Below are 42,277 nucleotides of genomic sequence, written 5' to 3'. Positions count from 1 at the left end.
CTCAATGCGCTGGTCACCCAAGGCCAATCTTGGCGAAACCCGAAGGATACAGAACCCCCTCAGACGGCCACACCAGCTACAAGTGGTTGACAATTAAGATAATCGCTAAATCCTTCCCCCAGATCGGGAGAGGGACTTTGAAGTTTGTTTCCGACTCCCCTCTCCTCCCTGGGAGAGGGGCTGGGGGAGAGGGCTAGCAGGGACTTAGCTATCTACTGAGCCTGCGACATGGTTTGACGCAGCATTGATTTTGTCGTCGGTGCCGCTGGGGTATAGCCTGATTAAGCGCACCGAGCGATCGCTGCTATATCAGGCCATTACTCTATGACCAACCAGAATTACATCATCGGGGTCGATATTGGCACCACCAGCACCAAGTCGGTGCTGTTTACCGAAGCGGGGCAGGTGGTGGGCAAGGCTCTGGTGACCTATCCTCTCTACACTCCCAACATAGCCACCGCCGAACAAGACCCCGAAGAAATTTTCGCCGCCGTGGTCAAAACCGTGCGGGGGCTGGTCGATACCCACGCCCTTGACCCGGCGCAGGTGTTAGGACTGTGTTTTAGCTCGGCGATGCACAGTCTGATCTTAGTGGACGCCAACGACCAGCCTCTCACCCGCAGCATCACCTGGGCCGACAACCGCAGCGCTGGCTGGGAAAAGCGCATCAAGACCGAGATGAATGGCCATGCCGTCTATCGGCGCACGGGCATGCCCCTTCACCCGATGTCGCCTCTAGTCAAACTCACCTGGCTGCGCTACGAGCAGCCCGAACTATTTCAGCAGGCGGCACGGTTTATTTCAATTAAAGAATTTGTGTTTTATCGGCTGCTGGGTCGCTACGTGGTTGACCACTCCGTTGCCACGGCCATGGGGCTGCTGAATTTAGAAACGCTGGATTGGGATACAGAGGCGTTGGCGATCGCCGGAGTTGCCCCCTCATCCCTGTCTGAACTCGTGCCCACCACCGCCGTGCTCACCGGGCTAAAGCCCGTCATGGCTGGATCCATGGGCTTGCGGGTTGAGACCCCGCTAATCGCTGGGGCCAGCGATGGCGTGCTGTCGAATCTGGGGGTGGGGGCAGTGACCCCGGGCCGTGTAGCCGTGACCGTAGGTACCAGCGGGGCCGTACGAGCTGTGGTCGATCGCCCCATCACCGACCCACGAGAGCGCCTATTTTGCTACCCCCTCACCGAGCACCACTGGGTGATTGGCGGCGCGGTGAATAACGGCGGCATTGCCCTGCGCTGGGTGCGCGACCAGCTGGCCGATGCCGAGGTGGCCACCGCCAAACGCCTAGGCCAAGACGTCTATAGCCTGTTGATGACCATGGCAGAGACTGTGCCTCCCGGTTCAGAGGGGCTGCTGTTTCACCCCTACCTAATGGGCGAGCGATCGCCCCTGTGGAATGCCAACGCGCGGGCTTCGTTCTTTGGCCTCAGCGTCAAACACACCAAATCACACCTGGTGCGCTCGGTGCTAGAGGGCATTGTCTACAACCTCTACCTGGTGCTCAAGGCGCTAGAAGATTTTGCTGGTCCAGCTACCCTGATTCAAGCGACGGGGGGCTTTGCCGAAGCAGCCCTGTGGCGGCAGATGATGGCTGACATCTTTGACCGCGAGGTGACAATCCCTGAGCATTACGAAAGCTCATGTCTGGGGGCCGCCGTGCTGGGTCTCTATGCCCTGGGCCGAGTGCCGTCGCTAGATGCAGTGACGACGATGATTGGGGAAACCTACCGCCATCAGCCAATCCCGGCAAATGTGACGGTTTACCAAAAGGTACTGCCGCTGTTCGAGCACCTGACCGGGGTGTTTGAGCGGGAGTATGATGCGATCGCCGCCCTGCAAGCCGAGCTCAGCAACAGCACCTCACCCTGAACCCCATGCATACCCCCGACCAGTGCCAAAACATGGCCGACATTCGCGCCGAGATCGATCGGCTCGATCGCCAGGTGATTGCCCTCCTAGGCCAGCGCTTTGCCTACGTCAAAGCGGCGTCTCAGTTCAAAACCAGCGAGGCTGCGGTCAAAGCCCCCGATCGCTTCCAGGCTATGCTTCAGCAGCGCCGGGTGTGGGCCGAGGAAGAAGGGCTGAATGGTGATGCGATCGAAGCCCTCTATCGCGACCTAGTCAACCACTTCATCGCCGAAGAAATGAAGCACTGGTAACAGTCTCAGACTGAACAAGCCTAAGCCAAACCCCTGCACCCACCCACTTCTAGAGAATGCAAACCCTGATTCAGTCTGTCTTCGCATCTCAAAATGCCATCTCCTGGACAGTCCTGAGGATGCTTTTCTGAGGAAGAGTGCCTGTCAGGTCACCGAAGACGTTTTTAGGATACGAGCCGCTGAGGTGAGCGGATTCAACTTTTAGGCCGTGGTTTTGAAGAATCAACTGAACTGTAAAAACCTGCTCCCTCGAACCTGCCTTTAAGAAACATAGGCCTAAACCTATAGTTTGATGGGATTGACTTAGCGGGTTTTTCCCATGAGCACAGCGTATTACCCTTGGAACGTACAGGTACTGGTCGAATGGCTCAGGCTCGAGCTGAGCCACCACGGTAGTTCTCGCGATTTGTCAACGGCATTGCAGGTGCCTTCTCATACCTTAAGTCACTGGTTGCAGTCATCTTTGCCCACCGTTACTCTGCAAGACATTCGCTGCATTGCCCAATATCGCGGCTGGAGCGTACGCCAAACCCTACGATGGCTAGAACTTCAGCCAGCTCACGTCGATGCCTTGATCGTCGAAGACCCGCTAAGCTACCGAGTTAGCTGGAGCGATGCCATGGCGCTTTGGTTCGGTCCTCCAGCGGCCTAGGGGCAAGGGCTACAACCCACATTTTTCCTGCTGACGGGCGATCGCTCTCTGCAACTGCGGCGTCATACCCAGTTCTGCCCCGTCGTACAGCCGCTGAAACTCACGCTCAAAGTGGGCCGCCACTGTGGCATTGCGAATCACCAGCAGGTTTTCGTCATTGGTGGTGTTGGCGGCCTGACTCCAGTTTTGAGAGCCAATCAGCACTACGCTCTGGTCAAGCACCGCAAACTTGTGGTGCAGCTTATCGCTAGGCGGCAAGGCCGGTACCCCAACGGTAGTAATTGGATTCGCCCAGGGTACGCTGTTGTCGCGCTTGCAGTTGTGGTCGGGGATAGTGATCCCCAACATGTCGAGCCCTTCGCTATAGCTGCGGTAGGCAAAGCCAGGGTCAATCAGAGTTTTGATAGGCACTCCTCGATTGGCCATCGGTAACAGCTGGTCGCTAATCGCCTGCTCAGAAAAGACAAACAGGGCTAGGTGAACGCTCTGGGTGGCCTGACTCAGGGTTTTGGCAATCAGCCCGTTGACGCTCTGGGCCCAGGGCCGAGTTTTTGAGGTGGGCGAAAACTGCACCTCTAGCGCTGAACCGGGGGGCGAGACTAGGGCCGAGGGCCGGTGAGGTTTTTGCAGCCCAAACAGACTATTGGGTTGCCCACCGGGGCCATCGCCCCACAGGTAGTCAAACTCTTGCTGAAACCGCTGGGCCAGAGGCTGGCTGTCAATCACGAGAATGCTGTTGGCGTTTCCCCGACTATCTGGATCTGAGAAATCTCCGTGGGTGCAGCTCAAGGTCCAGTTAGCGGATCCAGTGACAACGATGCGACCATCGATCGCCATAAATTTGTGGTGCATCAGGCCGCTGCCCTTGCTGCCGTCGGCGGTGTCGTCAATGAGGGGAATGTTGGCCTGAGCAAGAATGGTGAGCACGTCGCGATCGCGCAACTCTCCATCACTCAGCACCCCGTCCTGATCAGCGTCAATGAAGGCATACAGATCGTTGACCTTGTCCTGGGAATGCTCGTCTAGCTCGGCCAACCCCCCAGAATTTCGCTTGGCTACCGGTGTGCTGTAGGTGTTCTCAACCACCACCCTCACCTCTACCCCTGCGGCCTTGCGATCGGCCAGAGCGTGGGCGATCCCCGGCAGCGAGAACTCATGGACCGCCACATCGATGGAGGTTTGGGCAGTGGCGATCGCATCCACCACCACCTGCTCTAAATCATCGCCGTGGCGGGTGATCTGGCGGTAGGGGTCGGTATAGGTCGCCGCTTGATTGTGGTTAAAATACGCTCGAATGTATGGGTCCTGCGGCAGCGGAGCGAGGGTGGAAAGTGTAGCCTCGCTGCGAAACTGACTACTGATCCCCACAAACAGCAGGAACCCAATCCCAATGCCGATTCCCCAACGCACCCAAGGAGATCTAGGCCAGAGAGGCTGACGTGATTGATGCACAAGTCTAAAGCAAATAATTCTGCTTTTAGAGAGCCCAAGGGAAAGAGTTAGCTAACGAGAAGAGATAGGAGTGACAAGGGCGATGATGAAAATGGGGCGATAAGGAAGTAGCTAGAATCAAAACCTCTATCGAAAATGCGTCTCACCTGCTTTATCTTCCTCAACCTCCCTTATCTTCCCCACCTCCCATGTCCTACGATGCTCTGTTTACAAAGATTTCCGACCTAGTCATGTGCCACTCGCCCAGCGGTGCGGAGGACGAAATTAATCAGCATTTGATGGCTGACTTGGCCAGCTTAGGGATAGAGCACTGGCGCGATGAGGCCGACAACGTCATTGCCAAAATTCCAGGGCGCGACGACAGCCGGGCGATCGCGATCACCGCCCACAAAGACGAGATCGGCACCCTGGTCAAAAGCATCTACGCCGACGGTCGGGTGTCGGTGCGCAAGCTGGGCGGCTCGTTCCCCTGGGTCTATGGCGAGGGCGTGATGGATCTGCTGGGGGATCAGCACACCATCAGCGGTGTTTTGAGCTTTGGCTCGCGCCACGTCTCCCATGAGTCACCCCAGAAGGCCCAGCAAGAGAGTCAGCTGGTCACCTGGGAAACCGCCTGGGTAGAGACCAAGCGATCGCCCCAAGAACTCGCTGCCGCTGGCATTCGCCCGGGCACGCGGGTGGTGGTGGGCAAGCACCGCAAACGGCCCTTTCGCCTGGGCGACTATATCGCCAGCTACACCCTCGACAACAAAGCCTCCCTAGCGATTTTGCTGATGCTGGCCGAGCGGCTGAAGGAGCCGCCTGTGACCATCTACCTAGTCGCGTCTGCTAAAGAAGAAGTGGGGGCGGTCGGCGCTCTGTACTTCTCCCAACGTCACCGACTAGAGGCTCTAATTGCCCTAGAAGTTTGCCCTTTAGCGGCAGAATATCCCATCCAGCCAGGCGAGTTGCCGGTGTTGCTGAGTCAAGATAGCTACGGCCTCTACGACGAAGGCCTGAATGCAGAACTGCGCCGAGCCGCAACCACCCACGACCTACCCATTCAAATGGCGGTGATTAGCGGTTTTGGCAGCGATGGCTCGATCGCCATGAAGTTTGGCCACGTGTCTCGGGCCGCCTGCCTGAGTTTCCCAACCCACAACACCCACGGCTATGAGATCGCCCATTTAGGGGCGATCGCCCACTGCGCCGCCATTCTAGAGCACTACTGTAACGACCTGTGACAGCCACCCGGTTAGCGATGAACCTTTTCTAGAATGAAATCAATTCCAGTCAGCAACCCGTCCAACCCGTATTGAACTAACCCCATGGCCAAAACCGTTGCGGATGTAATGACCTCAAACCCGATCTCGGTAGCCCCCGACACTGTGCTGAAGGATGCCATTCAGCTAATGGCCGACAACCACGTGGGCGGGCTGCCTGTGATCAATGAAGACAATCATCTGGTCGGCATTTTGTCGGAATCTGATCTGATGTGGCAAACTACCGGGGTCGATATGCCCGCCTATATCATGCTGCTCGACAGCGTGATCTATTTAAAGACCCCTAACCAGTACAACCAGGAACTCCACAAAGCCCTCGGCCAACTGGTCAAAGACGTCATGACCGATCACGTTGTCACCATTGCCCCAGATAAATCTCTGCGCGAAGCCGCCCACCTGATGCACGACAAGCAGGTGCGCCGTCTGCCGGTGGTAGATGCTGATAAGCAGGTGGTCGGCATCCTCACCCGAGGCGACATTGTGCGGGAAATGGCGAATAGCTACGCCTAGGGCGATGGGGCGGTGAATTTTAAGTGTTTGGTTTTGAGTGTTGAGTTCTCCTGCTAATGCTTCAATTCAAAACTAAACACTCAACATTCAAAACTCCCCACTCCATCACTCCCCCACTCCATCACTCCCCCACTCCGCTCCCCCTATCGCCGATCCCCAAAATGGCCGATAGTAGAGAGAGCAGATTTGTACTTATCTCTACAAAAATGGCTATTACCCCAAACTCGGTTCGAGAACTGCTCCACTCCGATGACTACGGGGATCGGTTGCGGGCGGTCAACCAAATGCGCGAATTGGACTCTTCCGACGCCTTTGAGCTAGTGCAACTGGCCGCTAACGACGGCAATGCTCGGGTGCGTTATGCCGCCATTAGCCAGATTGCCAGTTTGGGGCAGCAAGACGTAGCCACCGTAGAACCCTTGCTGCGGCGATCGCTCACCCAAGACCCTGACCCCGATGTCCAAGCCGCCGCCGCCGACACCATTGGCGGTCTCAAGCTCAAAAGTGCATACCCTGAACTGGCTACGCTTTACCACAGCACCGACGAGTGGCTGGTGAAATTTAGCATAGTGGCAGCTCTGGGTGAGCTGGGTGAGCCCCAAGCCTTTGACCTTCTGCAAGAAGCCCTAGGCTCAGACAATGAGCTGATTGCCACTGCGGCCATTGGTGCTCTGGGCGAACTGGGCGATCGCCGTGCCCTACCCCTGCTGCTCAACTACACTACGCATCCTGACTGGCAGGTGCGCCACCGCTTAGTGCAAGCTCTAGCTCAGTTTTCTGAACCCGATGCTAAATCGGCGCTGCAACAGCTCACCACCGATACATCTGACATTGTTGCTGGTACGGCTAAACAGCACCTAGGCCTCTAAGAGACGGCTTTTGCTAGGGTAAACTCACGCTTCTAAGTTACTTAATATTACGCAACCTCTCTTTCAGATTACGTTTCTATGCCCTGGAGATTGCGTTTAGCGTAGATAGAGTTGCGTTTACCCTGGTACAGGCGAGCAGGCTCAAACATGCGACTCGCCACACTCTGTGCAGGTAAACAGGTGCTGAAATAGCGGTTTGCTCCAAAAACTGCCTCCCGTTGACGAAGCCCTGGCAAAGTTTGCTATAGTGAAATAGTGGCTGTAATGCTCTGCCTAAAACAATTTCACTCCCACAAGTTTTTAGACCAACTACTGTTTTGGTTTGGGACTTTTGAGGAAGTGTTGTTAGAGGGTTTGCACAAATGCTAACTCTGAGCAAGCCACAAAAAATATAAATATTTTATCGCTTGTTACACATTCGTTTTTATTGATTAATCTCTGAACCGCGAGTCAGAGACTTCAACCATTATTCAACTCAAGACATTGGAGATGGCCTGAGTGATAGCAACTTCTCCATCTGCACAGCAGCAAAAGTGGGACACCCTGAGTTTCGTGTCTACCCTATATTTGCAGCCAGTTCTAGAACTCTTGCTGAGAGATGTTCCTGCGACCTGGCAAGCCGAGGTGCGGCTAGGCTTGCAAGAAGCCCTTGTCAACGCTGCTAAGCACGGCAATCGCCTTGATCCGGCTAAATGCATTTCGGTTAAATATACTACATCAGCGTCTCATCTATGGTGGGTGATCACTGACCAAGGGGGCGGGTTTAGCCATCCCTGTAGCTGCGATGAAGCCGTTGATGACAACTGCACCTCTAACCCCGGAGAATGCGGTCGCGGTCTCTATATTCTCTACCAAATATTTGATCAGGTGATTTGGCACAACGAGGGCCGAGAGTTGCACTTGGGCAAAGTGGTGCGGCAGCCTCGTCGGCTACCGCTTATTCGCTAACTCATTTCGCTAAGCAGTATTGTAAACAGCTGATTTGCCTTCCTCGGCCAAACTTGGGTGGTTAGTCGCCGTGCTCGGCTAGACGAGTTTTGCGATCGCCGTGGCTAGGGCAGGGGGGCGCTTGCAGACTGCGGTTCAACCAGCCGGCAGCCTGCTCAACTCGTACCAAAGCTTCCTCAGAATTCTGCTTGAGCAAAAACACTAGCGCTGCCGCTAGCTGTTCGCTGGCACGCACGCGGCGATCGCGGTTGAGGCGGTGCCAATCGGCAGGCTTAACGGCTAGGCGCTCCGCCAGTATTTGAGCTAACTCCAGGTCGGTTAGCTCAGCAGCCGGTTTAGCAGCCCGGGCGATCGCCTGGGGCGTCATTGACGGATCAAACGAAAAAGCCATAGTTACTGAAACCAGTTGGGGTTAACTAGAAGATGTACCCTGCCCTAGCAGCCCTGCTGGGGAAACATCCCTATTTCTCTATTCTGCACAATGAAACCAGGCTACCGGCGAAAGCGATATCACAGCCAGCGCGGCACCATAGGCAGCAGTGCCGACGAAGCGCCCCGTTCTCTTACGGAGCTTATGCATCAGCTAGAGGGGCTAGAAGCACGCCTACACCAGCTTAAGGTCGGGGTCTCAAATTTGCTACAGCTTCAGCAGATTCAGGCGGGCGGGGCGGAGGAGGATGCTCAGCACTCAGCTCAGGAAGTCACGAATTTGCAGGAAGCCGCCGATAGTTTTGAAATGGAGCTGGCCAGCCGAGTTGTATCGTGGCAGCATCTGCAAGAACCATTCTGGCAAGCGGTGCGGTTTGGCGGACTGGGACTCTTGCTGGGCTGGGCTTTAGCCTGGTTTGTCTACGCCCGATAAACGTATTCCAAAAAAAATAGGCAGAACTTTTTTAAGTTGACCAAAAGTAATTCCCCTTCCATGCTAGGATTATAAATCGTGGATAGAGCGGGTCGGTGCCCGAGTGGTTAATGGGGGCGGACTGTAAATCCGCTGGCTACGCCTACGCTGGTTCAAATCCAGCCCGGCCCATCCACGACAACTTGCCCTTATAGCTCAGTGGTAGAGCACTCCCTTGGTAAGGGAGAGGTCACGAGTTCAAATCTCGTTAAGGGCTTCCCAATATTTTGTCCAGAGCAAATCGTAACTGCTTTGTAGACTGGCACTGCGGGTTTTATTGTCAATCTACGCTGCGCGAATTCCGTTTGACTCCCCAGGGCGAATAGCTACCAGAACAGATGGCTCAGCCAGTGGCGCAGCGGCTGCGGCCCTTGGGGCTCTTGGTAATGGGACGGCAATAGGGCCTGAAAGGCTTGTTCTAACTCGGCCAGAGCGGCATCGATGGCGACGCGCTTGGGTCGAGCCTGGTGAGGAACATGCACGGCTGGGCCAAAACGCAGGGTAATTTGTTTGCGAAAGTAGAGAATTTTGGTGCCAATAATCGCCACCGGGTAAATAGGTACCCCAGAGCGCATAGCGTAGAGCACAGTGCCGCGCCGTAGGGCATGCATGTGCCCCTCCCGTTCTCCCAAACGACCTTCGGGAAAGAGCATGACGCCGTCGCCTCGGGCCAGCAAGGCCTGCACCGCCTGATCGATCTGCCGCATTTGCTGAATTGAGCTGCCGTTGGGCACGTGATCGCGAATCGCCGCCGCTAGAGGCTTGAGATCGTCCCGTCCGTTGTCGGCGGCGGCCATCACAGCCATTTCTTCCTTCCACCAGCGCTCTAGAGGAATTACGCCCCCCGCCCAACCAATCAGCCAGCGCTTCCAGCGCTTGTTGTAGAGGGTGCGGGCATCGCCCAGGATGTAGTAGTAGGGGGTAGAGGGGCAAAAAGCCAGCAGCAGGAACGGGTCTAAATGACTGAGGTGATTAGCCGTCAGCACATTGGGCTCGGTAGGAATATGCTCTGGATTTTCGATGCGCACCCGAAAGCAAGCTTTGATAAAGCGGCGCATAACCCAGCGACGAATGCCACCGCTCACGCGCCGATCGGCGGTGCCCTGGGCGATCGCACTCAGCTCGGCCAAATCGATCGCAATGCACTGGCGCACCGCTGGATTCTGCGACGTAGCCACTCCCTCTTGCACTCGCACAATGGCCTCTGGCGTCAGTGCAGCGGTTAGCTCAGCGGGTTGAAGGGTGTCGGTCATAGCTGCGGCCTAAGTGCATCCTGACGAAATTCCAGGACAGGATTGCCATGAGTATGGAATGTCGCCGCAGAGGATGGCTCAAGTTTCCGGTAATTCTTCAAATTTCTTTCAGCGACCGTGGCAGGCTTTGTACTTTTGACCGCTGCCGCACCAGCAAGGGTCGCTGCGTTTAGGCTCCACCGGAGGCAGAGCATCCCCGTCCAGATAAAACCAGCGCTGTTTTTGCCGCACAAAGCGCGATCGCTCATGCACCTGACCCGGCCGAGGGTCTGCGTAGTAGGCAATGAACTCAACAACGCCTTTGCTGTTAGCGGCCTGCCCAGCCTCAGTGGCGATCACTCGCAGCCCCAGCCAAGTGGTAGTCGCCACGCTCTGCCCGATCGCCGCCCGCTGGCCTCCGTACCGCTGGGTCGGGTGGTGGGTGGCGATTAGATAGTCAATGTCGCCCTGGTGATAGGCCGTATAGCGCGATCGCATCAGCGCCTCCGCCGTCGGCGCCTCCGCCTTGCCAAGTAAATAGGGCTGACAACAATCCCCAAAACTCTCCTCACCGCCGCAAGGACACCGTTCCGTAGCCCCTATCCCCATGCGCCCCTCACCCATCCACCCATCTACCCATCCACTCCCCTACCCCCGAGGCCGCGCCGGCAAAACCAGCGTATCTGTCACAGCCGCCCGCTTGGGCAAGGGCTGATAGCCGTTGGCATCGAGTCGCTTGATGCGGTCAAAGAAGGCTTCGTAGAACCGCTCTAGGCAGTCGCAGAACCAGGCTTGGTACTCGGGCCAGCGGTCGCGATCGTCCAAAGTCACCTCTGCTAAGGTGCTGGCCACCATGCAGGCCTGATCGCCGGTGCCATCCCAAATCAGGGGCAGGCCCATTTCGTCGGCGATGGCCTCGCGCTCCTCGGCCAGCAGGTGAAAGTGGGGCTGGGCGTCAATTCCTGAAAGCAGCAGCTCAGTGTAGAGGCTGCCGTGATCGCGATCGAGAATGGCGTTGAGGCGAAACCCAGCGCGAGCAATGGCAAAGCCCATAGTGGCTTCGGGGGTAGGCGAACCGGGCTTAACCAAACTGCCCTGGCGATCCATGCGATCGCACAATCCGCTCCAAAACTCTAAATTCTGCTGCTGTAAAGGCGTCAGCGGCTCCGGCTCTGGCTCCTTAGGGGAAACGTCTTCAACGTTCTCGGCTTCTGGATCGGTTTCACTGTCGTCCACCGCTCCGCACACCGGCATAAAGTTGGCGGCCATAGCGGCCCTGCCAATCCGCCAAAGCTCCACGGTCATTCCTAAAAACATGACCTCACTGCTTTGGTCAAGCCAGTCAAGGGTTAGCGCCGCTGTCTCAGAAAAGTCGGGGGCGACCCAGATCACCGTGGCGGCATTCTCAGTAGCGGCCCAAGCTAGCAGCTGGCCCAGAGCGCTCAAGTCAGGCTCCTCTAGGTGAGCTGCCACCAAAACCAGCGACCCAGTGTCGGTCTCGGTCAGCAAGGCATAGCCCAGCTCAGGAGGGGGATCGCTCTCTGGCGAGTCTAAGCTCAGCCCGGCCGCTTCACCCAGCAGGTCTAGGGTTTCTGCCTCGGTGAGCCACTGCTGAAAATCGGCCTGGGTCTGCCAATAATCGGTAGGATCGAGTTTTTCCAGTCGTCCCAGCTTGGGTTTGGCAGCTCGCTTAGGCACAGGTGATTCGCTCTGGCAAAGGGCAATTGTTGATCCTATTATGGCGCGCCATCGACCCACAACGATGCCATATCCTGACGGCGTTTCACCTGAGTTGCCGCCAAATATGACGCCAATTAATAGCTAACTAGCGCTGCCTGCCACAGGGTATAGCCCTGGGAACTTAGGTGCAGCCCATCGGTAGTGAGGTCTACCCGCAGTAGCCCCTGGCGATCGCTGAAAGTAGTGTACAAATCCACATAGGTAGCCCCCTGGTGAACCGCCAAGGCTGCCAGACGCTGGTTGACTCGCTGAATGCGATCGCTCGACACTTCCCGCAGCCGCGTCGGCAAAATGGAATATACCACCAACCGCGACTGGGGGTGCTGCTGCTGCAAACGGACCATCATTCGATAGAGATTGTCAACCACTTGAGCCTCAGGTACCCCGTTCTTCAGATCGTTAATACCTGCCATTAGGTGAATGGTTTGGGGCTGTGTATCGGCGAAATAGTGTAGCCGCTCCAGCATGTGGGTCGTAGTCTCCCCCGAAATGCTTTGGTTCAGCCACAGTTGGTCAGCGGACAGCTCGTCTATCGGCAGCCACAGTGCCAGCGAATCGCCGACCATCACGGTTAGCGGAGCTTGCCCTTGGTGGCGAGCCATAGCTGCCGCCTCTGCTGCCAGCAGCCGCTGCCAGTCACCGTGGGTCGGGGAGACAAACGCCCGCTGCCACCGGTTTATGTAGCGGTAGGGGGCCACCTGGGCGTAGAGTTCTCCAGCCTGGAGGGCAGCGGTGCGAAATTGGTACAACTGCGCTCCGGTAACGGGGCGCGCTTGAGGGTCTACCTGGGGAAGGGTGGGACGGCGGCCAGGGGTCATAACCTGCTCGGGGCTGGGCCAGCGAGCGGCAGCAGCACTCATCGACCGAGGTGGCTGCGCGGGGGCTACCGTCGCCATGCCGCCCCCCTTCGCGGGGCAGGCCTCAATGTTATTGGGGGTGGTCGCAGGGAAGCACAAGTTTGGGCCAGCCAGGGAGGGTAGGGCCGCGTTTGCGATACCTCTCTGTAGAGGTGCCTCTATCTCTTCGATCTCTAAGGGCGGTACCCCGCCGCCCAACGCCAGCTGAGCCGCCAATAGCCAAATATCCATAAACCCGCGTGCCTCAACATCCCAATTCGTTTTCCAGGCCGGCCCGTCGCCCATCAGGATGAAATGGCAGCATTCTCTAGCTATCTATGCAGCACAGCTGATAGGCAAACCAAAATTCACCGCGATCGCAGCCCTAGACAGCTGTCTTACCCCTTGACAGAGCTGGAACTGCCTCGTAATAATGAAAGACTGTGTTTATGCGCTCGGATCAGGTTCCTAAGGCTAACGCCTCCCGTAGCGGAGCCCCAGTCTTGGGGTCGTTGGCACCTGTACGGCGGTTATGAGGTAAAAGAATGACGTACGCAATTGTTGAAACCAGCGGAAAGCAGCTGCGGGTAGAGCCGGGTCGCTTCTATGACGTAGACCGCCTGGCCCTAGATGTTGATGACCAAGTCACTCTAGAACGGGTGCTGTTTATCAACAACGATGGCGAATCTGTGGTGGGTCAGCCTGTAGTCGAAGGGGCAACCGTCGTAGGCAGCGTGGTCAGCCATCTGCGAGGCCGCAAGGTGATCGTCTACAAGATGCAGCCCAAGAAGAAAACCCGCAAAAAGCAGGGCCACCGCCAAGATCTCACCCGAGTCATGATTAACTCCATCGAGATGAACGGCAAGGCGATCGCTGGCGAATCTGCTGCCGCTCCTGCGCAGGCGGCGGTCGAGGCCGAAGCCGAAAGCTAAGCCTCCCCAACTCACGCTAAATTAAACAGTAGGTAGGTTGAAGGAATACACCCATGGCTCACAAGAAAGGTACAGGTAGTACTCGCAACGGGCGCGACTCAAACGCTAAGCGCCTTGGCGTCAAGCGCTATGGTGGCGAAGCCGTGATCGCTGGCAACATTTTGATTCGTCAGCGGGGTACCAAAATTCACCCCGGCAACAACGTGGGTCGCGGCGGTGACGACACGCTGTTTGCCCTAGTAGACGGTGTTGTTACCTTCGAGCGTCGCGGCAAGAACGGCAAGAAAGTTAGCGTTTATCCCGCTGCCGTACCCGCTGTATAGCTTTGAGATGATTGAAGACTAGGTAACTGCTGATTCAATTCAGACAGTTTCACAAACAAAAAAGCTCCTCTAAATGAGGAGCTTTTTTGTTGAAAGGATTTAGGAAACCCAGATTTGGTGTCGCTGAACCGAAGCATGAATGCGGGTAGGGGTAAACGGCCGTTTGCCCCTACAAGAGACGTTGGAGTTTTGATTCATACCAGTATCTAGCAACGCTCCGGATTTCCTTTAGCTCAACCCGTTCGGGCACTAGCAGTCCGACGTTTAGTTAGTCTAGATAGCCCATCAAAATAGAAGGGTGAGGATCCACATCGTCATTGTCGGCAATGGGGCGATCGCCGGGCAGCGTGTGAATATCAGCAATGTGCAGGGTGCTTACGGCCACTGGGCGGTGGCCCGGCAGGGTGTCGGTAGTGAAAATTTCAAAGGTGTTAGCGCCGATCGGGCGACCTATGGAGTGACTGGGGCCGAGGGTGCCCACAATCTCAAAGGTGTCCAAGCCAATAGGGCGATGGTTGGGCAGCGTATCGGTCTCTACAACCCGAGTGCTGTCGGCCAGCACCAAAACATCGCCGTTCTCAGGGCTGGCTTTGACAATGCCGCCACCAGCAGCAGCACGCTTAGTGCGGCCCCGGGTGGCGCGGGCTGGTTCTTTTTCGGGGGTATCGGCACTACCGTTGCTAGAGTCGTTGGTCGTGGTCATAGGGGTAAGAAGTCCTTATTGCTGCAAACAGCTGCCCATGGGGCAAAATGCTGATTATGACTATGAGATGTGATTAAAATCTAGAGCCTGCTTCGGCGCATGCTGCCAATGGGCAACCCCCACCAGAAACAGAACCGTTAAGCAAATATTATACTTTGATGACTACACCATCGAGTTTACGAAAGATTATTGGCGGCATAAGGGATTTCTAATCAAGGTTGCAGTGGGCTCAAGGTTAGAGTGAGAATCGTTGGCTTTCTGCCCCAGAGAGACGTTGAGGGTAGGGTCTTCACGGCGCGGTCGCCTTCACAAAGCCGCTTAGCCGATATTCCGTGCCCCTGACCCCATTTAGGGAACAGGGGAAATACCGATCATCCAAATCAATGATCTATAATGGTTAGGTAAGCAATATCGTGGGGCTGTAACGGTTTCGACGTTTTGACGAAAGTCACGCTGTGATACAGGCCGAGAGTGAGTCTACTCTCGTAAATCAAGGCTCAAAACAAACGTAAATGCGAACAACATCGTTCCTTTTGCTCGTAAAGCTGCACCTGTTGCCGCTTAACCTAAACCTAGTTTAGTTCTAACTTAGTTAGCGAGCGTTCATAGTTTGACTCCGTTAAGAGCTATGAACAAACCCCAACGGATGCTTCAATGATTCTCCTCTGGTGGATTCATTGACTAAGACTTAGCCAGAGAATCCCGCCGTCCGGGATAAGTGGCGGTTCCGGCCCTGAGGATTAGACGGGCTAAGCCTGTGAATGAGTGGTGTGTTAATACTCAAAGCGGACACGGGTTCGACTCCCGTCAGCTCCATCTCTAAATTCTGTGTTCGATTATTAATTATCTTTCCATCTGAGAGACCCAATGTTGGGTCTCTTTTTTCATCTGCCTATACTGAGGAAGCAGCCCCGGCTGACTGCTGTGTTGCCCTTGAAACAAGACCTTGAGCGAATGCTAGTCCAGCTTCGTCACTATTGATCATCCTATTTAGAACAATGCGGTTTCCCATCCTGCCCTATCTTCACCAACCAGTTTTTTGTCGCAACTACAAAACCGTCCTCAATCCTTGGCGGTTTTGGTATTTGCACCAAGTGCGCTACCTAGAACGCTGCTGGCTGCGGGAGTATCGGCCTGAGCGGCATCCCAGCCCCTAACCCTAAACTCTATTTAGACTTTCTCAGCTGCTAAGACATCTCGTAGTGCGCTTTAGCGAAGAGATCAAGGCGTTGCAGCGGCTTGGTTTAGTTAGGCACGTTGACAGGCGAAATCTTCGATAGGGGCATTGTACTAATGCCCCTACGTCGAATCTGTTCTGACCCAACGGCCGTTTGCAGTAGGCGATCGCACCTCCAGAGCGCCTTTTATAAATTGGGGTTTGTGCTTAGTACGCGGTCATCGCCTTGGTGCCAGCCTCCATGAGTTCACGGTCAGCCCCTTGAGCTACCCGTTGTCGCCATGCCTTTGGAATCGGCTAGAGCGTTTGGAGGGGCGCAAATACCGTAAGCGCGTCGGGTAGGCACTCAAACAATACTGGGTTGACTTCTAAAATCTCGCCATCGACCACCAGCTTTTGCGGCGGGTCGGTACTTACCTTAATGCGGCGAGCCCGTAGGCAGGTAATGTCGTCCCGTTGGGTTGGGTTACCCCAGGCCGCGGCTGCAACTAGAGACGCCAGAGCATTAATGCCCTGCAGCCGGGTCGTGCTGGTGGCAATGGTAATCTCTAGCAGGCCGTCGTCAGGGATCACCTCCCCTAAACCCTGAGCCAGCACAGAGGTCGGCGGAGCTACGTTAGCGACAGTAATAGCGGTAGTAACCACCGTCGTCACCTCACCGTCAATTTCGAGGGTGGCGGTAAAGGGTTCAGCGGCGGCCAGTTGTCGCACCCCCGAGAGCACGTAGGCCAAGTTACCCAGCTCGTTTTTGAGCTGGCGGCTGGCCCCATCGACCATGCCGGCCTCGAAACCTAACCCAGCCAGCAGGATCATAGGAATGTCGTTGCAGCGGGCGGCATCAATCACGTGGGTGTTGCCTGCCAAAATCGTTTCGCAGGCAGCGCGCAAGTTAGTGGGAATGCCCAAGCCCACTGAAAACGCGTTGGCGGTACCCCGCGGAATCACGCCCAGGGGAATACCCGTCCCGATGGTGGCTCCGGCGACTGCCGACACCGTACCATCGCCACCGGAGGCAATAATCAGGCTGCGGCCCATGTCGTGCTCAGTCTTGGACTGAATGTGGGCAATCACCTCTTGGGCCTGCTCCGCCGGATCAAGCTCGGGTTTCGTCATGATCACGTTGACCAGGATCTGAGGCTCGAGCACTTCTTTGATCAGGGCAAGATCGGTATTGGGGTTACCTTGGCCGGCTACCGGATTAAAGATCAGGTAGGCAATCTGGCTTTCGGCAATGCCCCGCAGCAGCAGGGTGGCCGACATGGCGTTGAGGGCAGCGGGAATGCCTTGGAGTTGGCAGGCCCGCAGCACCAGGGAAAAACTGGGAAAGGCGAAGGCAAGCGCCTCCGGGTCAGTGAAGAAAATTACCCCTGCCACCTCCCCGGCAAGAATGTGGGCAGCTAGCTCAATATCGCCCCCCTGGTTAGATTCTTTGAGGGCAACTAGCTCTATTTTTTGTAGATCCCAACCCTGCTCAATGCCTTGGGCCATTTCTGCCGGGGCCATAATTTGAAAGTGGGTCAACACCCCCTCATGCTTTGAGAGCCAATCCAGGACGGCGGTAGCCTGAGTGGGATGGGCCAGAATCGCGAGAGTGCTGGGCATAAATGATTCTCAGTAGTCTAATCATGCTAACACCCGCTTTAGCCGGTGAGAAAAGCTCAGTTATTGGTCTCTACTGCGTTGCCGCTGCTAACGGCCAGCTGGCTGACAGTGGTTTGCCAACTGCCAATCAGAGCCGGCGACCAGCGCCAGTTGAGGGATAAGGCATTGGGATTAACCATAGTGGAGTCGAGAGCCAGGGTCTGAGCGAAATAAGATTGGGCCTGCTGCCGGAGCTGGGCCTGCTCTTCGGCCGCGATGGCCAGCTCGCTGTTCTTGTGGTAAGCAAGAGCCAGCCCCGCATAGGCGTTGACCGTTACGGGAACGGCCACCTGGGGATCGTCGGGGTTAATGTCGCGCCGCTGGCGCTGGTCAATGTCGATCGCCCGTTGCCAGGCTGTTGTGGCCTGGTCGTAGTCATCCATAGCCATGTGGGCAAACCCCAGCGCCACCCACGCCTCAAGAAAGTCGGGGCGACCCTCGGTGGCCTGATTCCAAGCGCGTAGGGCATCGCTGGGGGAGGTGTCGGCGGCACTGCCAGCGACCATTTGCTGCCAGGCCAATCGCCCTCGCACATAGGCAAGGTCTGGGTCGAGCAGTTGTGACTCAGCTATGGCGCTCACCGCTGACTCAGCAGTGGTCAGGTCGTTGCGATCGAGTAACTGCTCGATCAAAATGCGAGCGGTGTCAGTACGCCCTAGGGCGAGCGCATTTAGCGCCCCTGACAGCAGCACCGGGCTGGCAGTTGACGAGGTTCCGCCAGCGTCACTAGCCACCGGTGGCTCAACCGGGTCGCTCACCGTGGGGCGGTTGACGGTGGTTAGGGTGATGGTGGCTAGCCCCAGCACTGCCCCTAACCCCGCTAGGCCCAAGCTACCCCACACCAGCAGGTTAGGAGACACCGACCAGCGCCGAGGCAGCGCCCAAGTCAGCGGTGGCACTCCTGCGGTTGAAGTAGCATTCGGGTCTGGAGGTAGGGGGTACAGCGGCGTCGGGCTGGGCTGGGTCTGGGGCAGCAGGCTTTCGGCGGGGTCGGCGATTAGGGGGCGATCGGAGCCCGGTCCGCTGCCATTATTTGAAGGTTGGGGTTGAGATAACCGCTGTACCAAGTTGGTCACAGCGGGATCGGAAGGCTCGGGCTGCTCTAGATCTTGCAGCCAGTCGTAGAGGGGTGGGACAGCGCTGTCGGTGGCGACATCCCTAGCCTGCTGAGTAAAGACCTCCTCCGCCAAACTAGAGATTTCGGGGTCAGTGCTGTAGTCAGGCAGCAGCAGGGCGGCCTCGGCTAGATCATCATCGCCAAAACCGCTTTCTGAGGCAGCGGCGCTGTCATGGGCGTAAAGGTAGCCGTCGAAGTCGGGGCGCAGGTAAAGCAGAGGCAGCATCCAAAAGGGCTGATCTGATCCGTAGGCCGACATCAGCCCCTGGCGTACTCGGCTGAGGCAGAGGTCGATGGGGTGGCCCTGGTGCAGGTTGCGGTAAAGCAGCTGAGTAAAGGTGAGGGCCACATCGTCGGGGATGCGATCGGCCATAGCGATGACGCCGGGAACCCCTCGGTTGACTAGGGCCTGCACCAGGTTTTGGTCACGCCAGCCGGCCTGAGCATCATCTTGGGGAGTGTAGGCCCCGCGACAGGAGTTAAACACCGCTAGGCGAACGCCGTTGTTGACTAGCAGGCCTGCGAGGTCTTCGCCGCTGAGCCTTTCCGTCAGACCAGTCTGACGATTGACTAGAAACAGATCGCCGCCAGTATCGCCGGCCTCGCTGTGGCCTGCGTAGTGGAGAATTTGGAACTTGCCCTGCTCTAGCGCCTGGGCCAGCTCAGGCCGTCCCGGCTGTTCTAAAATCGTCAGTTCTAAAGTTAGGTAGCCTAGCCGAGTTGCTTGAAGACTGTCGATTAAACTTTGTACCTCCTGGCGCAGGGCTAGGCGCTCCTGGTCGCTGGGAGCCGAGATAATCACCAGTAAGCGGATAGGGTCGCTGGCGGGGGAGAGGGGGACCATAGCCGCCAGGTCGGTTACCGTTTGGGCTTGGTAATAGCGGCACAGGGTGACATCGAGGCCGGTGGCTAGGGGGCGATCGTCGTCGTAAAGCAGTTCCCAGGGGAGGCGCTGCACCCGACTGTCTTTGAACCCCAAGCGCAGCCGCAGAGGTTGCCGTCGGTTTTGAGCCACGCCTTGAGCGGCGACCCAGCTATCGCGAATGCGTCCCTGAAACAGGCCCTGGTGGAGGGTTTGACCAAGTTGTGTCCAAGGGTCAGAGGTGGAGACGGGGGCAGTAGGGGCAGCGAGCAGGGCCTGTAGTGGATCCTGAAACAACGCCTCGGCCTGGGACAGCCAGGTTGCTAAAGGCCAGGTGACCTGAGCTTCGGCCAGGGGTACCCCAGGAGCCACGACTTCGGTGCGCAGCAGGTAGGTGTCTGGCCCCAGGGGGGTAATCGAAAGCTGAAATTCCTGGGTCACGACCTGGGTCACGGGCGGTAGGGGGTGAATTTCTTTCACGGTAGCTCGCTGGGCTGCTCTCGGCGAGAGGGGTGGCAGGGTTGTTAACAAACTCTGGTTAGATCACCCGCCAGGTATGGGGATGGCGCTATGATGACTTGTCTTTAATTACAGGGCCACGGTGGCGAATTCCTGGCGTAATTTTGGTGGTTGGGGCAGTGGGTTAAGTCGCCGCTGTTCTCTTAGGGCCGCAATGCTGCGATCGCTCGCCCTAGCCACCCTCGCGGCTGTGATAGCGGCAGTTCCAGGCCAAGCAGAGATCATCTCCGTAGAGCTTGAAGGATTTGAGGTACCGCCCCTATCCGAGGCTGAACAAACTCGGCTCGATGCCCTGCTCGGGGTGCGGCAGATTGAGGTACTCAGCACCCTAAGCCCCGACGGCTCTACCCTGGTGGTGGCTGTCAGCAGCCGCATCTTTACAGAAGATCGCAGTTTGCACTTTCTCAACTTGCGCACCGGGACGCTGAGCGATGCCCTCGCCTTGGAGTATGACATGGTCAGCCCTGACCTGCCCCTGCGCTGGATCAGCAACGACACTCTGCGGTTTGTGCAGCAGGATCCCTACGGCCCCTGGGAAATCATCAGCGTCAACCGGGTGACAGAGATTGCATCGCGCACCCAGGTTTATCCCACCCAGCCCGAAGAGGGTGAAATCTTGGGCATGGCCCCCGACTTTTCGAAGTTTGCCCTGCGGGTCTACGGCGAAGACGAGGACACCATCTATGTGGTGTTTTTGCCGTCGCTGCGTCGAGTGGAGGTAGCCAAACTGCCCGAGGGGTTGCAGATTCAGCCCTTGGCCTGGTCAGAGAGCGGTGATCAAGTGGCCCTGGTGATGTCGTCGGGGGAGGAACGCCGCCTGTACGATCGCACTCCCAACACCCCTAGCCTGGCCAAGCCCGTAGTGCAAGACGCCCTGGGCCGCCTGGATCCGGTAGATAACCCCTTTCACCAGCACAGCACCGTGCGAGTGTTTGACTTCACCCAATCTGAACCGCTACGTCTAGAGCTAACCGCTCCAGCTCGTGGTGGCGACCCCTTTGCTGGGGCCAGCCTCAGTCCCGATGGCCAACGGCTGCTGCTCAAGCGCTATCGGCCCAGCGCGGTGGCGGGTCGGGAATATCCATCCTACGTGTTTCCTGAGTCAGCCTACTTTGAGGTCTATGACCTAGCTGGGACGGTGCTAGATACGATCGAGGCTGACGCTCTGCGGGGGCCAACGGAAACAGGGGGGCAGTTTTTAGGCGGCGATCGCCTGCTGTTTTGGGGCACTGAGGGCATCAACCGCCACCTGCATGTCTACGACCTAGGCCAGCGAACCCTTACTCCCCTGCCGCTGCCGCCAGGCTCCGTGGATTCGGCGTCGATTGTTGCTAGTGAGAATGGCGACACTGTGGTATACGGCTTTTCATCGGTGACGCAGCCGCCCGAGCTGTTTGCGCTCACAACCGATGGCGAGTCGGAGCCGCGATCGCTCACCACCATCAACGAGGCCGTTGTCAGCAGTAACCGAGTGCGGATGGATCCGGTAAGCTTTACCACTACTCAGGGGGAGCGCCAAGGCTTTCTGATTCAACCCGCGGGCAGCGCCTTCCCGCCCCAAGGAGTGCCGATTGTAGTTTGGCAGCAGGGGGGGCCGGGCTTCTCGATGGCGAACGAGTTTGCCACCGAGGTCGAAATGCCGCTGAACCTGCTGCCCAACTTTGGCCTGGCGGTGCTGGTGGTGCCCCTGTCAGGGCGCGAGGGCTTTGGCCCCGAGTTTTACCGCGCTCTGGCCGACAACCAAAACTTTGGGCAGCTCGACCTCCAAGAGGGAGCTGAGATTGTGCGCCAGATGATTCAGCAGGGGTGGACGACCGCTAACCAGGTGGGGATCACGGGCTGCTCCTACGGGGGCTACTACACAGCTCAGTTCACCAGCCAGTATCCTCAGCTGGCGGCGGCGGCCAACCCCCAGTGCTCACTGCTCGACACGCTGACAGAGTGGCAGCTGGGCTACTCGTCGCTGCTGTCGTACTTGGTAGGACAAACGCCGATGGAAGCTCCTAGCGCCTACCTGCAGACGTCGCCCCTCTACAATGCGGCATCAATTCGCACCCCCACGCTGTTGTTTCATGGGGCCGAAGATTTTTTGCAGGTCGATGTAGCCCGCAACTTCCACGATGTGATTGAGCGGGCGGAGGTGCCCGTTACCCTCTATGAGTTTCAGGGGGTGGGGCACAGCCTCTATGGGTCGGGCCATCAGTCTCTAGCCGCACAGCTGCAAATCGAATTTTTTCGACAATATTTGCAGCCCTAAGCGGGGATAACCGTACCCAGCTTGCTGTCTCAGTTGCTCGCTAACGCTTACTAAGCACTAGAGGGTTGTTTAGGCATTGCCGAGGGGGCGGGGATGTTGAGCGAATCGTTTCAGCAGGGGTTGAAAGGGGTGGCAGCGGCGGCGGGGTTTGTATTAGTCGGGGCGCTGGTGGCGCTAGTGCTGTCTGAATTTCAGGGGGAGTTTGAGATGGAATTGCAGGACGGGGGAGGCTATATCAGAGTTGTGGGACCGACTGGGCAGTGTGAACTGCCAGATAACTTTAGGCCCAGCGATCCGTAGGAGTTCGATGTTCGGATTAGGAAGGCATGGTAATCCCGGCTGGGTCAAGCCGGGATTTTTTTGGTTCCTACCGAACGCTGTTTGGTGAACTCTGTGATAGGGGCTGAGCATGCTCAGCCCCTACAGACAAAAACTGCCGCAGCAGGGCTACGGCAGTCTGAGTTCAGGCATCCCTCTTTTGCGTGAGAGGGATGGGAGGTTGTGATCCCTAGGCAGTCAGAGTTTTGCGCTTGAAGGTGTTGAGCCCGGCATATTGGCCCTTAGCACCCAGTTCTTCTTCGATGCGCAGCAACTGGTTGTACTTCGATAGGCGTTCGCCTCGGCAGGGGGCACCGGACTTGATCTGGCCGGTCATCGCGCCCACCACCAGGTCGGCGATGAAGTCGTCGGGGGTTTCGCCGGAGCGGTGGCTGACCATGCAGGTGTAGCCCGCCTCGTGGGACATTTTGATCGCTTCAAGGGTTTCAGTAATCGAGCCAATTTGATTGACCTTGACCAGGGTCGAGTTGCCAACGCCGTCTTTGATCGCCTGGGCAATGATGGCAGGGTTAGTTACAAAGGCATCGTCGCCGACCAGCTGAATGCGATCGCCTAATCGCTGGGTCATGGCCTGCCAACCTGCCCAGTCTTGCTCGCCGAGGCCGTCTTCGATCGACACAATGGGAAACTGATTGACCCAGCTTTCCCACAGGTCAATCATGTCGGCGGTAGACTTGCGGCTGTTGTCGGATTTGTAGAACAGATAGCTGCCGTCTTCTTGGTACAGCTCGCTGACGGCCGGGTCAAGGGCGATCGCAATGTCATCCCCAGGCCGCAGACCGGCTTTCTCAATGCCCTTGAGAATGACTTCGATCGCTTCCACATTGCTCTTGAGGTTAGGGGCAAAACCGCCCTCGTCGCCGATAGCGGTGCTATAGCCCGCCGCTTTCAGCACCGACTTGAGCGCGTGGTAGACCTCGGCCCCGTAGCGCAGCGCCTCAGAAAAAGTCGGCGCACCCACCGGAGCAATCATGAATTCTTGAAAATCGACGCTGTTGTCGGCATGGGCACCGCCGTTGATGATGTTGAAGCAGGGCACCGGCAGCAGCACCGAATCGGGTCCACCTAGATGCACGTATAGGGGAATATCGGCAGCAACGGCAGCAGCCCGAGCCACCGCCATCGATACGCCCAAAATGGCGTTAGCGCCCAGAGTACCCTTGTTGTCAGTGCCGTCTAAAGCCAGCATTTTGTGATCTACGGCGGCGAGATCCATCGCATCCATGCCGAGGATGGCTGGGGCAATGGTGTCGTTGACGTTGGCTACGGCCTTGAGCACCCCTTTACCACCGTAGACGACTTTGTCGTCATCCCGCAGTTCTAGGGCTTCGCGAATACCGGTGGATGCTCCAGAAGGCACGCCAGCACGCCCCTTAGCCCCACCTTCTAGCACTACATCGACTTCAACCGTGGGGTTGCCCCGCGAATCTAGAATCTGCCTACCGTGAACCGATGTAATTGCGACCATAACGACTACTCCGTTGGTAATTCCATAGACCTTGCAACCTCGCCATTGAGGGCGCACGCGCTGAAGCGTTAAATATCCTGTAGTATCCTACCGGGTGAAAGCCCCCTTCTAACGTCGCTTCGGCCACCGTTTACGCTATCCAGCGCAACTCGCCGAGCTAGTTTGGAAGTGACTCAACAACCGTCTAGACAACCCTACTTCACTAAACGCGCGCATTAAGTAGGCTCGCTTCCAGCAGCGCTTTTAAAGCAAGTGCCAGTGCTCCTGCATCGTACCGGCAGCAGATTAAGGCTTTACAAGCTATTAGCATCTTCCAAGCAGCTTTTTTTGAAGGGTGGCCGCTTGAAGCTGAAGAATTTTCAGGAAACTAGCGCTGACCATCCTCATGACCACACAGTCTACGCTGAGCCAGTACACTCACATCATGCGAAACTGACCGACATTTCTAAGGTTTTCAGAAAAGTCTTGAAAAGAAAGAGATTTGGGTTTTATCTAAGCAGGGATCTAGCGCTCTTATGAATAGTCGTGTTCTTCAACAAGATCGCCCTGCTTGTTGTGAATACAGAGTTCCGTCCTTTGAGCCTTGGCCTTCTCTTTTGCTTTGTCGACTACATCAGTCTTTTTGCTGCCCTGGGCAATCCGTTTTTGGCCCTGGGTCGCAATCCACCCTGACTCTTCCGGATCAGCAAAGACGTGAATGGATTCTCCATTATCTTTTTCATCATCGGCAGCAACGGCCTGACCTGTGGTGCCACCGGTATTTTTCTTAGCGATTTGCTTGTGACGGCGTTTAGCCCACTTTTCTGATTGAGCAGTGGCAATCGCGATCGCCCGACCTTCCTCATACCCATCGTCTAAAAGAGCATTGGCAATATCAATCGCCTTTCGCCGCACCTCAGCAGTCAGATTCTTCATGGAGGTTGGGAATTCGTCGTAAGTCCAGGGCATTTTTACCTCCAAGCCCACTAAGGTTCGTCTACCTCTAAATTTGCGCCACTTTTAGTCAACTGCAACTGTCTGAAGAATGACTTTCCCTATTGGTGAGCTATTAATTATCTAGCAGCTGCATTTGCCGATATTTCCAAGAGCCATTGTAGAGATCGGCATAGCGATGAAAGAGCTGCATAGCCTGACTCGACCGTCGTTTTTCAGAAGTTTGGCTAAACAGTCGGTCATAGTTACGTCTGGCCAAGTGGTTCAGGTAGGGCAGGTCCTCGAGAAGGGTAAGACTAGAAGCCACAATTAATATGGCTTTCAGCAATTCCTTCGGCCATGCTAAGTTGCTAAACAATTGAATTGACAGGTGATGCTCTTGGTCATTGAGAGGCAACACATTAAATAAAACTCGAATAAACTTTTGGCCGTAAGTTGGCACTTTTAGCTCAATTTGATGAGGTGAGTGAATCGTCAGATCCACTTCAACCACTGGGTTTCGCCACATGCGAAGAACGTTAAAAGGGGAATCTAGCATCGTTTCGAAACGAATTTTGCCGCCCTCTTGGGTTGCTTGGAAATCGCTGACTTTAATGACCTTCAAATTTCCTAGGCTGAAGCGATGGATGTCTTCTAAATGTTGAACGTTGAGCAGATGGTAAACCTGACAGAGGTAGGGAAACGGCAGCCGATAAGTCTGTTGAGCAATGTATTCTGAGGCTGGGGCGATCGCAGAATCAATTGACTGATCTGCCTTTAGGATGGTCCCGTCGGGATGATCTTCGGCCAAACCAATGCAAACCCATCCCAGCAAAATAACTAGTCCTATTAAGCAGTAGGAGATGTCAGTCGCATCGAAGACAGGACCGGAGAAAGCTGCCACACCCCGATCAACTGCTCCATAAATGATCGCCGGAATTCCTAGCAACCACAAACCATACTTAAAAATGTTGCGCTTTAAAGCGTCTTCCACGGGAGAACGGCTTTCACTGATGGAGGTCAAGTAAGCCTGTACTTTTTCTGGCCGATACATAACAATCCCCTTTTTCGGGAATAAGAAAAAATTTGTTACTTAACCAAACAATAATTTTTTCACCGTAATACCAACCTCAACCCCAAGGATGAGATGGTTTGACGATCTACAGGTAGATAGATTAAAAAAATCTTCCGAGGTACTTCTTGCCCAAGCCTAGGAATAGCTAGAAAGGGGCTCTCCTAAGTGCTTGCTCAATGAGCACTAAAACACAAATTCCTAAGATTCGGCGCCAAAAATTGGCGTATCGATACCTAGAGCCTTGACTCAATAGGTTATGCGATCGCATCCAGCCCAAAAGTGTGATTTATATAGCAGACGAAGCCTGGATCAGGACAGCGCAAGATATCCCAATCCAAGCCTATTGAGCATTTTTTAGTTTTTCGCCCTTCTATTTTTGCTCTTGAGCAAGTTAAGCAGTCACCTCGACTTGGCTCATGGTTTCACGAATCTCTAGCTGGCGAGAATCCATCGTTGCTTTGAATAAATCTGTGGGCAGCGCTTGCTCCACGGGGTGCACCCCAGGGCATTCGAGCTTGCCGGTTAGCATCAGCTCTGCAATACTGCCCGTGCCCAGGCCAGTAGCGATCGCAGCGCTCTCATGGGCAAAGGTGCTGACATAGTGAGCATCCTGCCCCCCTTGCTGCCCCTTGATGTCACAGCGCATAGCTACCCCGGTACCGCTAAAGCGATCGGTCACACTGGTCATAGAATGACTGACATGGGCTAAAAACTCTACCGTTTGCCGATTGCGCAACACCACTGGTGGCAGCCAGTTGGCCATTGCCCAAGTAGCGTGGTTATAAAAGTCGGGCACTACGCCAAACTTTGTAATTACATTATCTACCGGAAAGGTTTCCTGTAGAGTAATCGACTCAGGCATGTCATACCAGTAGACATTGGCCTTGCCGTAGGGAGCCGGGAACTCCAAAGTTTCTCGACCTGAGTAAGGTTTCACCGATTGCCAGATACCGTTCAGCCAGGCCTCGAAGGGGCGTTGCAGACCAATAAAAGTAGTTCGCATCACCGTCACGCCAGCACCACCAGAGCCAGCAACGATGTAGCTCAGTTGAATCGAGGTCGCTTTGTCTAAGGCTTCGACCCCTTGGCGCACCATGCTGTTTGAGATACCAGGAAATACCCCAGTATTGATGACGGCTGTCACCCCGGCAGCCTCGGCCTCAGCGTGCAAGGCTAGGGCTTTGCGGGTAAAACTGCGTTCATCGCTAACGTCGGTGTAGCCGACTCCCTGATCAATACAGGCGCGCAAAACACCAACATCTCGGTAGTGAAAAGGGCCAGCCGAATGGATGACCAGATCTGCCTTAGCGACCGCTGTTTCCACCTCCGGTTGATTCGTCAGATCCAACAGCTGAAACTGCACTTTGGAACCCAGTCTTTCTAAAGCTGCGGTACCCAGTTGGGGGTTGCGCCCGGTAATAGTCACTTCAGCATCAGTGTGAGCCAAAATGTCTTTAGCAATACTGCCACCAATTCGTCCACAGCCGCCGATAATTAGTACTCTTTGCATAATTTTTGTTTAATCTCTGCAAGTCATCGCTACCAAAAGTCTTCAGAAGAATAGAAGTTAAGAGTTAACTAAACCAGACCCTTCAACTAGTGTCTTTTGATAACCGGATTAAAGCTGTCGTTGAGGCACTGCCATTCAACCTATTTTTGCAATAAACAGCCTCAAAATTAAGCTGGCACCACTTCAAGCCTGACCAGCTCTAGGTGGGTCAGCTCGCGGCTAAACAATATTTAAAAGTTTAAGGTTCTTTGACCTATTTACCCTCCTACCTGGGAGGGAATAGGTTAGGGGATCAAAGATAGGCTGCTTGAATGCAAAGGCTTATGAGAGCAGCAATGTTAGCTGAGCTGCTTGCGCAATAGCTCTGTGTGGTTAGCCAGCGTTTCGCCACCCGCCTCTGCCAGAGCCTTCACATATTTGATTTTGAACTTGTCTAAGGCGCTGACTAACCTCGATTCAATCTCTTTGCGGGTGTTGTATTGACTCAATTCACTGGCGAGCGCCTCTCGTAGATTGTGCTGTAGGCGAGCGGTAATTTCTGCGCCTCTAGCGTCTAACAAGCTCCCCGCAACACTGCGGTAAAGGCCCTGAGCCACCGAATGAGACAGGTGCTTAATCATCTGCACAGATACCTGCTCTAAGCCCGGTAAATAGTTGAGCTGGGGGTATCCTGGCATCTGCTCTAGCGTTCTGGCAATGCTGTGCTGCACCAGCTCCTCAATGTCGGGTTGAACCTGGGGCAAGATGTTGTCTACCCCAACTTGGTAGAGGCGGCTAGCGATCGCCGTGATCTCTTCCTCAGCTACCAGATCAACTGAGTTTTCAGAGTCAGCCACTGGGTCAATTAGGGCTATCCAATTCAGCAGCTCCCCTTGTCGGATTGAATCTTGAAGCTGCTCGATGATCTCAATGCCGGCAATACCGGCAATGTCAGCCCCAACTGTGACAATTACATCCCGCTGGGCCTCAGCTTGCACCGCTTCTAGTGCTAGCAAATCCACCTGGTACAAGCGCAGGGCCACAGGCAAAGCTCGCCACCCGCGCCAAAATGGCAGCAGCAAAAACAGATCGTACCATCGCCGCAGGCCAGCCTCTATCCAAGTTAGATCCGGGTTGCGCCGCCGGGTAGCACTAATGCGCGCCAGAATGTCTACCCCAAAAATTAGAACAAACGGCAAATCAATCAGCCAAAAATAATCGGTTGGCGCACCCCACCGGTTGACGGTGCGATAATAGTTGCCCTGAAAAAATGGTTGAATTTGCCTATCCCAAAACTCAAGCTCCGTTTGCCAATTCGCCTGTTCGAGATAGTCTGCACTCCAAAATTGGCTAAAAGCATCCTGGGCTGAAAGCTGAGCTGTTCTCGATCGCAGAGCTTGCTGAATGGCAACTAGGGCAAGGTCGCCATGGGGCTCAGCAAAGGCGCGCTCTGTTGACAGCTGCTGACTGAGATTCTGCAAGTCTGATAGCGAATTTTGAGTGGGGAGCGATCGCAGTCCAGTTTGATCAAGCTGGCTTTTGAGCTGTTCAACCTGGGTCAAATAACGCTCGGTTAGAGGATGTGCCTTAATGCCTTTAACGGGGTCATAGACCTGTGTAACAGGGGACAAATACTGCCTATAAACCGGCCGCAAATTGAGATAGGTGAGATCAAAAAAGACTAGCGCCAAGTTGACTAAAGCAATGATGGCGATAACGCGCTCTAGGTTGGGATAGTGACGCTCAAAGTAAGATTTAAACTTGACCATGGATAAGCGGCCTAGGAGCACAAGGACTGGGCTACCGGCATTGGACTGGAGTAGAGTAAATCCGCATAGCCGCTGCCTTCAAGCTTTGATTATTGTTCTCTTGGCTGGCTTCGCCATCAATCATCGGTAGTAGTTGCGCTCGCCCCTCTCGCTGGCACTATCTACCGATCGGTGCCATCCCTGCCTACAGGGCAGAACGTTTAGTTGGTTTGCCCTAGGGAGTCATCTATTGCCCCGTTACCGCGGGCGGGTTTACCGATGGCAACAGGAATCCAATCCGTAGCCTTGAACTTTAAGAAACTGAAGCTTCGGCGCTGGACAGACTGCCTTGGCAGCGGGGACAGAGGCCGAAGAACTCCAGGGTGTGGTAGAAGATTTTGAATTCGTGGGCCTTGTGCAGCTGTTTTTCCAGGTCGTGGACGGGGCACTGGTCAATGGCGATAGTGTTGCCGCACTGGAGGCAGGTGAGGTGGTGGCGGTCTTCTTGGGGCAGGCTGTAGAGCGCTTCGCCCGAGGGCAGGGTGCGCATCTGCACCGCCCCCTCCAGCTTGAGAGCATCCAGCGCTCGGTAGACCGTGGCAAGCCCCGTAGTGTTGCCGTCCTGCCGCATTTCGACGTAGAGAGCTTGGGCCGAAATTGGCTTACTCAAACCCTTTAGAACGGTCAAAACTTTCTCTTGGCTGCGGGTGCGTCGTACCATGCTGGCTCACTTGTACTGACTCAATTTTATCAATCGGTTGATACGGTAGGATGAGGGGTACAAACTATTGTGGATTTTCCCCGCCACCGGAGTCAGCCTTGCCTCACTACAGCGCTCGCATCTATGTCACCCTGCGCCCCTCGGTGCTCGACCCGGCGGGCACCGCAGTGCAGTCTGGCCTGGCCCACATGGGTTACGACAACGTCGGCCCGATTCGCATTGGCAAATACATTGAGCTGACCCTCGATGCTGAGAATGACGCCGCCGCCAGGCAGCAACTCGATCGCATGTGCGATCAGCTCTTGGCTAACCCGGTGATTGAAAACTACCGCTTTGAGCTGCAAACCCTAGCGACAGCGTAAAAAGCTTTGAGTTTTGAGTGTTTAGTTTTGAGTTCAGGCAACTCATTCAACACCCAAAATTCAAGATTCAAAACTTCCCCCTTACCTCTCCCTTCTCCATGAAATTCGCCGTCATCGTTTTCCCTGGGGCCAACTGCGATCGCGACGTGGCCTACGTCACCCGTGACATTCTTGGGCAGCCCACTCGCATGGTCTGGCACGAAGACAGTAACCTAAGCGATGTGGATATCGTGGTGGTGCCCGGAGGCTTTAGCTATGGAGATTATCTGCGGTGTGGAGCGATCGCCCGCTTTTCGCCCGCTATGCAGGCTACGGTAGAGCACGCCAAAGCAGGCAAGCCGGTACTGGGCATTTGCAATGGGTTCCAGATTTTGACCGAGGTGGGGCTGCTGCCAGGGGCATTGGTGCGCAATCGAGATATGCGGTTTATCTGCGATCGCGTGCCCCTTAAAGTCGAGCGCACCGACCTGCTGTGGACGTCGAATTATTCTGCGGGCCAAGTGATCACCCTGCCCATTGCCCATGGGGAGGGCTGCTACTACGCCGACGAGGCCACCCTAGCCGAGCTAGAGGCCAATAAGCAAATCGTGTTTCGCTACAGCGGCATCGATGGGTCTGTGGATGAGGAATCCAACCTCAACGGCTCGCTAGGAAACATTGCGGGTATTTGTAACCGACAGGGCAATGTGCTGGGCCTGATGCCTCACCCCGAGCGGGCCGCTGATGCTGTGCTGGGCGGGGTAGACGGGCTGCCGCTGTTTGAAGGGTTAGTGCGATCGCTAGTGGCCGCCTAAGTTAAGCTTCGTCATTCCTTTAACAAGATCTGCCTCCCGGGGCATAAACTTCACCAAAACCCTTGTCACGGCGGTGCAGCTGGGTACACTTAACCCTCAAGGAACCAACCTTGGTCTGGGTATCGTCATGGGCCGTTGGTTGGTTTGTGGGTTGCCGTGTTAACCCGTTGCTGTGTTGTTCGATTAAACCTTGAGCCTAATCGGTTTGGGTTAATGGCTGTAGGAGACCCCCATGTCAGACTCTGACGAATGGCTCAGTAGCGCCCTAGCCTACCGCCCCACGGTCTATGAATATTGCCAGCTAGCGCTGCTCCCTACCCTTGATCAGGCCGCCGCAGAGCGCATGGGTGAGATTTTGCAGCAGGCTGAAGCAGAGCCGTTGCTCAACTTTTTGATTGACGAAGCCGATGACCTAGTGGCGCGCTTGCAGCCCTGTCTCAGCCCCCAGACGCTGCGCCAGCAGCAGCGGCAGCTCCAGGGTGCGATCGATGCGCTCTGGGTGAACGAACTGTTAGCCGCTTACGGCCCGTGTTCAAAGACCAGCCTCTAACTCACTTGGTCGAAGCCTGCGGGACGGAGCATTCTATAAATATCAGGGCGGGCATTGGGATAACGGCTTCACGGGTAGGATGACCGTTGAGAGGAAGATCGATCTGTGGTTTCTAAGCGTTGGCTAGTGCAGGTGTGTCGGCATCGCTCGTGCGATCGCGGCGGTTCGGCGGCGGTACTGGCGGCGTTTCAGCAGCACCAAAGCCCCAACATTTTAGTGGCCGAGAGCGACTGCATGGGCCAGTGCAGCGCTGGACCTACGGTTAAAGTGATGCCCGGCAATACCTGGTACTGCCGGGTCACCCCTGGAGATGTGCCGAGAATTGTCGAAGAGCATTTGGAGAAGGGAGAACTGGTGCGCGATCGCCTCCACCCCCGCTTTCATCCACCTGATCAAGATTCATGAAGGCTTTAGCAACCCGTTATCAATACCTCATTAGTTAGCCAGTTAAGACTGGTTTGCCAACTCTTGAATCTTCTTGTTGTTATAGGAAACCTTATTTTCAACAAGGGTTACTGCGCCTTGAACCGTCAAGAGCCTAAATACTTCCGCCGCTGATTTAGGAGATTCCTTGAATTTGTTTTTAATACCATTCAGCAGAGTATCTTTCTTTGCAGGCCTATTTTTACTGTAGGTTATAAGGTGTTTGCAATATGTTTCAACCGGAGATATCAAAACTGAATCCACGGTTTCAGACTCAGTCCTAGTGACTTCCTTTCCTTCTTTTTTCATGCCTATGCGCTCTGCCGAGCGGCCTTGACTTTTCAGCAAATTCACAACGTGGTCTAAATCAGTGTCATTAGACACAATCGAGAAATGTGTCTCTTTTGGCAACTCTTGCATCAAAACTCCAGCGAAAAAGCATATGCCAAAGTCTGCTGCATTTTTGCCGCTATTTGTCATCTTAAAAATTTTCAGCTTGCTTGAGCTTACCGTTGCACTTAATGGAATTAGCCAGTCAAGAGGGATTTTGGCTCCAGTCTTAGCGTAGCAAATTACAACTTTTGAAAATTTCTCTAGATTGTCTTTTAGCTGATGAATCTGATCGGGGCAGTTTTCCAAGTCAATAAGCAAAACTCTGTTTATTTCATTGACACTTAAATCAACGCCTTGATTGTCTTCAGACATCATTCTTGATGGATATAAGCTCGTACAAAAACTAGGTTGCACAAAAACCAACAAAAACAATCATCCGAGTGCAAGTACTGTTCAGCGCCTAGGGCTTAAGTAAACCCCAGACGCTGACATTTCATTCGTGTTACTTGTAAACCGCTGACTTATCGCCCCTGAGCTACAGCCTCTGCCGGGGGGCGCACCACGCGACGAGCTAAACCCAGCTTTTCTAACAACAGAATGGCATACCAGGTGACATCGACTTCCCACCAGCGCCAGCCAGCCGGGGCCACGTTAGGAAACGCGTGGTGGTTATTGTGCCAACCTTCGCCGTAGGTGAGCAGCGCTGTCCACCATAGATTGCCCGAGCTGTCTTCAATATGAAAGCGGCGCTTGCCCCACATGTGGGTTGCCGAGTTGATCAGCCAGGTCGAGTGCCATAGAAGTGCAATTCTGAGAAAGCCGCCGTAGATTACAAAAGACCAACCGCCAAGGGCAAAGAGGGCGATCGCAACCGGCACTTGCAACAGTAAAAAGTTGCGATCGAGCCAGCGATAGTAAGGGTCACGGGCAATATCTGGAGCATAGCGACGGTAAATCTGGCCATTAAAGACTGCCGGATTGCGGTACACCATCCACAACATGTGGCTCCACCAAAACCCACGACTGGCGGCATAGGGATCCTTTTCAGCATCCTCGGTGTAGAGGTGATGCTGACGATGCCCCGCCACCCAAAAGATTGGGCCACCCTGAAGCGCCATTGCGCCAATGGTTGCAATGACGTACTCTAACCACTGGGGCACCTGCAAACTGCGATGGGTGAGCAGTCGGTGATAGCCCAAACAAATGCCGATGCTGCCAAACAACCAGTGCAGCGCCACCATCACCCCTAAGGCCGACCACGAAAAGAACCACGGGGCCAGCAGGGCAACGCCGTGAATGGCAGTTAAAAAGCCAACCAGTGTCCAATCTAAGCCTTTGATTCCCCGTTTCTCTGGGGCTTGTTTCAGTAGTGTTGTCATAGCATGTCCTTTTCTTCTTTTAGGGTTAAACCCTCGACCAGTCTGTTAGCCCGACCGAAGGGAAGTCCTTGCCCGACTCCTTTGCACCCCTAAGGGACCGGCTGGAGTCTTTTGCAAGTGTCGCTTGCAAATCAATCCTAACAAACTTCTCTGGTAAAATGCAAGTGTTGCTTTCTTTTTGCCATGGCAGATCAGCGCAGATCAGCTCGACAGCGTCTAGTGGATGCGGCGTTTCAGCTATTTTCTAACCAGGGAGTAGGCACTACTACTACCCGGCAGGTGGCTGATTTAGCTGGAGTTAACGAGGTCACGCTGTTTCGCCAGTTTGGTAGCAAGCATGGCTTGCTTGCAGCGGTCATGACTGAGGCTGAGGTGTTGTCTGGCCCAGACCATAGTTTTGATCTGGCGGCTTTAGCCCAAGATCCTATCGACCAGGCTTTGAGAGAGTTTTTGGGCCAGTGCTTGGCTACCCTCGATCAGCTCTCCGAGCTGGTGCGATCGGTAATTGGTGAAGCCGGGCAGTTTTCCGCAGACAATAGCCAGGCCATGGGGCGGGGCCTGCAAACCATTCGCAACTTCATTGCTGAGTACCTGGAAGCGCATCTGGCTCCGGGGGAAGCCGTCGGCCTCCCTCCTGAGGAAGTGGCAGGGCTAGTGATGGCGCTGCTGCTGGGCTATGCTGCGATCGACGGCACCACTAGTGGTGCCGGTGACGGCAGCGCAGAATTCCACGGTCTGTGGCCCAGCCGGAGCGCTTTTATCGATAGTGTCGTTAGCTGGTTGCTCAGCCTGCACCCCCAGACCGATGGGGCCACTATTGGTCCAGCCCAGCCTGGCCTTACTCCCCCCAATACAGAGAGCTGGAGCGACCTACCCGCCCCCCTAGTCCATGAAATTATGCAAGCGGCCCGTAAGGCTGGCAACCAGACCCATGCCCTGATCTATGTGCTGCTGGGGGCCGGGGTAGCGGCAGCAGAGGTGCCGCTGCTCAGCCGCACTAGCGCCCTTTACGACAGCAGCCAGCATATTTTGCTGGTTGGTCCTCAGCATCGACAGGTGCCCCTCAATCAGTGGATCATGGGTCGGCGCTACGGCACCTACATCAAAAACCCGCTTACCCGCTGGCTCAAAAGCCGTAGCGATGCTTCATCGGCCATGTTTTTAGGGCCAGACGATCAGCCGATTACGCCCTTGAGGGTGCGGCAGCTATGGGCCGAGGTAACAACCGGCATCATGTCGCCCACTGGCGAACCAATTGGCGTTGAGCAGGCCCGTGCCACCTGGTGCGTTGAGATGCTGCTGAGGGGGCTAAACCGCCAAGAACTCAGCCTGTTAAGTGGGCTATCGGTAGAGCAGCTCGACCCGCTGGTGCAAAAAGCCCAGGCGCGATCGGCCTTGGCCCAGGCCCTGCGCCTCGATCAACAGCCTGGTTCAGCCCCAGCTAGCCCCGAAAAGCCTGGTGAGACTAGCGCTGGGGCCAAAGACTAGCGCCATAGCAAAAGAGCGAGAGTACAAGAGCAAAAATCGAAAACGCCCGATGGGCCTAAATCCATTCATTTTGGGCTGTTCAAACCCAAGGCTTTACCTAGTGTAGGAGCAGAGGATTTTCTGGTGCTGTGATCTAAACAACACTGAGCGTTATCTGAACGAATGCTATGGGGAACGCAGAATAGTGGAGATTGCCGTCATAATTCCGCCCTCGCCGTAGGGAAACCCGCACGGCCTCAGGTATGAAATAGCACGAAGCAGGCCTGTAGTTACGGAGATGATTATTTGTCGCTACAGGCAGTCGAGCAACTATGGTATCTCAGCAAAGTTTGTCAACGTTTTCTTCAATGAATCAGGTATTGGAGGCCATCGAAGATCTTTTTGTGGCTGAGTTAGAGCGCACAGGTTCACCTTGGATGAGTAGCCGCCAGCTCAGGAAATCGTTTTTAGCTGCCTATGAATTAGACCTGGAGAGGCTAATTGAGCAGCGAGGCTACGGCAAAGATCTGAGGTATTTCTTGACCAGCAGCAGAAGATTCTCGATATATAGTCATCAGCCGTCCCCAAAATATTATCTCGCTCCGCTAAAGCTGGTGATGCCGGGCGCTTTAAAGAGCGGTCGGCCTGCGCCAAAGCTACGTCATTAAAAGAATCTTGCTTTGTCAAGGAGCTTCTGAGCGCTGACAATTTGCGTGGACGCATTTTTAAGGCGCAACTCCGCACGATGCTGTTCGATGAGCGTCAACGCACAACGTCCTGAGAAAGCGATGAAGTAGCGCTCAGGAGGCACGGAGCGAGGTGTTGCTGTTTGGCCAAGGGCCGGGGGGACTATCCGGCAGGTCTTCGATCGCAACTTTGGTGTCGTAGCGGGTGAACCCACGTGACTCGTAGTTTTTGTAGGCGAAGGGGCCATCGAGGCTACAGGTATGTACCCATACACGGTTGGCTCCCCAATTCCAGGCGCGCTGTATGCCCACCGTGAGCAGATGCCCTCCAATGCCCTGGCCAATAAACTGGGGCAGCAGACCAAAGCAGGTGATTTCGACGTCGCCTTGGGGGTGTTCTTCTAGCTCGATATAGCCCGCTGGGGTACCCGAGATGTAAGCTATCCAAGTTTCGACCTGGGGGCGGTTGAGGTAGGTGAGCCAGTGATCGCGGCTCCAGGAGAGGCGATCGCACCAGTACCACTGACCACCCACGCTGGCATAAAGAAACCGGCTTAATTCTGGGCAGGGCACCTCGGCCTGGCGAATCTCCAGATGGGGATGCTCGCTGAGCTTGGGCCGCAGCTGAGCCGGGTCGAGCATTTCCAAATACCAGGTGGTGACCTCGATCTGCATCAGTGCAGCAAATCTCCTTTAAAGACGGTGATAGCTTGGCCGCTGAGCCAAATGCGATCGCCTTCATCCTGCACTTTGACTACGCCACCCCGGACCGATGACTGGTGGGCGAGAAAAGTGGTTTTGCCCAGCTTTTCTCGCCAGTAGGGGCCGAGGCAGCAGTGGGCAGCTCCGGTGACCGGGTCTTCGTTGATGCCGAGGGCGGGGGCAAAAAACCGAGAGACAAAATCGTAGGGCGCTTCGCCTCGGCTGGTGACAATCACGCCGTGGACAGGGAATTGCCCAAGGGCGACGAAGTCGGGTCGCAGATCGCGCACCACCGCCACCGACTCTAGCTCGACCAAATAGCCCAAGGAATTTTCAACGACGGCTTGGGGGGTTGCGCCTAGGGCCTCTGCCAAACCGTCAGGTTCAGCAATGGAGTGGGACGGGTTGGCTGGAAAGTTGAGCTCAATCCAATCGCCGAGGCGGCGGGCCGTGAGCACACCGCTGCGGGTATGGAACGTAGCGGGCTGTTCGTTGCTCAGGTGACCCTCGCTCCACAGCACGTGGCAGGTGGCTAGGGTGGCATGGCCGCACAGGTCGACCTCTACGGTGGGGGTAAACCAGCGCAGCCGGTAGCCGTCGCCCTCGGGGTAGAAAAAGGCGGTTTCTGAGAGGTTCATCTCTTGGGCCACCTGCTGCATCCAGCGATCGGGGCGAGCCTCGGGTAGGGCGCACACCGCCGCTGGGTTGCCGCCAAAAGCGGCATCAGTAAAGGCATCAACCTGAGTTAGCGAAATGGTCATCGGGCTCCACCCTTTTTCTTAAATTTCAGCTGAGCCTGAACGTCTGCCGAATTTGCTCAGCGGTCATAAAGCAGCGATCGCCAGGTAAGTCGTCGGCCATTGCCCTGGCCACTTGGGGAAGGGTCCTGGGCAACTTCCCTTGAAAACGCCCTAGGCCAGCATAGCTAACTAGGCCCAGATATTCGCGAATGGCCAGCAGCGATCGCTCACGACTAGCCACCCCAATGGGCAGCGGCTCCATGTGAGGGACGACGGAAAACCCCAGTCCCTTGAACGTCAGCCAAGCCCGCAGCATATGGGGAGTATCGGTGATCAAAATAACCCGCTTCAACCCCCTAGCACCAAGGGCGACAGCGGCTGACTCTGCCTCTTGCTTGGTGGTTTTGACGCAGACGGCACTGAGCATGAGGTTGGGCGATAGGTGGCGCTGATCGAGAGCTTTAAGCACAGTGACTCCCTGGGAGAGGCCCATGATCAAGAGATTGGGCGATCGCCCCTCGGCCAACATATTGACCGCTGTATTGTAGCGATCGCCTTGAATGCGGCCGTTCCGGGCCAGCACTACAATGGCATCAGCCGACTCCCCAGTGTCTCGGGGCACAAAGCTCGATAGCAGCGCCGTTGCTGGGATCGAAAACAACGGCGACATCACCACTCCATAGGCGACCAGTAACGCCAAACCCGCTACAGCCATACGCTGACTGTACTCAGGTTCACTGGTGACTAGGACTACTGCGACAACTACTAGTAGAACCGGGGTGACTTTTTTGGGGCTAGAAAACCAGTAACCCAGCTTCCAGGTCAATTTTGGCCAACGTCGCGCAAAATCAGTCCGAAGTGGCTCTAGCATGGCAGTTTCCTAAGCCTTGAGAAAAGCGGGTCCTGAGAAAATTCTCAAGTCCAGCCTACTCATCTGCACGCTCACTTTGGCACATACCCCGTGCCGTCGAGCAAAGTTCACAGGTCTATGTAGTCACCGCAAACCCTGAGGGCGCAGCCTTTGCTATTCCCTGGCTCCCATCCCGAGAGCAGGACAGTCGGCTGTCCCGCCCCGCAAGATCGAAGATGTCACCCACTACTGGTAATAGCGCTGGTCGACCCACACCCGCAGCTCTTGCTCAGAGCTGAAGGTACGGCGCTGCTGGCTGACTGGGTCGTAGGCGATAAATAGCGTATTGCCCCAGCGATCGCGCTTCACGGTCACGCTTAGGTCTGCGGAACCACAGAGGTAGGTCAGCAAGGCACCGCCTACTAAACTGAGACGCCGCTTAGCCTCTGCCCAAGCCCGAGCAATGGAGTAATCGGTTCGAATAGGGCGATCAAGCGGCTCTTGAATTAGCTCAAGCTGAGCGTACAAACTATTGGGTTTCATGGAGCTGTCCTCTAAGAAAGGCGATTGGCCAACGGGAACAGCACGAATCGATTCGGCATAGGTAAAGTTTCTGCGATCGCCCCCTATCGAAACAGAGGCAGTTAGCGTAAATTGTCTTGGTAACAGTTTGATTTTCTACAACTGTTCCGGTCGCCTCACCCCAAAACTGTTCCTACTCACCCAAAAACTCAACCCCTTTTCAGAATTCTCCCTCTCCTTCATCTCCCCACTCCCCTACTCTCCTACCCTTCCACCCCATGCCCTTCTCCCCCATCACCCTTGCCCCGCACCAAATCCTCTACGAACAGGTGGCCGATCGGCTTCAGCAGCTGATTACCGAGGGCACTCTCAAACCGGGGGATCGCCTGCCCTCGGTGCGAAAACTGCGCGCCCAGCTGTCGGTCAGCACTTCCACAGTGATGGAAGCCTACCGCCTGCTAGAAGACCGGGGCATGGTGGTAGTGCGGCCCCAGTCGGGCTACTACGTTAAACAGACTACGCTGCAACTGCCCCAGGAGCCCGCCCCCACCGCGCCCCCCCGCCAGGCCACCGATATTGATATCTCCCTGGCCTTTGAGGTGATTAGCCTGATGCGCGATCCGGGGTTAATTCAGCTGGGGGCGGCGCTACCTGCCCTAGAACACCTACCCCTAGCCCAGCTCAATCGGCTGATGGGCAAGGTGCTGCGAGACAACACCAATGCGGCCCATTCCTACGGCACGCCCCTGGGCTGCCCCGAGCTGCGGGCCGAGTTTGCCAAACGCATGCTAGACGCAGGCTGCTCAGTACACCCTGACCAGATGGTGATTACCAATGGGGCCAACGAGGCAATCTATTTTTGCCTGCAAGCGCTAACTCAGCCCGGCGACACCGTGGCGATCGAGTCGCCCACCTATTTCGCTGTGTTAGAAGCGCTGAAATGTCTGGGGCTGAAGGCGCTGACCCTGCCCACTCACCCCCGCGACGGTATTAGCCTGCCCCACCTCGAAGAAGCGCTGCAAACCGGCGATGTCAAGGTGGTGCTGCTGGTGTCGAATTTCAGCAACCCCCTGGGCAGCTGCATGGATGACCGCAAGAAAAAGCACCTGGTAGATCTGCTCAACCAGTACGACACGCCGCTGATCGAAGACGATGTCTACGGCGATCTCTGCTTTGAGGGCACCCGCCCCAAGGCGATCAAAGCCTTTGACGTAGAGAAGCGGGTGCTCTACTGTGCTTCGGTGAGCAAAACTCTGTCACCAGGGCTGCGGATAGGCTGGTGCACAGGGGGCCGCTATCACGGCAAGATCGCCCACATGAAGTCGATTCTTAACCAAAATACGGCGATCGCACCTCAGCTCACGGTGGCGGCCTTTTTGGCCAACGGCGGCTACGATCGCCACCTGCGCCACCTGCGCCGCGTCTACCAAGACCAAATGGTGCACATCCAGCAGGCGATTCGCGACTACTTTCCCGCCGAGACCTGCGTGACCCGCCCCACTGGGGGTCATGTGCTGTGGCTCGAAATGCCGTCAGGATTCGACTCACTGCGGCTGTACCAGGAGGCGTTGGCCCAAGGGATTGCGATCGCCCCTGGGGTCATGTTTTCGGCCTCGGGGCAGTGCTACGGCAACTGCTTTCGGCTAAATACGGCGGTCCCCTGGTCAGAGCAGGTTGAGCAGGCGATGCAAACCCTGGGTCTGGTGGCCAAAAAGCAGGTGGCCGAAAATTTCCTGCGGGACGATAGCCACCGCAGGGACAACTTGCTGGCTTCTAACGTTTGAGGTTTGAGTTAGGCCTTCTTCAAGGCTCTAGGCTCAGCCAGAGCGCCCTCGGGGGCGATCTTCAGAAGATGAAGAATGCGGCGTAGGGGAATGTTGATCCGGTTGGTTTGATTGGTGAGCTCGCGGCCCAAATTGTAGATTGCCTGCTCGACCAGGTAGTTATTGAGCAGCACCTCTAGCTCTTGCTGGGTCTTGGGCAAAAAGCTATCGCGGGTAGCGGTAGCCAAGTAGGCCTTAACAAAGGTGCTGCTGACCCAGCGATACCAAAATTCGGCCCACTGCTCCATTTGATGGTGATGGTCGGATTGCCCCATGCCGCTCTCGACTTCCTTGTCGAGAGCAACGTTGACGGCATAGTAAAACGACTGCAGCATGCAGGCCACATCGCGCAGGGGCGATCGCTTCATGCGGCGCTCGTTGAGACTGCGGGCTGGGTCACCTTCAAAGTCAATGATGTAGAAGTCTTTGCCGGTATATAACACCTGCTCCAGGTGATAGTCGCCGTGATAGCGAGTCCGCAGGGCGGTGATTTTGTGGTTCAACACCGACTGGAACTGCTGCAAACAGGCATCGTGCTGCTCTAAGACCAGGGTGGCGAGCGCTCGCGTCTCTGGCGGCAGCGTACTCAGGCGATTCTTCAACAGCAAAAAGACCTGACCGGTCAGGTTGCGGCTGTACTGGTAGACCGATCGCTGATAGAGCGAGGTAAAGGGCTCCGGCGTAAAGGCGGGCTGGTCGGCATCCACCGCCAGGGCCAGGTGGAGTTCGGCGGTGCGCTGCCCCAACAGCTGCATGTTGGCTAGGTAGCTGTTGATCGCCTTACAGGCCGGAATCGGAGAATCAACGGAGGGCAGCGGGCAGTAGGGCAACGGGAAAAAGACCTCGGTTGGAGGCTCATCCACGGCCACCGGCTCCATTGCCAAGGGCGACCCGACGGGCATGGGCGCTTCGGCGATATCCGATTGATCCATCACCACGAGGTCGAAGTAGTCGCGCAAATGGTCGAGGGTATAGTCCCAACCGCTGCGGGTGTCGGGGATAAACTCCTGCAGCAGACCGATGGTGATCGGCTCCGCCGCCGGGCGATGGTAGGTCAGCGTGCCCGCGATCGAAGGAATGTGGGTAAAGTGCTGGTGTTCGTCCAAAAAGCGGCGCACTTCCAAGTCGGGGTGCTGACCCTCTTCAACTTTTTGAAAGAGCTTGAGAATCAGTCGGTTTTGGGCGGCGACGCTGCCGGTCTTAGCGTAGGCAATCGACGTGTTGTTGTGGAAGCCTTTCATCAGCGAAGCTTCAAAGGGCAGGCCGTCTCCCGTTGGCTCCTCACCCAGGGATGGGTTGGGATCACCTTTGCTCAGCTCAGCAAATAGGGCTGTGGTGTCAGCCACCAGCTTGCCGGCGGCATTTTCATAGACCCGGTGCTGGGCAATGCCTTCAAGCAGGGCGGTCAAGAACGACTTGTCGGCGATCGCATCAAATAGCACCGCTACGTTGTCGCTGCTGGCCAGATTGAGTCGCGCCACCACCGACTGCGGGGCCTCATTGAGCAGACGGAGCGCCTTCTCCCCTTCGGCCATCGCCAAAAACAGCACGTAGGTCTGGGGGCTGCCCTGGATGTAGTCGACCTGTAGCTCCAGCATCTGAGCATGTCTATCCCGATAGGGGATGGCGATGACTTCAGTAATGCGAGCCGTCTGCACTGTGCGGGTTCTGCCGCCAAACCACGGGTGGCTAGACAAATACTGGGGCAGCAGGATCTCTAAGCTCGCCGTAAACCCGCGGGTCTGAGCCGATTGCAGCTGCGAAAACGCCGTAGGCCAAGCCCCCGCTAG

The 42,277-nt window shown here is 55.8% G+C and carries 42 protein-coding genes, 2 tRNA genes and 1 other RNA gene (1 of these 45 cut by a window edge); 23 read left to right on the top strand and 22 right to left on the bottom strand.

Features of this window, described 5'->3' with window-relative positions; genetic code table 11:
• The first annotated feature begins 324 nt into the window (after positions 1-324).
• The 3 genes from gntK (at position 325) to NC979_RS13725 (ending at position 2,823) form a co-directional block, all read left to right on the top strand.
• Positions 325-1,881 (top strand): gluconokinase, encoded by a 1,557-nt coding sequence (gntK, locus tag NC979_RS13735; RefSeq protein ID WP_190522208.1) that lies wholly within the window; start codon positions 325-327, stop codon positions 1,879-1,881.
• A gap of 5 nt (positions 1,882-1,886) precedes the next feature.
• Positions 1,887-2,171 carry an isochorismate lyase gene (locus tag NC979_RS13730; RefSeq protein ID WP_190522206.1) on the top strand — a complete coding sequence of 95 codons (285 nt, stop codon included), beginning with the start codon at positions 1,887-1,889 and terminating at the stop codon, positions 2,169-2,171.
• A 319-nt stretch (positions 2,172-2,490) separates the two neighbouring features.
• Positions 2,491-2,823, top strand: coding sequence for a hypothetical protein (locus NC979_RS13725; protein WP_190522204.1), 333 nt, complete (start codon positions 2,491-2,493; stop codon positions 2,821-2,823).
• 9 nt (positions 2,824-2,832) lie between these two features.
• Here NC979_RS13725 and NC979_RS13720 read toward each other — a convergent pair whose 3' ends face one another.
• Positions 2,833-4,191: a phospholipase D-like domain-containing protein gene (locus tag NC979_RS13720; RefSeq protein WP_348253705.1), complete on the bottom strand. Its 1,359-nt coding sequence runs from the start codon at positions 4,189-4,191 to the stop codon at positions 2,833-2,835.
• A gap of 272 nt (positions 4,192-4,463) precedes the next feature.
• Between NC979_RS13720 and NC979_RS13715 the strand changes: the two genes are divergently transcribed.
• The 4 genes from NC979_RS13715 to NC979_RS13700 all read left to right on the top strand — a co-directional run bounded on the left by NC979_RS13715 (position 4,464) and on the right by NC979_RS13700 (position 7,864).
• Positions 4,464-5,498: a M42 family metallopeptidase gene (locus NC979_RS13715; RefSeq protein WP_190522200.1), complete on the top strand. Its 1,035-nt coding sequence runs from the start codon at positions 4,464-4,466 to the stop codon at positions 5,496-5,498.
• Between the two features lie 84 nt (positions 5,499-5,582).
• On the top strand, positions 5,583-6,047 hold the full coding sequence (locus NC979_RS13710) for a CBS domain-containing protein (protein ID WP_190522199.1): 465 nt from the start codon (positions 5,583-5,585) through the stop codon (positions 6,045-6,047).
• A 206-nt stretch (positions 6,048-6,253) separates the two neighbouring features.
• Positions 6,254-6,916: a phycobilisome degradation protein NblB gene (gene nblB, locus NC979_RS13705; RefSeq protein ID WP_190522197.1), complete on the top strand. Its 663-nt coding sequence runs from the start codon at positions 6,254-6,256 to the stop codon at positions 6,914-6,916.
• 552 nt (positions 6,917-7,468) lie between these two features.
• Complete coding sequence (locus NC979_RS13700) at positions 7,469-7,864, top strand: ATP-binding protein (RefSeq protein WP_431191064.1); 396 nt, start codon at positions 7,469-7,471, stop codon at positions 7,862-7,864.
• A 61-nt stretch (positions 7,865-7,925) separates the two neighbouring features.
• Here the strand turns inward: NC979_RS13700 and NC979_RS13695 are convergent, their stop codons facing one another.
• A complete protein-coding gene (locus tag NC979_RS13695) occupies positions 7,926-8,255 on the bottom strand; it encodes a DUF6439 family protein (protein ID WP_431191063.1) in 330 nt (109 codons plus the stop codon).
• Between the two features lie 90 nt (positions 8,256-8,345).
• On the opposite strand from NC979_RS13695, the gene NC979_RS13690 reads away from it, so the two are divergent.
• The 3 genes from NC979_RS13690 to NC979_RS13680 all read left to right on the top strand — a co-directional run bounded on the left by NC979_RS13690 (position 8,346) and on the right by NC979_RS13680 (position 8,982).
• Positions 8,346-8,726, top strand: coding sequence for a sll0565 family protein (locus NC979_RS13690; protein WP_190522193.1), 381 nt, complete (start codon positions 8,346-8,348; stop codon positions 8,724-8,726).
• Between the two features lie 89 nt (positions 8,727-8,815).
• A tRNA-Tyr gene (locus tag NC979_RS13685) sits at positions 8,816-8,897 on the top strand.
• Between the two features lie 13 nt (positions 8,898-8,910).
• Positions 8,911-8,982: transfer RNA gene (locus NC979_RS13680), tRNA-Thr, on the top strand.
• A gap of 109 nt (positions 8,983-9,091) precedes the next feature.
• On the opposite strand, the gene NC979_RS13675 is transcribed toward NC979_RS13680, so the two are convergent.
• The 4 genes from NC979_RS13675 to NC979_RS13660 all read right to left on the bottom strand — a co-directional run bounded on the left by NC979_RS13675 (position 9,092) and on the right by NC979_RS13660 (position 12,825).
• The gene (locus NC979_RS13675) at positions 9,092-10,018 is read right to left on the bottom strand and encodes a lysophospholipid acyltransferase family protein (RefSeq protein ID WP_190522191.1); all 927 of its coding nucleotides are present in this window, start codon (positions 10,016-10,018) and stop codon (positions 9,092-9,094) included.
• 108 nt (positions 10,019-10,126) lie between these two features.
• The gene (locus NC979_RS13670; RefSeq protein ID WP_190522189.1) at positions 10,127-10,606 is read right to left on the bottom strand and encodes a YchJ family protein; all 480 of its coding nucleotides are present in this window, start codon (positions 10,604-10,606) and stop codon (positions 10,127-10,129) included.
• A 39-nt stretch (positions 10,607-10,645) separates the two neighbouring features.
• Positions 10,646-11,695 carry a DUF4268 domain-containing protein gene (locus tag NC979_RS13665; protein ID WP_190522187.1) on the bottom strand — a complete coding sequence of 350 codons (1,050 nt, stop codon included), beginning with the start codon at positions 11,693-11,695 and terminating at the stop codon, positions 10,646-10,648.
• Between the two features lie 116 nt (positions 11,696-11,811).
• The gene (locus NC979_RS13660) at positions 11,812-12,825 is read right to left on the bottom strand and encodes a GDSL-type esterase/lipase family protein (RefSeq protein WP_242024139.1); all 1,014 of its coding nucleotides are present in this window, start codon (positions 12,823-12,825) and stop codon (positions 11,812-11,814) included.
• A gap of 293 nt (positions 12,826-13,118) precedes the next feature.
• On the opposite strand from NC979_RS13660, the gene rplU reads away from it, so the two are divergent.
• Both rplU and rpmA read left to right on the top strand, forming a co-directional pair.
• Positions 13,119-13,505, top strand: a complete 387-nt coding sequence (gene rplU, locus NC979_RS13655) for a 50S ribosomal protein L21 (protein ID WP_190522185.1) — start codon at positions 13,119-13,121, stop codon at positions 13,503-13,505.
• Between the two features lie 53 nt (positions 13,506-13,558).
• On the top strand, positions 13,559-13,828 hold the full coding sequence (gene rpmA / locus NC979_RS13650; RefSeq protein ID WP_190522184.1) for a 50S ribosomal protein L27: 270 nt from the start codon (positions 13,559-13,561) through the stop codon (positions 13,826-13,828).
• 268 nt (positions 13,829-14,096) lie between these two features.
• Here the strand turns inward: rpmA and NC979_RS13645 are convergent, their stop codons facing one another.
• Complete coding sequence (locus NC979_RS13645) at positions 14,097-14,531, bottom strand: hypothetical protein (RefSeq protein WP_190522183.1); 435 nt, start codon at positions 14,529-14,531, stop codon at positions 14,097-14,099.
• Positions 14,532-14,946: 415 nt separating this feature from the next.
• Between NC979_RS13645 and ssrA the strand changes: the two genes are divergently transcribed.
• Together ssrA and NC979_RS13635 are read left to right on the top strand one after the other, a co-directional pair.
• Positions 14,947-15,350: a transfer-messenger RNA gene (gene ssrA / locus NC979_RS13640) on the top strand.
• A 179-nt stretch (positions 15,351-15,529) separates the two neighbouring features.
• On the top strand, positions 15,530-15,688 hold the full coding sequence (locus tag NC979_RS13635; protein ID WP_190522182.1) for a hypothetical protein: 159 nt from the start codon (positions 15,530-15,532) through the stop codon (positions 15,686-15,688).
• A 317-nt stretch (positions 15,689-16,005) separates the two neighbouring features.
• Here NC979_RS13635 and NC979_RS13630 read toward each other — a convergent pair whose 3' ends face one another.
• Positions 16,006-17,310, bottom strand: coding sequence for a YegS/Rv2252/BmrU family lipid kinase (locus NC979_RS13630; protein ID WP_190522181.1), 1,305 nt, complete (start codon positions 17,308-17,310; stop codon positions 16,006-16,008).
• A 56-nt stretch (positions 17,311-17,366) separates the two neighbouring features.
• Positions 17,367-19,781 carry a CHAT domain-containing protein gene (locus NC979_RS13625; protein WP_190522180.1) on the bottom strand — a complete coding sequence of 805 codons (2,415 nt, stop codon included), beginning with the start codon at positions 19,779-19,781 and terminating at the stop codon, positions 17,367-17,369.
• Positions 19,782-20,001: 220 nt separating this feature from the next.
• Here NC979_RS13625 and NC979_RS13620 point away from each other — a divergent pair, with 220 nt between their 5' ends.
• Both NC979_RS13620 and NC979_RS13615 read left to right on the top strand, forming a co-directional pair.
• Positions 20,002-22,104 (top strand): alpha/beta hydrolase family protein, encoded by a 2,103-nt coding sequence (locus tag NC979_RS13620; RefSeq protein ID WP_190522178.1) that lies wholly within the window; start codon positions 20,002-20,004, stop codon positions 22,102-22,104.
• A 93-nt stretch (positions 22,105-22,197) separates the two neighbouring features.
• Complete coding sequence (locus tag NC979_RS13615) at positions 22,198-22,404, top strand: hypothetical protein (RefSeq protein ID WP_190522176.1); 207 nt, start codon at positions 22,198-22,200, stop codon at positions 22,402-22,404.
• A 208-nt stretch (positions 22,405-22,612) separates the two neighbouring features.
• Here NC979_RS13615 and eno read toward each other — a convergent pair whose 3' ends face one another.
• The 6 genes from eno to NC979_RS13585 all read right to left on the bottom strand — a co-directional run bounded on the left by eno (position 22,613) and on the right by NC979_RS13585 (position 29,856).
• Positions 22,613-23,911 carry a phosphopyruvate hydratase gene (gene eno, locus NC979_RS13610; RefSeq protein ID WP_190522174.1) on the bottom strand — a complete coding sequence of 433 codons (1,299 nt, stop codon included), beginning with the start codon at positions 23,909-23,911 and terminating at the stop codon, positions 22,613-22,615.
• A 513-nt stretch (positions 23,912-24,424) separates the two neighbouring features.
• The gene (locus NC979_RS13605; protein WP_190522172.1) at positions 24,425-24,859 is read right to left on the bottom strand and encodes a DUF2188 domain-containing protein; all 435 of its coding nucleotides are present in this window, start codon (positions 24,857-24,859) and stop codon (positions 24,425-24,427) included.
• Positions 24,860-24,959: 100 nt separating this feature from the next.
• Positions 24,960-25,877, bottom strand: coding sequence for a hypothetical protein (locus NC979_RS13600; protein ID WP_190522170.1), 918 nt, complete (start codon positions 25,875-25,877; stop codon positions 24,960-24,962).
• Between the two features lie 412 nt (positions 25,878-26,289).
• Positions 26,290-27,408, bottom strand: coding sequence for a saccharopine dehydrogenase family protein (locus NC979_RS13595; RefSeq protein WP_190522168.1), 1,119 nt, complete (start codon positions 27,406-27,408; stop codon positions 26,290-26,292).
• Between the two features lie 338 nt (positions 27,409-27,746).
• Positions 27,747-29,156 carry a hypothetical protein gene (locus NC979_RS13590; protein WP_190522166.1) on the bottom strand — a complete coding sequence of 470 codons (1,410 nt, stop codon included), beginning with the start codon at positions 29,154-29,156 and terminating at the stop codon, positions 27,747-27,749.
• Positions 29,157-29,448: 292 nt separating this feature from the next.
• Complete coding sequence (locus NC979_RS13585) at positions 29,449-29,856, bottom strand: Fur family transcriptional regulator (protein WP_073609102.1); 408 nt, start codon at positions 29,854-29,856, stop codon at positions 29,449-29,451.
• Positions 29,857-29,954: 98 nt separating this feature from the next.
• Between NC979_RS13585 and purS the strand changes: the two genes are divergently transcribed.
• From purS to NC979_RS13565, 4 genes are all read left to right on the top strand, one after another.
• Entirely contained in the window at positions 29,955-30,218 is a 264-nt protein-coding gene (gene purS / locus NC979_RS13580; RefSeq protein ID WP_278002590.1) for a phosphoribosylformylglycinamidine synthase subunit PurS, read from the top strand.
• A 98-nt stretch (positions 30,219-30,316) separates the two neighbouring features.
• The gene (gene purQ, locus NC979_RS13575) at positions 30,317-31,012 is read left to right on the top strand and encodes a phosphoribosylformylglycinamidine synthase subunit PurQ (RefSeq protein WP_190522162.1); all 696 of its coding nucleotides are present in this window, start codon (positions 30,317-30,319) and stop codon (positions 31,010-31,012) included.
• Between the two features lie 232 nt (positions 31,013-31,244).
• A complete protein-coding gene (locus tag NC979_RS13570; protein ID WP_190522160.1) occupies positions 31,245-31,562 on the top strand; it encodes a hypothetical protein in 318 nt (105 codons plus the stop codon).
• 105 nt (positions 31,563-31,667) lie between these two features.
• The gene (locus NC979_RS13565) at positions 31,668-31,967 is read left to right on the top strand and encodes an NAD(P)H-dependent oxidoreductase subunit E (protein ID WP_190522159.1); all 300 of its coding nucleotides are present in this window, start codon (positions 31,668-31,670) and stop codon (positions 31,965-31,967) included.
• 42 nt (positions 31,968-32,009) lie between these two features.
• Here the strand turns inward: NC979_RS13565 and NC979_RS13560 are convergent, their stop codons facing one another.
• Together NC979_RS13560 and NC979_RS13555 are read right to left on the bottom strand one after the other, a co-directional pair.
• On the bottom strand, positions 32,010-32,690 hold the full coding sequence (locus tag NC979_RS13560) for a PIN domain-containing protein (RefSeq protein ID WP_190522276.1): 681 nt from the start codon (positions 32,688-32,690) through the stop codon (positions 32,010-32,012).
• A 149-nt stretch (positions 32,691-32,839) separates the two neighbouring features.
• Entirely contained in the window at positions 32,840-33,697 is an 858-nt protein-coding gene (locus NC979_RS13555) for an acyl-CoA desaturase (protein ID WP_190522156.1), read from the bottom strand.
• 183 nt (positions 33,698-33,880) lie between these two features.
• Here NC979_RS13555 and NC979_RS13550 point away from each other — a divergent pair, with 183 nt between their 5' ends.
• Both NC979_RS13550 and NC979_RS13545 read left to right on the top strand, forming a co-directional pair.
• The gene (locus tag NC979_RS13550) at positions 33,881-35,185 is read left to right on the top strand and encodes a TetR/AcrR family transcriptional regulator (RefSeq protein WP_190522154.1); all 1,305 of its coding nucleotides are present in this window, start codon (positions 33,881-33,883) and stop codon (positions 35,183-35,185) included.
• Positions 35,186-35,496: 311 nt separating this feature from the next.
• Positions 35,497-35,832: a hypothetical protein gene (locus NC979_RS13545; RefSeq protein ID WP_190522152.1), complete on the top strand. Its 336-nt coding sequence runs from the start codon at positions 35,497-35,499 to the stop codon at positions 35,830-35,832.
• Between the two features lie 132 nt (positions 35,833-35,964).
• Here NC979_RS13545 and NC979_RS13540 read toward each other — a convergent pair whose 3' ends face one another.
• The 4 genes from NC979_RS13540 to NC979_RS13525 all read right to left on the bottom strand — a co-directional run bounded on the left by NC979_RS13540 (position 35,965) and on the right by NC979_RS13525 (position 38,685).
• Positions 35,965-36,525, bottom strand: coding sequence for a GNAT family N-acetyltransferase (locus NC979_RS13540; protein WP_190522151.1), 561 nt, complete (start codon positions 36,523-36,525; stop codon positions 35,965-35,967).
• On the bottom strand, positions 36,525-37,313 hold the full coding sequence (locus NC979_RS13535) for a PhzF family phenazine biosynthesis protein (protein WP_190522150.1): 789 nt from the start codon (positions 37,311-37,313) through the stop codon (positions 36,525-36,527). Before NC979_RS13535 ends, NC979_RS13540 begins: the two co-directional genes overlap by 1 nt.
• 25 nt (positions 37,314-37,338) lie before the next feature.
• Positions 37,339-38,163: a YdcF family protein gene (locus tag NC979_RS13530; RefSeq protein ID WP_190522149.1), complete on the bottom strand. Its 825-nt coding sequence runs from the start codon at positions 38,161-38,163 to the stop codon at positions 37,339-37,341.
• 225 nt (positions 38,164-38,388) lie between these two features.
• Positions 38,389-38,685 carry a hypothetical protein gene (locus NC979_RS13525; RefSeq protein ID WP_190522148.1) on the bottom strand — a complete coding sequence of 99 codons (297 nt, stop codon included), beginning with the start codon at positions 38,683-38,685 and terminating at the stop codon, positions 38,389-38,391.
• A 257-nt stretch (positions 38,686-38,942) separates the two neighbouring features.
• On the opposite strand from NC979_RS13525, the gene NC979_RS13520 reads away from it, so the two are divergent.
• Positions 38,943-40,448: an aminotransferase-like domain-containing protein gene (locus NC979_RS13520; RefSeq protein WP_190522147.1), complete on the top strand. Its 1,506-nt coding sequence runs from the start codon at positions 38,943-38,945 to the stop codon at positions 40,446-40,448.
• An 8-nt stretch (positions 40,449-40,456) separates the two neighbouring features.
• Here the strand turns inward: NC979_RS13520 and treS are convergent, their stop codons facing one another.
• Positions 40,457-42,277 carry the 3' portion of a maltose alpha-D-glucosyltransferase gene (gene treS / locus NC979_RS13515; RefSeq protein ID WP_190522146.1) on the bottom strand. It continues 1,752 nt past the right edge of the window, so the window shows 1,821 of its 3,573 coding nt (coding positions 1,753-3,573); its start codon lies beyond the right edge, outside the window — the gene reads right to left on this strand; the stop codon is at positions 40,457-40,459.

The organism is Leptolyngbya subtilissima AS-A7, from assembly GCF_039962255.1.
In the GTDB taxonomy this organism is placed as follows: Bacteria; Cyanobacteriota; Cyanobacteriia; order Phormidesmidales; family Phormidesmidaceae; genus Nodosilinea.
Note: the sequence above shows the minus strand (reverse complement) of the source record. Positions and strands in the feature narration are given on the sequence as shown.

What these genes read in the sequence shown, in the direction of transcription:
- NC979_RS13555 (WP_190522156.1), bottom strand. Translation starts at nt 33,697, where the DNA reads ATGACAACACTACTGAAACAAGCCCCAGAGAAACGGGGAATCAAAGGC.
- NC979_RS13560 (WP_190522276.1), bottom strand. Translation starts at nt 32,690, where the DNA reads ATGTCTGAAGACAATCAAGGCGTTGATTTAAGTGTCAATGAAATAAAC.
- NC979_RS13670 (WP_190522189.1), bottom strand. Translation starts at nt 10,606, where the DNA reads ATGGGGATAGGGGCTACGGAACGGTGTCCTTGCGGCGGTGAGGAGAGT.
- nblB (WP_190522197.1), top strand. Translation starts at nt 6,254, where the DNA reads ATGGCTATTACCCCAAACTCGGTTCGAGAACTGCTCCACTCCGATGAC.
- NC979_RS13635 (WP_190522182.1), top strand. Translation starts at nt 15,530, where the DNA reads ATGCGGTTTCCCATCCTGCCCTATCTTCACCAACCAGTTTTTTGTCGC.
- NC979_RS13695 (WP_431191063.1), bottom strand. Translation starts at nt 8,255, where the DNA reads ATGGCTTTTTCGTTTGATCCGTCAATGACGCCCCAGGCGATCGCCCGG.
- NC979_RS13630 (WP_190522181.1), bottom strand. Translation starts at nt 17,310, where the DNA reads ATGCCCAGCACTCTCGCGATTCTGGCCCATCCCACTCAGGCTACCGCC.
- NC979_RS13620 (WP_190522178.1), top strand. Translation starts at nt 20,002, where the DNA reads ATGCTGCGATCGCTCGCCCTAGCCACCCTCGCGGCTGTGATAGCGGCA.
- NC979_RS13660 (WP_242024139.1), bottom strand. Translation starts at nt 12,825, where the DNA reads ATGGATATTTGGCTATTGGCGGCTCAGCTGGCGTTGGGCGGCGGGGTA.
- NC979_RS13725 (WP_190522204.1), top strand. Translation starts at nt 2,491, where the DNA reads ATGAGCACAGCGTATTACCCTTGGAACGTACAGGTACTGGTCGAATGG.
- gntK (WP_190522208.1), top strand. Translation starts at nt 325, where the DNA reads ATGACCAACCAGAATTACATCATCGGGGTCGATATTGGCACCACCAGC.
- rplU (WP_190522185.1), top strand. Translation starts at nt 13,119, where the DNA reads ATGACGTACGCAATTGTTGAAACCAGCGGAAAGCAGCTGCGGGTAGAG.
- purQ (WP_190522162.1), top strand. Translation starts at nt 30,317, where the DNA reads ATGAAATTCGCCGTCATCGTTTTCCCTGGGGCCAACTGCGATCGCGAC.
- NC979_RS13525 (WP_190522148.1), bottom strand. Translation starts at nt 38,685, where the DNA reads ATGAAACCCAATAGTTTGTACGCTCAGCTTGAGCTAATTCAAGAGCCG.
- NC979_RS13520 (WP_190522147.1), top strand. Translation starts at nt 38,943, where the DNA reads ATGCCCTTCTCCCCCATCACCCTTGCCCCGCACCAAATCCTCTACGAA.
- NC979_RS13530 (WP_190522149.1), bottom strand. Translation starts at nt 38,163, where the DNA reads ATGCTAGAGCCACTTCGGACTGATTTTGCGCGACGTTGGCCAAAATTG.
- NC979_RS13545 (WP_190522152.1), top strand. Translation starts at nt 35,497, where the DNA reads ATGGTATCTCAGCAAAGTTTGTCAACGTTTTCTTCAATGAATCAGGTA.
- NC979_RS13730 (WP_190522206.1), top strand. Translation starts at nt 1,887, where the DNA reads ATGCATACCCCCGACCAGTGCCAAAACATGGCCGACATTCGCGCCGAG.
- NC979_RS13595 (WP_190522168.1), bottom strand. Translation starts at nt 27,408, where the DNA reads ATGCAAAGAGTACTAATTATCGGCGGCTGTGGACGAATTGGTGGCAGT.
- NC979_RS13645 (WP_190522183.1), bottom strand. Translation starts at nt 14,531, where the DNA reads ATGACCACGACCAACGACTCTAGCAACGGTAGTGCCGATACCCCCGAA.
- eno (WP_190522174.1), bottom strand. Translation starts at nt 23,911, where the DNA reads ATGGTCGCAATTACATCGGTTCACGGTAGGCAGATTCTAGATTCGCGG.
- NC979_RS13600 (WP_190522170.1), bottom strand. Translation starts at nt 25,877, where the DNA reads ATGTATCGGCCAGAAAAAGTACAGGCTTACTTGACCTCCATCAGTGAA.
- NC979_RS13540 (WP_190522151.1), bottom strand. Translation starts at nt 36,525, where the DNA reads ATGCAGATCGAGGTCACCACCTGGTATTTGGAAATGCTCGACCCGGCT.
- NC979_RS13715 (WP_190522200.1), top strand. Translation starts at nt 4,464, where the DNA reads ATGTCCTACGATGCTCTGTTTACAAAGATTTCCGACCTAGTCATGTGC.
- NC979_RS13710 (WP_190522199.1), top strand. Translation starts at nt 5,583, where the DNA reads ATGGCCAAAACCGTTGCGGATGTAATGACCTCAAACCCGATCTCGGTA.
- NC979_RS13585 (WP_073609102.1), bottom strand. Translation starts at nt 29,856, where the DNA reads ATGGTACGACGCACCCGCAGCCAAGAGAAAGTTTTGACCGTTCTAAAG.
- NC979_RS13590 (WP_190522166.1), bottom strand. Translation starts at nt 29,156, where the DNA reads ATGGTCAAGTTTAAATCTTACTTTGAGCGTCACTATCCCAACCTAGAG.
- rpmA (WP_190522184.1), top strand. Translation starts at nt 13,559, where the DNA reads ATGGCTCACAAGAAAGGTACAGGTAGTACTCGCAACGGGCGCGACTCA.
- NC979_RS13615 (WP_190522176.1), top strand. Translation starts at nt 22,198, where the DNA reads ATGTTGAGCGAATCGTTTCAGCAGGGGTTGAAAGGGGTGGCAGCGGCG.
- NC979_RS13550 (WP_190522154.1), top strand. Translation starts at nt 33,881, where the DNA reads ATGGCAGATCAGCGCAGATCAGCTCGACAGCGTCTAGTGGATGCGGCG.
- NC979_RS13605 (WP_190522172.1), bottom strand. Translation starts at nt 24,859, where the DNA reads ATGCCCTGGACTTACGACGAATTCCCAACCTCCATGAAGAATCTGACT.
- NC979_RS13535 (WP_190522150.1), bottom strand. Translation starts at nt 37,313, where the DNA reads ATGACCATTTCGCTAACTCAGGTTGATGCCTTTACTGATGCCGCTTTT.
- NC979_RS13690 (WP_190522193.1), top strand. Translation starts at nt 8,346, where the DNA reads ATGAAACCAGGCTACCGGCGAAAGCGATATCACAGCCAGCGCGGCACC.
- NC979_RS13675 (WP_190522191.1), bottom strand. Translation starts at nt 10,018, where the DNA reads ATGACCGACACCCTTCAACCCGCTGAGCTAACCGCTGCACTGACGCCA.
- NC979_RS13570 (WP_190522160.1), top strand. Translation starts at nt 31,245, where the DNA reads ATGTCAGACTCTGACGAATGGCTCAGTAGCGCCCTAGCCTACCGCCCC.